Below are 57,671 nucleotides of genomic sequence, written 5' to 3' on the forward strand. Positions count from 1 at the left end.
CAGCACCTCCTTACTACTAGGTACCCACAGTATTCTCCACACTGCATATACTAGTATTGTTAACATTGCAACGAAGTAAAGCGCTACTAACACCACCTCCCATACGGGGGCAGGGTTAAATGTATGGGCTACATCAGGTGTCATAATACCATATATAGTCCATGGTTTTCTACCGATCTCTCTGACTGCCCAACCAAGATATGATACTAGTTGGACTACAATTATACCTACTAGTCCAAGCTTATATAACCACCTAGATGTCCTTGTCTCTTTATTTCTCCACGCATAATAAGCTATTCCGAGTCCATAGAATCCTAATAGTATTGCTAGAAATATCTTAGTATAATAGAGGTAGTGAACTAGTATAGGCGGTTTGCATGTATGGATTGCTGGATTCGTGGCTGCCTTGAATTGGCAATAATTGGGATCAATAGTATCATAGTTTGGCATGTGAGCATTCGTAGAACCGTAAGCTAGGAACTCCATGAACTTGTCCAGATGGAATGTACGGGTTATACTAAAGTGCTGAGTTGTCACTCCTTCTATAGCAGAGAGTTTCTCTGGATTGTAGTGTGCAATAACTGACCCCATTTCGTGGCCGAATACGAAGCCTTGGAGTGCTATGGCTATTACAGCAAAATATGCTGAATACTTCAGAAACTTCTTAGCATATTTCTTGTATTCCCCGTTTTCTATTTTGCCTGTAAGCCTGAACGCGTAGACTCCCATAACAGTGAAGCTAGACGTGGTTAACGCAGCTCCTATAGCATGCATAATGCTTGCTGCATACACTGGGGACTCGAACGTGACCTTATAGACTCCTTCACGGTCAATCGTGTTGGTGAGTATCTTATCTACTATTACCTTTACAGGAGTATTTAGCAAATTATTCAATTGATCCTGACTCATATGAGATACTGTTGTCTTGTTTACAACTATCATTAGGATACTATCCTTGACTCTCACACCATGCCAGGATTCCCACGCCAGTCTTTGAACTATTCTTACAGGCATTTGAACCACGATGCTGTCCTGCGTTGCTCCAGAAACGGTCATGCCTAATTTCATTAGTGTCGTTATATTCAATAATGGTACCATGTCGTCGGGGACGTAGAGGTCTAGCTTCGGGTATCCCTGTGAATATAACCATTGACCGGTAGCCGGGTCATATGCTGGGTGTATACCAGTTGGAGCCACCATATACGCATTAACACTCACTATCTGCGTCCCAGAGAACCATGCACCGCTGAATGCTAAGAGAGCTACTATAACTAGTGCCCATGGTTTAAACCTATTCCACCCGTAGTAGAGCATGTAAACGAATATTACTTCCATCATGAAGGCGAAGATTTCAACATATAAAGGGAAGTAGATATATCTTCCAGCAGCCTCTGTTAGGTTGGGCCATAATAGTAGTAACCCGAACTCTGCCCCTGTACCTGTAGCTGCTCCAACTGCAAATACTAGTATGAATCCTTTCGTTAGTGTTAGCGCTATCTTCTTCCATGTTTCATCTTTCTTTATCGCGTATATTACTAGTGATATGAATGCCATGAACGGTAGTCCGAGGACGTACTGGAGAATTGCCCAGTGGACTTCAATCCCTATCATTGATAAGACTCTATCGGAAGCTGCAGGATAGCTTAGCCATTGGCCTATAACCACGAGTTACACCTCTCCTTTATAACTCTTGGTATAGAAAGCTCTGTTTATAATATATGGCATGGCGGTTATATATAAAAATTGTTATATGGTAAAATTATTTTATTTTAATATAAACTCTGAAATAATGTTATTAGTTAATACAATATATAAAGTTAAAAATTCTTACAAACAACAGTAAAACCTCTAAGCAGCCAAGAATCATTCATGTACTTGCACTTGGAAAGCTCCTCAGCTTCTAACAATACATCTTCTCTTAAATCATACGTCATACCACAATAATTAAACACGGAATCAATCACGTCAAGTATCCTAATCCTAGGGTTAACCCAAGCTAAATTACCTGGGTTATACTTAACAGGATCAACTCGCCCTCCCTTACTAGGATCCCCTGGAAAAACTAGAACCTCTCTCATGAGATCTATGTCAGAGGATACAAGCATGGTCCCATGAAATAACCATCCAAGCCTATCAGAATATGAAGCTGCACCAGAGACCTTATACCTCTCCACAATAACATCATTACCGTTTCTGATACCAGCTGAAAAGCCGAGATCACTGAGAACGCTAGTTAGGAGTGATAGGCCCTCATTCATTATACTCGAAACACTAGTAAACCCCGATGCACTATGGTAAATAGAGAAGTTCATGTTGCCAAAATCATGGAAAACCGTTCCACCCCCCGAGATCCTCCTGGTAACAGGAATGCCATGTTCCTTAACTGCCTCCAGATTTACATCCTTCTCAATATTAGAGAATCTTCCTAGGACAATAACAGGAGGGTCAATCCATATTCTGAGCAAAGGTGAAGGCAGAATACCTTTCTTCACAGAATAAACTAATACCTCCTCTAATGCAATATTAGTTAAAGGACTCCTGCTGACGCTTTCCCTATCTACTATACATGAGTACAAGGTATTCTTTGTCATGGCCTGAAGAATCCTCTCTCAACTAGCAGCATAGCCTCTTCTATCTCAATGGGCTCATATGAAGCTGGCACAGCGGGTAGGCCCATTAGATTGGAGAACGATGTAATAATCGAGTTAATGAGATCTGGTATCCCAGCCCTGTATCCTAGGTCAAGTATACCTCCAACGAGACTGTTGACCTCCTCTAAAGATGACCCTGTCTTGATCAATTTAACCCAGTTAAGCGGGTTGAAATGGAGCATTATTGAGCCATGCTGTAGTAATCCATTCTTACTCCTATACTGAGCGCTTCCCGATATTTTCCTCCCATCTAAAACTATATCTGCAAACCCTTTCTTTAGAAGGCAGATATTCTCCTCCCTATTCATACCCAAGAAACCTTGCGGAGACGCTGGAATGCCTAGGGAGACCAGTGCTTCTATTAATGCTTCCGCTATCATGGACGATGACTCTTCCACGCTTGTCTGGTAGAGGTTTGACGATGGAGGTACTAAAAGGGAATACGTTATCTCCCCATATGTTTCGTGAATAAGAGCAGCCCCTCCTGTCGGGCGCTTAACTACTATATATCCTAGTTTATTCGCTTCACTTAAATCTACAACAGCATCTACTTCTTGCCTTCTGCCTATTGATATCCCGCTAGGGAGCCACTGATAGATCCTTAATACTGCTTCTCCCCTACGAGGCCTTGTCCTTAGGAGAGTGTAATCTAGAGCCATGTTCACTAAAGGATGCCTAGGCCCATCTATTATAATAGTCAAACTCTTCAACTAGGGTTCCTCGCCTTAAAATAGGCTTCTCTAGCTTTATACGATGTCCTTGCAAGCGGATGTGATAAAACATACTTGAACCCGAGCTTATAACCTAGCTTCTCTATTTCCTTGAACTCCTCCAGTTTATAGTACCTCCTAACTGGAACCTGTGCCTCACTAGGCCTCAAATACTGGGATACAACTAACACGTCAACACCGGCGTTCCTTAGATCCTTCATGGCTTCAACTATCTCACTCCACTCCTCTCCGAAGCCGAGGAGGAGGCTCGACTTTGTGACTAAATTCCTCCTATACCTTTTAGCGTACCTTAAAACCATAAGGCTCCTCTCATAGGAGGCCCTCGGGTCTCTTACAGTTCTACTAAGCCTTTTAACAGTCTCAATATTGTGAGCCAAAACATTAGGCTCTACATCCAATACTTTCTCCAGTAAACCCAGGTTCCCGCCAAAATCAGGTATCAAAACCTCTATTTTCGCTTCAGGAAGGAGTTTCCTAACCCACAAGATCGTATCCGCGTATTGGGACGCACCACCATCAGGCAGATCGTCTCTTGTAACACTAGTTACAACAATATAATCCAACCCCATCTCCTTCGCAGCTTCTGCAACCCTCCTAGGTTCAGCAGGATCCGGGGGCAATGGCTTACCTTTCCGTACATAGCAGAATCTGCAGGATCTAGTACATATATCACCAAGTATTAGAAATGTCGCTGTCCCTGATCCCCAGCATTGAGTGATATTGGGGCATAGGCTTTGCTCGCATACTGTTTGCACATCGTGTTTCTCCAGTATTCTAGCGACACGTATATACTCAGGTGTAATTGTCATGTGAACCCTGTATTTGCCAGGGTTATCTGCTTCTCCGACCAAGACTTCACTCCTCTCTAATGCTCATAAGGATGGTGTCAGGCCTGATTTTATCTCCCTTAGAAACATACACTTTATTTACAATTCCATTTATAGGAGAATCGATGGCTATTACAGCCTTCTCTATCTCTACATCTATAAGTGTGTCACCCTGCTCTACCCTGTCCCCCTCCTTCTTGTAGACCTCGACTACAATGCCAGTCCAGTCACTCCTCCTAGGCCATAGCTCTCTTGGAACAATAATGTTTGCAGCCATCCTTCTCCCTCCAGCATTAGACTTGTAGATGTGTATATGTTATTATAATATTCTCTCTAGATCCTCCTCCACGCTAGGAGGGCTAATACAAACCCTATGGCCGAGAAGTAGACTAGATAGTGTGGTGAGTAGTGAAGGATTACAAGTCCACCTGTGATATCCCCCGTTATAGCTCCGAGATTAACGGCTACAGGCTGGTAACGTATCTTATTTGGGTCACTCTTCATTGCAAGGGCTGCTGATTCGACATCGAACAATCCCATAAGCATATACACTGTAGTGTATATGGAGATGAATGCGAGGGGAGCATAGATACTCTTACCCAATAGCAACGCGATTGCTATACCAGCAAAAGATGCAAGCGTCATTACAGTTTTACCGTTTCCAGCTTTATCAGCTACATAAGCCATTATAGTATATCCAGCCAAACCTAGTGCTACTGCAGTGAAAACCGTTTGGGATCCAACTGTTCTAGCTGCTATCGGAGGTATCTGAACCATCATGCTGTCGAGACCCATTTTGAAAATGAGAGATGATATCAGAATACCTCCAAGGCTCACACCTCCATCTAGAGCGTAGCTTATAACTCTACCATAATGCATGGGAGAAGCTTTTATTGCTCCAGCAGCCATCGCAACACCATTAGCCATTCTGGTAAGCCTATCCATCATTACATCAAGCTGGAATAAGGTTCGTTGAGGGATTAGAGGGGCCCGGGGAATAACCAGCACTCCGATACCTCCAACGGTTAACAGGAGGTAGAAGAGCATCCTAGTAAATAGTGTTCCCTCACTGGCGAGCCGGGCACTTGCGATAACCATAATTACCATGACAAGCCCTGAAGTCGACCTGAATCTAGACAGACCGCTACTCCACTGATCGGGGGGTATAATATCTGAGACTAAATTATAAATTGAGACTAGGAAGATTGCTACATTAACATTGTACAAGACGTACATCGCCATAAGTAACGCTACACTATCTACGGCGAATAGGCCTTTAAGTATAAGGGCGCTGATAATAGGGGTCGCGATCAGCGCGGTTTTGAATAACTTAATAGACTCTACTTTCGGCATTATCAGTAGAAGGCCTAGGATGAAACCTACGCTTTGCATAGACCCCACTAACCCAATAACTATAGGGTTATATCCCATATGCTGTGATACATATACTAGTACGTATGTTATCATGAACTGCCATATAGCTAGGAATACCCCAGCAAGTAGACCTAAAGCTACTATCATTTCCTTAAACTCACCTTCCCCGGGTGTTACCAATAGGGGGTTTCACAGCAGACTTGCTTATAAGGGGGCCTACATGGTTTTACAAATAGATTATAAGATCTCTCTTCTACCATGTAGTATATAACTAGGTAAGGAATGGTGGAGGGATGAATAATGTTCTACGGATTATTCTGGTTCATATACGACCCAATAGGGTTTCTTGTAACAATTCTAGCATCCACGCTAGCCTACGGTGCCTTCATAACTCTAATAGGACCGCGAATGGTAGCTGGAAGACCTAGAAGTATGGCCCAATTATCGCTTCATATGACTATAACCGCACTCCTAGTCGTACTAGGAGGATTAAGCCTCATCTACTTGACTGTATATGCCTTAGAAGAATGGGGCGGGATAGCTTGGACCATGAGCCTTCAAGGGCTACTCATACTCTACTTCGGTGTGGTTGTATTCTTTGGGCTGATACAGTATGCGCTAAGCCCGGTCATTATAAGAATATATTATAAATTGAGAGAGCCGGCTACGTCAAAAGAACTTCGTGCAGCTAGAATAGTGGAGGATCTGTCTAGGAGGGCTGGTATAGACCCCCCTAAAGTATGGATAGCTGACGTTAACGTACCCAACGCATTTGCCTTCTCCTCGTTTACGTCTCGCAATGTAGCTGTCACTTCCCCACTCCTAGATCTCCTAAGCGGGGAGGAGCTCAGCGGGGTTCTGGGCCACGAACTTGGCCATCTAAAGCACAAGGATGTACAGGTAATACTAGTATTATCACTTATACCGGTAGCCCTATATTACCTTGGAAGAGGCTTAATGTTCATGAGAGCTGGTGACAGGGAGAATAGTGGCACAACACTTGCACTAGGAGCAGCGCTAGTAGCCTTCGGAGTAATCTTCAGCTTCATAGTAAGGCACTTTAATAGGCTAAGGGAATACTTCGCCGATGCCCACTCGGCAATGCTTCACGTCAGCCAGAAACCCTTGCAAAGAGCTCTGGCAAAGATACACGTCGCCTTTGAGAACATGAAAAGCGGCGTCGGAGCTGAGGCTGCCTACTCTGCCACTGAGACTCCTGCTAAAATGCTATTAATATACGCATTGGTGGATCCTTTCATAGACTGGTTCTACGAACCCTATCGCCCGAAGCAGGTAAGCATTGCTAATATCGACGATGTTGTCGAGGAGCTTAAGAACACTAAGGTCTCAGCTATGGAGGAGCTCTTAGCAACGCACCCGCCTATACCTAAAAGACTACAATTCCTCGATGACTTAGCTATGCGTCACTTCACCTAAAACGAGCTCCTCGATTATTTCCTTGAATCCTCCCCCACTAGGACTACTAGCCACGTAAGACGCGACAACCTTAGCCTCCTCATCCGCGTTAGAAGGCACAGCAGAACTCCCCGCTGCTACAAGCATCTCAATATCATTCTTAGAATCACCAACAGCAAGCACTTCACTCCTCCTCAACCCTAAAGTCTTAGCAAGCCCGACCAAAGCCTTACCCTTACCTCCTCCAGGCGGCTGTAGATGAATAGCGAATCCGCTGTAAAGTATCCTTCCATCCCAGCCAGAATCCTCCACGATCCTCCTAGCCATCTTATAATACTTCTCACCGGAACCATCAAGTGGAACCGGGAAAGCTATATCATGGTCTCTATACCTATTCTGCCAGCTACCCTCTAATCCCAGCTCCCTTATCTTCTCCAATATCCACTCTGGAGGCCTACCTTTGCAGAGCCTTGCAATATTCCCATTATAGTATATAATACAACCGTTCTCCGCTATTACTGGGCCCAGAGCCCCAGTGTACCTAGACAAACCCATTATAACTGGGAGACTATTCCCCGAGGAGAGGGCGATAATCACACCTCGCTCCCTGGCTTCCCTTATAGCTTCCAGAGCCCCGCAGTCCAAGGGGAACTCTGTTCTACCCACTGTTATCGTTCCATCCACATCCGAAACAACTAGCTTAATCATCCTAGCCTCCTCTCGTAAATAGTCTCATATATAGGCCCCTTCCTAGTCAAAATACTCTTCTTCAACCTCACAGAAGAGACCATCATCTCCCCGAACTCAGTATCCCTATAGGATATCATGACCTTAACGAGCTTCTCAAGGTTCCTGGTACCCTTCACTCTAGCAATAGTTACATGGGGATGGAACTGTGCTCTCTCAGGCTTGAAACCAGCCCTTCTAACCCCCCTTTCCACTATCCGGTTGATCCCGATAAGCTCATCCGAGCCTTCCGTGACACCGATCCATATAACTCTAGGCCTATAAGGATTAGGGAAGCCTCCCAAGCCGACGAGTTTAGTCTTAAACTCCCCTATATCAATAGGCTCTAAAGCCTCCCTAACTATATCATCAACTCTGGATTCAGGTACTTCACCGATAAACCTTATCGTTATATGCATGTTCTCCGTTTCAACAGGCTTCATAGGTACACCGGTACTTGATATGGAGTCACGGATTCTCTCAAGCCTCCCTAGGATAAGGGGGTCATCTATATCTACTGCAATGAATACCCTAACCATTTTAGACACCAAATCAACTCCATTTTAACCAGATAATGAGGGACTAAGGGATTTAAGTGTGAAACAATAATAGTAGTTGAAACTATATATCCCTCGGAACATTAAATCCATGGGATTCACGGGTGCCGGATATGGAGGCTATCGAAGAAAGGCGGTATAATGCTTTAATAGTGCTTACAGGACTGTTCATAGCCAGCCTTACAGCCTCGAATTTCCTTGCTTCAAAGATATTCGCAATAAATATACTAGGATTAACGGTAGCTGCTCCAGCAGCCGTCTTAGCATACGCGTTGACATTCACATTCACAGACATAATAAGTGAGATCCACGGTAGGAAAGCTGCAAACCTAGTTGTGAGAATAGGATTCGCCAGCCAGCTAATAGTACTAACATACATTTGGTTTGCACTGAAACTTCCCACCGCCCCATTCTCACCAGTAAACGAGGAATCCTATAGTAGCGTCATCTTCAGCGGGTACACTATTATAACAGCGAGCCTGACCGCCTACCTAGTAAGCCAGCACCATGACGTCTGGGCATTCCATATGTGGAGAATTAAGACTAAGGGAAGAATGCTATGGCTTAGGAACAACGCTTCAACACTCGTAAGCCAGCTACTTGACACGGTTATATTCATATCACTAGCCTTCAACGTCCTCCCTGCAGTAATTGGAGGCAACCCGTTGCCATGGGATGTGATCGGTACAATTATACTAGGCCAGTATATTGTGAAGCTGGTAATAGCACTCCTAGACACACCTATAGTATACCTGGGTGTAATGATGACTAGGAACTACATTAACATACCATCGGAATCTCTAACTCCTCAAACAGGAGGATTGTTAAAGGTGGAAGAATAACCATGATAGGAGTATTCAGGGAGAATGACAAGCTAGGTAAAAGACTTATCATAATCCTAAGAGGATTCCCCTGCTCCTACGGTAAATGTACCTTCTGCCCCTTCATAGTAGAGCAGTCTCTCAACACTAATAAAGTAGTATTCGAAAACAGGGAAATCATAAGCCAAGCACTTAAAGAGAAAGAAGAGTATAAACCTGAGAGAATAGCAGTATTCAACGGAGGAAGCTTCCACGAGCTACCATATGACACTATTGAAAAGCTGGCCCCCCTAGCCAAGGATATGGTCTTCGAAATCGAGGAGAGGAGCGAGTTCATCACACTTGAATCTGTAAAAGCTCTACTAGACTACTACCATCCAGACCTCCTAGTTATGAGAATAGGCTTCGAGACGTTCCTTGAAGATATACGTGAGGGAGTCCTAAATAAGGGAATGCCTGACAGCGAGTTAAAGCGAGTAGTTCAGGTGAGGATTGAGGCGCAAAACAAGGGATGGCCTATTGAGATATGGAGCTATCTCCTCTTCGGAATGAAGGGAATCCCAGAGGAGAGTGTAAGTGAGAGTCTAAGGGCTTTCAAGAAAATATTCGATGGCGTTATAGCCGTAAGGTACAGGAAATACCTTCCAAACCACCCTGAACCTACACCCATCTCGGATAAGCTCCGAGAACTATTAAACAAAGAAGCAGACCTCGTTGACTGGGGTGGAGAAGAGTGGATGATAGGGGAAAGGAAGGGATATGCCCCGGAGTAGTCTGGAGCGGCGGCGAATACGATTGGATACCGCCTAGAGGCGAAAGACTCTACCTTAGAGGTGTCGGATGGAAATTTCTAGCCGAATGGCCCTTCAATGAAGCCCACCGTAAATTACTCGTCAATTACAGGCCCTCAAGGAAATACCGGGCAGGCCTCTTTATACCATGCTCCTATGGAAAACCCTACAGCCAAAGCTACATTCACTACTTCATCAGGAAAACAATTGCCAACTACATTAGGAAAGGCATCCTACACGAAGTCATACTCACCAATGCGGGCGTGGTGCCCCGGGAACTAGACGAACACTGGCCATACACAGCATACGACTGGAATCCAACCAAGGAAACAACAGAGATAAAAAAGTGCTACAAAAACATACTTAAGCAAAGAATAAGGGATTACCTGGGGAAATTCGGGGAATACTATGAAAGCTACATTGCATATCTAAGATGGGATAGTGACAGTTGGATGGCTCTAAAAGAAGCGTCTAAGGAACTAGGCTATACCGTACCCAACCTCGCCGCCGAAAATGTTCCTCTAATAGAGTTAGATGAACTCGACCTAGGCTTGGGATACAAGTTGGACCCGGATCTAATACTAATTACACCCACAAGCCTCAAAAACCTCGTAAATGGGCTTGAATCGATTATAGGAGAGGTAGTAAAATGACTAGAATACTGGTACTAGTCACCGGACTACCAGGTAGTGGGAAAAGCATAGTTAGTGAAGTGGCACGCGAGAAAGGAATACCAACAGTAGTTATGGGCGATGTTGTCAGGGAAGAAGCAGTAAAAAGAGGAGTAAAACTCCTCCCGGAGAACCTATCTATAATAGCCAATGATTTAAGGGAAAAATATGGGAAAGCAGCAATTGCATTGTTTACAACGGATAAGATAAGGAGGAACCATGCATCCTCGGCAGTAGTAGTTGTAGACGGTGTAAGGAGCTTAGATGAAGTAGCTGTTTTCGAGGAACTAGGCAATGTATGCATTATAGCAGTACACGCCAGTCCCACCAGAAGATTTGAGAGAATAAGGCAGAGGGGTAGGCCTGGTGATCCTAACGACTGGGCCCAGTTCTTAGGCAGAGACCTGGTTGAACTGTCGTGGGGGATAGGAAACGTTATAGCCCTCGCTGACTACATCGTCGTAAACGAGTCATCAAAGGATGACACAAGGATGCAATCCGAGAGAGTGATAATGGAGGTACTGGATAATGGAGGTAGAGGTTGCAGCAGAGGCAGAGGTAAGGCCTACGGAAGACGCTGAGAGAGTCAGGGAAGCTCTCGACAATATTTTCGACGGTCAAGCGAGTATAGAGGGGGGCATGGTTAAACTAGCATGTAAAAGCCTTAGTTGCCTCTCAAAACTCCATTTGAAACTTAGGCAGCAGAGGATACTTGATACGGCACGAAGTGTGTTAAGGAAAAGCACTTATGGTGAGTACATAGAGTTTATGCTAAACAAACAGGCAGCCTATGCTGGTAAAGTTAGCTTTGTAACAGACCCTAATGAAAGTCCTATGGGTCCTATAAGGGTGCTCATAAAGCATCCAGATCCAGGGGAGGTAATAGACTGGCTGGCTCCTAGGACAAGCCATGGCAAGCCTTTATGGGAGAGGAAAATGCCCTCCTCCTAGCGGAATCCAGGTAATTTAAGCTTATTATTCTCCTATAGATATAATCATCACCCGACAATATATTCTATCGGAGGTAATAGAACATGGTTTCTCGTAAGAAAATTATCAGAGAAATTATAGGGAAATACAGAACAATCTGGTCCCTAGGAGTATCCGGGAGCCTCATGGGATGGGATCAGGAAACATATATGCCTCCAAGAGGAGTCAAGGAGCGAAGCATAGCAGGTAGCAACATTGCAGTCCTCAGACACCAGCTAATATTAAAGCCTGACTTCGTCGAACTAGTTGAAAAGGCTTCGAGGAAGCGAAATCTAAACGACGTCGAGAAAGGGATCGTGAGAGTTCTGAAGAGGGGCATAGACCAAGCTAGGAAGATCCCGCCGGAGCATATAGCCGAAGTCTCGAAAACTACTACATTAGCCCTAGAGTTCTGGAAGAAGGCAAAGGCGAATGGTGACTACGAGATATTCAAACCCTACCTGGCTAAGATAGTTGAGCTGACGAGGAAGACAGCAGACTACCTGGGATATGAGAAGCACCCATTAGACGCTCTCCTCGACCTCTACGAGGAAGGACTAACTACAAGTGATGTTGACTCTATGTTCAATAAGCTAGAGCCTGGTTTGAAAAAGGTCTATGATAAGATCATGGATGAGTACACTGTGCCTGATAAGCATCCTCTCGAGGAGGTTCGGTATAGAGCTGAATCAATGAAGAAGCTTAACAATAAAGCTTTAACCATCCTAGGATACCCTTGGGATAGAGCACGCCTAGATATTTCCGCGCATCCTTTTACGATAGGCATAGGAATAAACGACGTTAGAATAACAACGAGATATGAAGGATTAGACTTTAAGAGAAGCCTCCTTAGTACAATACACGAGTTCGGGCACGCCCTATACGAGCTGGGTGTAGACCAGAGATTCATTGCAACACCCGTTGCAGGAGGAGTTAGCCTAGGAGTACATGAGAGCCAGTCGAGATTCTGGGAGAACCAGATAGGCCGTAGTAAGGAGTTCGTCGAGTCTTTCTATCCCTATATGAAGAGGTACCTGGTATTCCTCAGAAACTATACTCCCGAAGACGTTTACCTGTACTTCAACACTGTAAGACCTAGCCTGATAAGAACAGAGGCCGACGAAGTGACCTATAATTTCCATATAATGCTAAGATATAGGCTCGAGAAGATGATGATAGAAGGATCTCTCGGTATTGAGGAACTCCCGCAGGTATGGAACGAGGAGATGGAGAGACTCCTGGGTGTAGAACCCAAGAGTCATAGTGAAGGGGTACTACAAGACATACACTGGAGCATGGGTAGCATTGGGTATTTCCCGACATACAGTATTGGAACACTATTATCAGCCCAGATCATGAGGAAGATAAGAGGGGAAATACCGGACGTCGATGAGGATGTCAGGAGGCTAAAGTTCGGGAGAATTAGGAGATGGCTCCGTGAGAACATACATAGACATGGAAGCGTCTATCCGCCAAAAGATCTTATTAGAAGAGCTCTTGGCATGGACTTGGAACCCGAGGTATACGTAGCATACCTTGAACAGAAGTACCTTAGGTAGACTAGGATAGGTTGGGGCAGGTTTTTTTGGCGAATCCCTCAGAAACCAGGCTAACCACTGTTTTTCTTACTCGGAAAATTCTTTGCGCCATACCATTCATTCTAATCTACATCTACTATGAGTACTCAAGAGCAGTGATAGTACACTTCGACAAAACAGTCACCTATAGATTCCTAATCTCCTTCGAGGAGAAACTATTCCATCAGCCGCTTACAATAATATTCCTCTCCCACCGAAATATAATAGCAGACTACACATCCATTGTAATATACGCCCTGCATCCCGTTTACCTAGTCCTATACGCTCTTGTTTTACTGTTTTTCCCGCGTGATAGTAGAGAATACACTAGGTTCACCCTAGAGTTCACACTCGCCAGCGCTATAGGGGTCACAGTATTCTACCTAGTTCCAGTTGCCCCGCCTTGGATAGCTATACCTGGAGTTACCCGACTCCCCAACCCGTTAGTAATGGCGGTATCAGCAATATTACACAGGCAATACTATGACCCCAATCCATACGCTGCCCTCCCAAGTCTACATGTCGGGCTAACAGTGATATTCGTTGCGAGCATATACAGGCTTACTAGGTCTAGGAAATCACTATATATAGGTGGAGTATTCTCCGGGCTAATGGCGTTCTCTGTACTTTATACTGGTAACCACTATCTCATCGATATCATAGCAGGCTACTTAGTAGGATTATTCACCGTCTGGGGTGTAGGGCAGATATACAGGAAGTATGGTGAATGGTTGAATAGAGTGTCAGAAAAGTGTGGCGGTAGTATTGGTAGAGTATCATTCAAGCTCTGGAAACCCAAATCGAATGTGACGACAGCGCTTTGAGTTCTATACACCTCAAATCTAACCGTGACGTTCACCTCATCGGTAGACTCGAATGATACGGTGACACGGCTGGGGTATCCTAGCAGGCTTGATTCACCTGCTGGATATAATGCCGTCTGGAAAGGTATGACGAAAAGCTCTTCCTCAACGTTAGTGACAACATCCTCCCATGCAAGCCTATCGTGAAGTATCATAAGCTTGACATCCACATACGATACATTAGAGCTACCCCGGAAGTAGATGACTCCGAAATAGCTTCCAGACTCGTTGGAGACGAACTGATAGTCATTGATCTCCACAGGTATAAGCCCGCTACTCCTATACGAGTGATGGGTCTCATTCAACACTAACTCGGGTTCCACGGAAATGGGAGGTAATGGCTGTATACTACCCTCCCAAACCATCCGGGAAACACCATCACTACCGTAAAGAGTATATCTACCAGTATCATCTAATATGAACTCGAAATTCACACTCGAGTACTCTTTGAGAATCAAGCTAGGGTAAAGAATCACTTTACCAGAGTACGACCCTATACTCAGAGTTATGTTGCTTATAGGTATTATAGATGCTCCCTGGTTAACCATATTTCCAGCACATATAATAGAGGAATCGTTCGTTGGAGAGCAGAAACCGTAAACCTCGAACACAGGATTCTCAGTACCGCTATTTCCTTCCCTGCCAGTAAAGTAAACAGCGGCAGCTACCGTTACAAGTGTAGTTAACAGTAAAGCGGTAATATAGAGTCTCCAACCCGTCGAACCCACCTTCCAAACTCACCCCAATATAGTGGGAGAAACGCTATCTCCACATACCATTATTCCAGGAGGGATGTTAAGATAGATAACCTTTATTATACCCTACTCTAGAGAACTGATCTACTCCCGGGTAAAACTGTGGGGGATCACAGAATCCGGGTAATTAACGAAGTTTATCCTAGCTATCTTTTATCAATCCTACGCGGTAAAAACACTCCATTAAACGTCTTCCGTGACACCATGAAGGAACTAGGGAGGGTCCTGGCCATTGAAATAATGAACAATAGTGAATATAGCATTGAGCAAGTAGAGACGCCATTAGGAGTGGCGGAATACAAAAACCCGAAGCACTATGAGGACATTGTATTAGTCGGCATCCTCAGGGCAGCACTACCTCTAGTGGAGGGCATGATAGATGTCTATAAGAAAGCCAGAGTAGGATTCATTGGGGCGAAACGAGTAGAAGATTCCAGCAGGGAGGGAAGGGAATTCGACGTGGTAATGAATTACTATAACATTCCACCTATAGATAAGGGATCACTAGTAATTATTGCGGACCCTATGCTAGCAACTGCTTCCACAATGATAAGAGTATTGAACCTCTTAAAACCTAAAATCAGTGAGGAGACCGAGGTTATTGTAGCTAGTGTGATAGCAGCGGAATACGGGTTAGAGAGGCTGATGACCAGGCATCCATACATAAAACTATACACTGTAGCCATAGACTCTATTTTAAATGATAAAGGATATATTGTGCCTGGCTTGGGAGACGCTGGCGACAGGAGTTTCGGGTAAACAGATAATTATCTATCTACATTATGAAAACTAGAAACCTAAAACCGTCACATCTGCTAGTAAGTTGAATAATACTATTCGTATACTAGTACCTGGCAATGCCTGCATGTACTCTCAAAGCCACAATAGTATTCGTACTAACAACACCTTCAAGGCTTCTAACGTGATCTATGATCTTGTTTATATCATCTATTGATGAAGCCTTAACTATGGCTAGTATATCATATTCTCCAGTAACCTCGTAAACCCTGTCTACCAAGTCTAAACCTAGAATCCTTTCTGCTATTACAGGAGTAGGCGTAGGGGGCGCAGTCTTCACGAAAACTATAGCTATACTTTCTCCGGGAACTTTGTAGTCTATAGTAAATCTTAGTATGATGCCTTTATCTAAAAGCCTCTTTATCCTTTTCCTTACAGCTGCCTCACTAATACCCAATTCTCCGGCTATCCTATTATAAGGGGCTCTCCCATCTTTTCTTAATATATCTATTAGCCTGTAATCCTTCCCGTCCATTCTAAATTCACGCAAGATTATTCTACCAGGTTGTTTCTCTACTAATCTACGATGTTATTTAACTAATAATATAGTGTATTCAGTATCACGGGAGTTCTATGTCTCTAAAACAGATTACCTGAGAAGCATAAGATGCGCGTTACAATAAATCCTTTTAATATACTCATTCAAAGTAAACAGTGATTTCTCGAAGACGGTGATAGCTGTGATTTTAAGCGATAAAACTATAAGAGAGCTAGTCTCCAGCAGCCGCCTAATAATAGACCCGGTCAGTAGTGATACTGTTAGGGAGAACGGTGTAGACCTAAGGCTGGGAGGTATGTTCTGCCGTATGAAACGGGTTTGGAAGGTATTAGACATTAGAGAGGGAGGACTCCCCGAAGACTACTATGAATGCGGGAAATATGATTCATTCATAGTGTATCCACATGAACATATACTCCTCCACACCAGGGAATACGTTGGTTTACCGAATGATGTGGCAGGACTAGTTAACCTCCGCTCAACATTCGCTAGGCTCGGATTGTTCATACCTGCCACCGTAGTTGACGCTGGGTTCCAAGGAGAACTGACAATCGAGGTGGTTGGAGGCGAGTATCCTGTGCGCTTGTACCCGGATGAGAGGTTCATCCATCTAGTTTTAGTCAAACTCGATAGGCCTGCGGAGAAACCGTATAAAGGCAGATACCAAGGTCAAAGGGGGGTACGGCTCCCTAAGGTCTTCGAAACTGGTACATGAAGTTACACTCTGTACTTTAACATTTTATTCCACGATTTAACAATTTATTCATAATCGGTGGTATACTATGATATTCACACGACCACCAATCCTTGAAGTAGTAAGAGAACTAGGAGAAACCGAAACTCTCGGCGTAATGATCTATAAAAAGGAAGGCAAGTTAACTGTTCCAGAGGAAGCAAGAGGATATCTAAGCTCTATACTTGGAGAAGACTACTTGAATATAATGGAGAGATCAAGCTATAAAGGAGAAACCGGTGAAACTTTCATTTTCCACCGGAGCGAGAAACCCTATAAAGTCATATTCACTAGCGTAGGCAGTGTTGAGAAGCAAGATAAACTGCTATCCATGTATGAATCGCTGAGATCTGCTATAGGGGCACTCATCTCCCAAGTAGTTGATAAAGACGAGGAGGTTCGCATAATTTACACGAACCCGTTCAACATAGATTACTGTACTGCATTGAGAGAAGCATTATTCGCAGCTGGCTCTGCATCCTATGTGCTCGAAGCCTTCAAGACAGAGCCCAAGAGAAAGCTTACATCAATCAAACTAGTATACATGAATGGGAAATGCGGCAATAAGGGAAGTATCTTGGAGGAGGCAAAGATCCTCGTCGAAGGGGTCTATCTGGCGAGGGACTTCGCGAGTGCGCCGAGTAACAAGATGACTCCCGAGCACGTAGGGAAGTATGCTAAGGAATTGGAAGGCATGCTTGAGAACGTTCATGTCAGGGTAATAGGCTTTGAGGAGGCTAAGAAACTAGGAATGGGAGGCCTTGTAAGTGTTGGAAAAGGAGCGGAAGTGAAGCCAAGGCTAGTTATACTTGAATACAAGGGAGGAGAGGAAGGCCCCTATGCGATAGTCGGCAAAACACTATGCTTTGATAGCGGTGGAATATGCATAAAACCTAGCCATGGAATGGAGACAATGAGGCATGATAAAGCGGGAGGAGCAGCAGCCCTAGGAGCATTCTATTCTGCAGCGAAAATGAAGCTTCCAGTACACCTATATGCACTGCTACCAGCAGCAATGAATATGCCTGACGGCGGGGCATACAACCCGGGAGACATCGTAGAAATGTATGATGGAACCAAGGTTGAGATAATAAACACAGATGCAGAGGGACGAATGGTATTAGCAGATGCCATAGCATACGCTAGAAAAGACCTCAAAGCCAAAGAGATATTAGAATACTCTACACTGACAGGGTCAATAGTAGTAGCATTAGCACACTTATACGCTGGACTGTTCAACTGGAACAAGAATGGAGAAGAACACCTCTATAAAGCAATGGATGTAACTGGAGAAAAAGTATGGAAGATGCCTACAGACGATATATACAAGAAAGCACTGAAAAGCGATTACGCAGACCTAAAACACGTAGGGGACAGGTGGGGAGGATCAATAACCGCAGCCGTATTCCTCCAGCACTTTGCGAAAGACACCCCCTACACACACATAGACATAGCAGGAACAGCAATACCCATGGGAGGAGGGGAGAAATACCTCCCACCATACATACCCAAAGCCATATCCCCCGGATACGGGGTAAGACTATACTACGAATACCTCAAGAACAGGATAAGCAGACAATAACGGTAGATAACTTTTTGACTCCGATTAAACACTTTTTCCTATCCGCAACACAAGCATTACTCCTACCGATCAAAGTCCTAACAAACCCATGGGAAGCATACGGTAAACTAAGATACACAGTGAAACAGGCGCCACCAGCAGCCACGGCTATAGCAAACATCTACGCATACAGAGGCTTCTCTATAATAAGTGCAATGCTCATACTAATGGCCGGATTCATCTACCCCATGTATAACATGGCCACACTACGAATAACCCAAGCATTCGGAGGTTTCATACACTCTATAATAGTAACATTCCTATACCCAATGCTAATAGCGATAGCGCTAGGACTCATAGATACGATCCTCATAATCATACCTGCAAAAAAATCCTCGATAAAAACATGCCAGACTACCTTGGCATACTCTTAATAAGAACAAGTAGCCTCATAGGATACGCTGTAAAGCCGGCAATAATAGCCCTCATATATGGGCCAACAGCAGTAACAATCATAGGAATATACGAGCTGAACTTAACAGGCCACATGGCCTGGATCTCAGTAACAGTAACGGCAATAACATATGTTCTAACAGTGATTGGATTAGTGAAAAGCGGTGGACTAGGGAAACCAACGGCACTGATCTCTGCGCGGGTGCCGATAATAGCTCATTTATTGGCTTGATACTATGTATTCGCTGGTTGGTAGGAAAATTATTTAGGTTCTGGGTGTGGATCATAGTTCTGGGTGTGAACTATTCTATTCGATCCTAGGCCGAAATGCGATAGGAGCGAACTATATGATAGAACATCAGAGCTAGAACAGCTCCATAACATCATTGATAACAATACACCATTAACCCTACTAACCGGTATACGGCGTATAGGTAAAACCAGTCTACTATGCGTCTTTATAAACGAAATCAGTATACCCTACCTCCTCATAGATGCCCGGAACCTCCCAGCCAACTATGGACTAAGGGATCTCTACGGCTTGATATCCGAATCCATGTCTAACAAAAAATTCCTAGACAAAATGAAAGATATCCTAGAAGTAGTTAGCGGAATTAAAGTAACAGGAATTGAAGTAGAATTATCATGGAGAGGCAGAGAATCAATATCGCTGGGAACCCTATTCGACTACATGAACAAGAGGAAAATACTGATAGCTATCGACGAGGCACAAGCTCTGAGAGGGCCTAGAGGGGAGCTCTTCCTAAAAGCACTCGCCCACGCATACGATTACGATAGGAACATAATGTTTATACTGGCAGGGTCCGAAGTAGGACTCCTCTACGACTACCTAGATATAGAGAACCCCGATTCGCCTCTATATGGAAGATACATAAACTCAATCACACTTGGAAGATTCACAGAAGAACAATCAATTGATTTCATGAGAAAAGGCTTAATGGAAGCAGGTATAACTCCAACCATTGAATACATTAAATCGATAGTAGAGGTTTTCGATGGTATTCCAGGATGGCTAACCATAGCAGGCAACTATATAGTAACCCAGAAGAAACTAGTAGATATAAGTCACATCGAGGAATACGCTATAAACATAGCTACACGGGAAATCATGAAACTAAGGAAAACCCACGGATCAAGGCTTATGAGAACACTCAAACTACTAGCACAAGGCCATAACACATGGACACATTTGAAAAAAGCATTGGAGGAGAATGAAGGAAAAACTATATCTAAAAGCAGTCTAAGCCGAATAATAAGGACACTAGAAAAACTAAGCATCATAGAAAACTATGAATTCCTAGACTCCATATACAAAAAAGCATCAGAGAGAATCACAGTCAAGAGCCATGGAGACTAGGAATCCTTCTTTTCCCTCAACTCCCTAATCTCTCTCCTAAGCCTATAGATCTCGTCCTCCAATCTATCATCAGATCTATGCATTCTCGATATCCTGTCAACTAGGTAGACAACTACGGCAACTACAACTATAATCGCAAGGAACCAGAATAGGACGCCAACTCCCATCCAGCCCCAGCCACCGCAGCAGCCACCCATCATGCCTTCATGATCGCCTGCTGCGCCGGCGTCAAACGACAAGGCGTTATGGAAAGTTCCTATAATTATTGATGCTGTATTCATTTTTATCACAATTTGAAGTGTAGGATTCAACTATTAATAAGTAGACGTATGTGTTTCTCAGGGGACTATCCTGGTTCCACTCCCGGCTAAAGCTGTTGTGATGGGATTTTCCACAGTACCATCCGCTATAATGGCTTCCCCAACTCCTTTACTAACGGCCTCAGCAGCCATTACCACTTTCCTATTCATACCGGGCCCTATCTTAATGTATAAATCTTCCACATCTCCTGTCCTTATAACACGTATGACTCCATCCTCTAATAGGACGCCTGGAACATCTGATAGAAAGATTAGTTTTTCAGCTTCAAGGGAGGTAGCTATTAAAGCCGAAGCTTGATCCCCGTTAACATTCAACAATTCACCCTCTAATCCTAGGGCAATCGGGCTTACTACCAGAACAGTGCTTATCCCAAGTAATGAACATAAAATACTGCACTGCACATTGCGAATTTTACCAGTATATCCACCAGGTATCACTTGCATTCTTCCCCTCTCATTCAGTATTATAATCCTCTTCTTCCTCTCGGCAGCGAGTAAGCCTAGATCAGCGCCAGAGACGCCTAGAGCTTTTATCCCACGATACTCTAGCCCCGAAACAATCCTCTTATTAAGAAGACCTGCCATAACCATGGTATAAATTTCGAGTTCCTCAAGGCTAGTGTACCGACTCTTCATGCCATTAGGATGAACTACTATTCTAGGTTCAACACCCATTTTCCTTGAATACTCTGTAACAATGTCTCCACCACCATGAACTAACACTATACCGCGTCTAACCGTAGAATTTGAAGCCAGATCATCTAAGAGGTTATTAAGATTTTAGAGTATAACTCTTCCACCAGCTTTAACAACAATAACCATATTCAACCACCATATCAAGGTCTCAACGGGGGAAGCCTTAACCCCTCGTCCTCAGGTAAGCCTAGCATTAAATTCATGTTCTGAACGGCCTGCCCTGCTGCCCCCTTTACCAAATTGTCTATAACGGCAAACCCCGTTACCCTCCCGGTTGATTCATCCACAGCATATCCTATATCAACGTAATTGCTACCTACAACGTTCTTCACATCCGGGTACTTTAAAGGGCTAAGATGAGATAATCTGATAAACCCTTCGCCTAGATAAAATTTGGTATAAGCCTCTGAAACTCTATGAGAATCAATCTCGTCTACAAATGTATGAACGGATGCAAGGGTGCCTCTAACAGCTGGAACAGCGTGAGGGATCAGTGATACTCTTATATTTTTGCTGCCAGATAATCTTGAAAGTTCCTGGGACACCTCTGCCTGGTGTCTATGGCCAGATGGACTATACGGCCTGATACTACCTGACCTCTCAGGATGATGCCTTCCCCTTGAAGGTTTAGAGCCGCCCTCACTGCTTCCTACCTTAATATCTGCTAACAGGAAATCGTTTACTATATTATACTTTACAAGCGGGGTGGCTGCAAGTATAGCAGCTGTAGCATTACATCCTGGCGAGGCAATAAACTGTGACCCCACGATTTCTTCCCTATTAATTTCCGGGAGGCCGTATGCCGCCTTACCTATTAGATCAGGCCTTGGATGGGGGCCATACCATCTTTCATATAACTCTATGTCTCTAAGCCTGTAGTCTGCGCTTAAATCAATAACTCGGATGCCGGAATCATAGGCTTCTCCTATTATCCCAGCCCCTATACCATGCGGGAGTGCATTGAATATAACATCCATGCCAAATAACCTGTCCGGGTTTATCTCAGAATACTTCAACCCCTTATAGAAACCTTGTAGTGCAGGATGGGCGTAATGTACCGGCTTCCTTTTATATTCTCTGCTAGTAACTAGTACTACCTCAACCTCATTGTGGAGGAGGAGAAGCCTTAGGAGTTCTCCTCCAGCATATCCTGACCCCCCCCAAGTATTCCTATTTTAATCAAGCTAACAACCCTAGGGTAGGAGGGTTAGTTTATCAGGGTTTAAATCACTTGAAAACGATATTATTCGTTTTTCAAACCCTCTCTACTAACGGTAGTACTGTTTCAGTCTCCCACTATTGGAACACTTTATAATCCTCGAACCCTTGTAACACTCTCCCGATTAAAGCATCCAAGGTGGTATGTATGGTGAAGGTTAAATGTCCTGTTTGCGGTGAGATGGTTGACGTCCCGGACGATGCTCTTCCAGGAGAATTGATAGAGCATGAATGCGGTGCCCTTCTAGAGGTTGTCGTGGAGAATGGTGAGATAAAACTGAAGATAGCTGAAGACGTGGGGGAGGATTGGGGAGAATAAGGTTGCCTATAACCATAGCCTACGATATACTGAGATGGGAGGAGAAGGCGCTTATCGGAAAAGCCGATTATCTAGGCATAGGGCTCAAATTAATTCACCTGAATAATACAACGCTAGAGCTGGGCATGAAAGGTGAAATAGATGTAGCTCTCATCAGGGCTACATCACAGTATAAGGCCTTAGCATCATCATCAGCTCTAGAGAGTAGCGGTGTGAGAACAGTTAATACTGTAGAGTCCCTATATGCCACATTCGACAAGCTTAGAACTCATAGTCTGCTAGAGAAGGCCGGGATACCGGCACCTAGGACTATCATAGCCTTCTCACAGGAATCAGCTCTCTCCGCAGCGGAAGAACTCGGTTATCCGGTGGTGGTTAAACCGCTTCATGGAAGCTGGGGAAGACTAATAGCGTTAGCTAACGATAAAGAGGCATTGAGGAGTATAGTCGAGTACAGCCAGTACATAGGTCCTCATGGGAGAGTACATTATATACAGGAGTATATTGACAAACCAGGTAGAGATATTCGTACCTTCTGCATAGGAAGTAGCGTACCAGCAGGAATATATAGAGTCAGTAGAGAATGGATAACTAATACCGCCAGAGGCGCACAATCTTTCCCTGCCAAGATAACAGGTGAACTAGAGGATCTAACGTTGAGGGCTTGTAGGGCTGTAGGAGCAGAGTTTGCCGGGGTGGATATTGTAGAAGATAAAGATCGAGGGTTCCTCGTCCTAGAGGTCAACGGTGTACCTGAATTCAAGAATACTGTAAGAGTTACAGGTGTAGACCTCCCAGGTCACCTAATGACCTACTTATTGGAGCTCGCTCAAGATTATACTAGATCCCCCGGTATCCAGAGAGCAGAGCTCGATTATACTCCGCTTATAAACCTCAGCCGCTAAACTAAGCTCTTCCTCGCTTATAACCTCCATTGTACTATGAGCCATAATGGGATCACCAGGCCCGTATGCTGATATACTAAGGGCATAGTGTCCAAGTATATTCCTATCACTAGTCCCTCTCTTAACAACAGGTCTAGGCTTGACGTTCATTCTGAGAAGACTCCTGGATATGCTTCTAGGAACAGGGGTATTCAAGCTAACCCTAATAGATTCTACACCGCCTGAAAAGGCAGTCACACAATCATAGCTCTTGGCTAAGTTATCAATATTCTGTGCTACACTCTTATTCGTCCAGCCCGGTGGAACGCGAACATCAAGCCTTACTATAGCTTTCCTAGGTAAAACATTCCAAGCATCCCGCGCCTCTAGTCCTGTAACAGCTATACTGGGCTCATCCAGGCTTATACTAGGATACGATTTTTTGATGTTATCTATTAAAATAATGGCTTTGTCTAAAGCAGAATCTCCCAAGTGAGGCGTAGAAGAATGGCCTCCCCTACCCATACAGACTACTTCAACGTGGAATCCTCCTCTATAGCCAACAACTACTCTATTCCCACCGCTTGGTTCACCAATAATAACAAACGGTGGAACCAGTCTTTCACGAACAAGCCTCCGCGCTCCACGACTATCTCCCTCCTCGCCGGCTAAACCAGCAAGAGCAACAGGACATGAAGGATTATTCATGGCTACTAGAAGGAGACCTACACTCATACTAGCTAAGGGTCCCTTTGCATCTACAGCTCCTCTACCCCAGACCTTCCCCTCCTGCCAGCCTGGATCTATCCAGCCTTCCACCGCATCTATATGGCCAGCGAGTAATATACGGACTTCCCTAGTATCCGGCGGTGCTAGGAACCCGCTTCCAGCACTTTCAACCCATGCCTTAAGACCATTCTCTTCACCCCACTCTACTAGTTTCTTAACAGCCCTCTCTTCCATGCCAGTAGGGCTGTACTCTTTTAAGAGATTGTAAAGCAGGTTAGCTGCCATACGTCTTGGTGACGCATTCCCTGAATGACTTAGTGACCCATTCAATATCATCACCTGATATCATGTAGGGAGGTAGAAACCTAACTACGGTAGCACCGGCTTTCAAGGCCAGTACTCCGTGGTCTTGAAGGCATTTTAGAATAGGGGTGGGATTATACTTCAATTCCACCCCCAACATGAGGCCTTCGCCTCTAATGTCCCTCACGGAATTCAACTCCAATGCTTCTCTCAGAGAACTCGAGAGCAATCGACCTGACCTTTCAGCTCTCTTCGGCACACCATCGTGGAAAAGAACATCAACAGCTGCTCTTACAGCAGCCATAGCGGCTAGGTTACCTGCAAACGTAGATCCATGCCGACCCCCCGTCAACGATTCAGCTATTTCCTTCACAGTAAAGAGAAGGCTTACAGGATAACCTCCTCCAACCGCTTTCCCGGCAACAAAGATGTCAGGTGATATTCTTGCTTTAGTGTAACTCCATATTCTACCCGTTCTACCGAAACCTGATTGTATTTCATCCACTATAAGCAATGAATCATTTTCCCTCGCCAGCTTTCCAACTAATTCTAGGAAACTGGTTGTGCCGGGTATAATTCCCCCCTCACCCTGAACCGGTTCAACTATAATGGCAGCAGTACTAGTATCAATAACTCAGTATAACTCCTCGCAATCAGAGTTATATTGGGCAAATACAACGTTGTTCAAAACCGGGAAGCCTTTCCTATACCTAGGATTCCACGTAACACTCAATGCTCCCAGCGTCCGACCATGGAAACTATTCTTGAAAGCTATGATTTTCCTTTTACCAGTATAAGCCCATGCTATTTTTAACGCTACCTTAACTGCTTCACCGCCAGTATTCAGGAAAAATACAGTATCATGAGATTCTGGGGCGATCCTAGACAACGATTCTGCGGTCTTGTCTTCTAAATTATTGTAAAATGACAATCCAGGTGAAACGAGTGTAGATAACTGACTCGAAACAGCTTCCACTATAAAAGGGTTAGAATGGCCTAGGAAAGCAACACCATGCCCGTTATTAGCGTCGAGATACTTCCTTCCACCATCATCCCATACATACTGCATATAACCCTTGGTCAACCTAAGGTTTCTAGCGCCATAAAACCTGAATACGCTTAACAAGATATATCATCCTTTACACCCGGGGGGCGTGGTACACCCCTAATAAAACTATTTCCTTCAGATGGTTTGGAAACCGTAAGAAATAGTGCTGAAAAACATAATTTATGCACCCTAAGGGCTAAAACGGCTTCTATAAAACGAAACAGTATCCCGGAGGCCATCCAGCAGGCCAGTCTCCGGCTTCCAATGAATAGATTTCCAAGCCAACTCTATATCTGCTCTACTCCTCTGCACATCACCAGGCCTAGGAGGCTTAAACTCAGGTTCAAGGCAACTTCCAATTACACCGCATATCATATAATACAAATCCTTTATACTAGTCTCAACGCCAGACCCTATCTCCAACACACCAGTATAACAAGTTTTCAACGCTAATAGATTCGCCTCAGCTACATCCTTTACATAAACGAAATCCCTAGTCTGAAAACCTGATCCATAAATAATGGGTCTCCTATCTTTGAGAAGGGCTTCAATAAATGCTAATACCACACCAGCATAAGGGCCGGGTCTCATCCTAGGGCCGTAAACGTTGAAGTATCTTAACGCAATAGTCTTCAACCCATAGTCATCACGGTACCTGTCAAGGAGTCTCTCGCTGAAAACCTTGGTTTCACCGTAAAGGTTAGCCGGGTTCAAAGGATGATCCTCATCCACCGGGAGATATAAGGGTTCACCGTGAACAGCAGTACTGGAAGCAAACACAACCCTATCCGCATCAAGCAACCTAGCCAACTCCAACACATTAACAGTACCCTTCACATTCACGTCCAAAGCACGTTGCGGGTTACTCATCACCTCAACAATATTAATCAATGCAGCAAGATGAACAATCCCAACAACACCGCCGCTAGAAACTGCCCTCGAAATCTCCCCTCTCAAAACACTCCAATCACTCACATCAACCCTTAACACACGCAGCCTCCCATCACTCCTAGGCAGATTATCGAGGCTACCGGAGTAGAAGTCATCTACAACAATAACATCATACCCCTCCGATAATAACAGATCAACGGTATGACTGCCGATAAATCCAGCTCCACCAGTAACTATTACATCCAAGCCAGCAATCCTCCAAACCAAACAGATTGTATAGCAGAAAAATAAAGAATTCATCTCCCAAAAAAGAACATACTAATAAAACATACCCTAGCTTCTGGAGACAAGATTATATGATATACAATGACAAAAAAAGAACAACCCTGAAAACAAGCGGGGATCAAATATAGGATCTCAACCTCGTGTTGAGGGATAAAAATGGAAACCCCGATCGTCATAGATGTCATAAACGAACTCATCCTCCGGAGAAAGAAGAAGATACGAAGACAAATAGCCTAAGAACCTGCAACCAAGGACCTGTTGCCCTAGGAGAAGAACAGGCTCCTCGCTGAAAGGCTCCTCGGGAAGATGTACAACGACCTCTACGCCAAGGGAGAACTCGCCTACAAGGAACTCAAAGAAAAGGAAGACTAGCTGGATCCAGCCATAAGGGCAATGTTGGAAAAATACAGGAAAATTGATGTTATTGCTTCGCTATACGAGGATTTTGGCCGTGTTCCTTGGTTAGAAGTTGTATAGTAATTTCTTGTTATTGTGTTATTAGTGTGTAGAGTATTATTGCTGCTGTTACGAGTGCTAACGTTATCGTATAGGTGTTTATGTAGGGGGTTCGTCTTGGTTTTATGTTGAGGGTTATTATCGCTATTAGGGAGCCTGCTGTTATCCCGGTTATGTTTTGTATGGTTATGTTTAGTGCGTTCATGCTTCCATGGATGTTTACTGGTAGGAGTAGTGCTGATACCGTTAGGGGTGGTAGGAGCGCTGCTGCTATGGCTATTCCCGCTATTGCCTCTGTTACTTCCTTCCTTGTAGATAGTATGGCTGCGTAGCCTAGGAGTATTGAGAGTACAGCGTATAGTGGAGTTAGAATGGTGCGCGAGATTATCTCATTGCTTGCCGGGATAGTTATTCCCTGCTGTTTTATTGCTAGGGATATTGCTAGGATTGTAAGGTAGGCTGCTCCTGTTAGAATAATTATGTTCAATAGGCTTTTCCATGTATCCCTAGGCTTTCCGAAGGCTAGGTTTAGTGAGAGAGAGTATAGCGGGCCGAGGAGAGGGCTTAGGAGCATTGCCCCTATTACTATGGCTGGACTGTCTAGCCATAATCCTATTAGCGTTATCATTGAGGCGAGTGCGGCGAGTAGTGTTTTCCCGGGGTCTATTCTGCTTAGTTGCCTTGCTTTCATTATCAGCTCGTCCACAGGGGTTTCCATGGTTGATGGTTTCATATTCATTGTTCTCTTTACAGGTCCTCCTAGGATTATTTTCGGTTTGTCCGCCGTGACTATGTTTTCCTTGTACCTCATGTCGAGCGTGTTCTCTACTTGGGTTAGAAAGTCTTCTACCTCTCCTTCCGGTACATACGCTATTACTGTTCCATCTCCATAGGTTATGTTATATTGCTTCTCTTTGAGGAGCCTCTTGATCTTATCCTCTTCTTCTCTCCGATAGTGTATTGTTACTCTCCACAAATGAATAGCCCCATTAATCGTTTGGTTAGGAGGGTTGTTTATTTAACTGTCTATTCACTGAATTTAATCATAGTTAACATGTATGGTGGTTGATATGGTAGAGATTCTCGAGCAGACTGTGCTTACACCCGATATGGATCAGGAGAAATTCATATCATCTATGGACCCCGTTAGTGCAGCAGCTCTCCTCCCCGGGTTAGAGGAAGTTGAGCGTATGGATAACATTGTAATTGTAAAGCTACGCCATCGCATCGGGCCTATGGGGGTATCTGATGAGGGTGTTATACAGATTAAACCATGGGTTGACAGGGCTCTATTCAAAGTTGACACTGATCATATAAGGTATAGGGTTGAGTTTGTCGTCGACGGTGTTGGGCCGAGGACTAACGTCAAAATCATCGTCCGAACTATAGCTAAGAAGGACTTGGTAAGCCAGCTGATCCCTGTTAAGGAGAAGATCCTTATGAGTAGGTCTATTGGATTGGTAGCCGGTTTAGCCCGTCAGGCTGGGGCGTCCATGGTTCTTCCTCTGTGGAGGAAGGAGCTAGAGTATTGAGTTAAGCGTTTTAGCCTCCAATTCCCCCTAAAACATTTCGGTGCAGTAAATAGTGCATAGAATCATTTCCAGGGGATATATCAGGGATCCTATTCATGGTTACATACTTTTCGATAAGAAACTGGAGAAACCGCTTATAGATCACGAGTTAGTCCAGAGGCTCCGCCATATAAGACAGCTACAGCTGACATACCTAGTATACCCTGGGGCAACACACTCCAGGTTCAGCCACAGCATCGGTGTTATGCATCTCGCATGCAGGTTTGTTGATACACTCCTATCCAGACTGGATGACGACGATATGGACGGGTTCAGCAGGGATTCCCTAATAGAGTCAGCTAGGATCCTAGGATTAGTCCATGACATAGGCCACGGCCCCTTCAGCCATGCTTTCGACGAGTCAGTATTGACTAAGCATTACAGGAATAAGAAGGACGCCTTGAACCACGAGGCATTAGGTAGAGTAATATATGACTGGTTCATCAAGGATGAGCTGCGTAAACAGTTCTATGGTACATCCCTAGAAGGTTCCGAGGAGATAGTTTCATCCGTATTAAACGATAGGGAAGGAAACAATATTCTAAAGCTCATACGGTATGCTGTCAAAGACTTCTACTACCCGTCTGATCTACTTGATTTCCTAGTAAGAGACTCGTATTATACGGGCACAGTAGAGTATGGGTTTATAGACGCCTCAAGGCTGATGGAGTCAAGCAACCCAGTTAAACTTGACAATGGCTCATATAGAATAGCGCTCGACAGGAAGGCGGATGGAGCCCTACGAGGTCTTTTGCAGGCCAAGGTCTCTATGTTCGAATATGTCTACCTCCACCACTCGAACAGGGCTTATGACAGGCTTCTCAAGAAGGTTCTCGGGAAATACGCGTTGGATCTAGGATTAGTAGAGGCTGTTGAGAGGCTTTTGAATAAGGATCCGTCAATGTATTCAAGGCTATGGGACGATGTTGTCTACTATAAGATAATTCACCTTGATGAAGCCTTGTGCCCTAGTGCTGGATACTTGAAGAGGAGGTATAGTCCTTGGAAGCTTGAATATACCCCTCTCCGCATACCGTTGATCAAAGCAGTACCACAGCATATACTAGATAATATAGTAAGCCATGTATCAGACATTATTGCCGATAAGATAAAGTCGAGTTCAGATAGGATAGAGGAGTTCTGGGTTGAAGCAGCTGAAATAAGGCCGATACCCTCCACGGTAGAGGAGCCAAACGGCCATGGAGACTTCCTCTTCGCATACAAGCGGGATACCGGTATCAGCGTCGAGAAGATAAGCCCTGAGAGATTGACAGGTATACTGGGAGTGATCCCCACACTCCACATCAGAGTATATGTAAGAAGAGACGTTTATGCTACACTAGGCAAGGATAGGGTTAGAGAGATTATCTACACCGCCTCTGAGGATGTGATGAGAGAGTTGGATGAGGCGTATAAGATTAGTGACCTGATGGCTTTATCAATGAAAGAAGGATTAGAAGGGCATGAAAGGGTGACAATGTAAGCTTTGACAATAAAGTACATGGTAACAGGCATTGGAGCCAGGGAGATAGAGAAGGGCTCTACTGTAGTCTATGAGAAGTGGATAAAGCGGAAGGAAAACATCCGGTCAGGCTCACTAGTCGAGCTAGAGACAAGTAATGGTGTAAAAGCATGTGGTTTATGGGATGGAGCAGGCCATGTAGGAGCTAGAATACTATATTATGGTTCATGCAGTTCAAATGATCCCATCGAAGCCATAGAATCAAATTTGGAGACAGCTTTCAGGTTGAGAAATAAGGTAGGACTAGGCGATCCTAGAACAGGTTTCAGGTTGATTAATAGTGATGGAGACCTGATGTCAGGGCTGATAATAGATGTGTATAATGATGTAGCTGTTATCCAGTCTAGTAGCTTAGGGTTTGACCGGTACCTGCGGATGATAGCTGCATGGCTTACGCGTGAAGTAGGCGTCAACAGCGTATTCGAGAAAAGTGTGCAGAGGAGCAGGCGTGACATAGGGTTAAAACCTAGGAGAAGATGGCTGCTTGGAGGTAAGAGAGAGACGGTCATAGAAGAGTACGGTGTACGCTTCATAGTTGACGTAGAAGAGGGGCAGAAGACCGGGTTCTTCCTAGACCAGAGGGCTAACAGGAGGGAATTCGGATCTTACGCTGGTAAGGAAGACAGTGTACTAGACGTTTTCGCCTACACAGGAGGCTTCGGGTTACATGCAGCTCTTAATGGAGCCTCCAAGCTTGTATTTATCGAGGAAGACCCTAGTGCTGTAAAGATTCTTAAGAGGAACCTTGAGTTAAACGGTTTCTCGAAGTACGAGATCATCGAGTCATCTGTATGGCACGTAATAAACAAGGTAAAAGGCGGTTATGACCTAGTGTCAATAGATCCGCCAGCATTCATACAGGAGAATAGTAAAACTTCTATAGAGAAAGGAGTGAAGGCGTACAGAGAAATCTATAAGTATGGTCTAGAGCGTACTGGTAAGGATGGAATAATATTTCTCTCAAGCTGTAGTTACTTCCTCACACAGGAAATGTTCGTCCAGCTAATAATGAAACTAGCATCAAAACTGAATGCGAGGATGATAGGATCCGTTAGAAAGGCAGATAGGGATCACATGGTGAATACTGCCAGCTATCTAGAATACCTCAAAGGCGCATTTATCCACCTATCATAAACCCTCATGCCTTACCTTAAGATTATAGACCCTATCCAAGACCCATATTACATCTAGGCCGCTAGTCTCGACAAGGTCCGGTGGTACAGGTTTGACGTAGAAACGGAAGCCCCCTGATTCTAGAGCGGAGTCCACCCAGAGTGCTATGTCATGGAAGGACTTATTCAAACCTGTCTTCAATATCAAACGGATTGAACGGGCGATGAACTTTACCTGCCCGTCTTCCACTATTCTAGGATTCTTATCGACGGGGAACTCTAGTAGACCGGTTCTCTCATAGTCTATGAGGATCTTCTTTTTCATGCTCTTAATCTTCCTTACACTCTTAACTCCTAGGAAAACCCTTGTCTTAGGCAGGCCTATATGATCACACGAGGAATCCTCTTCTCGCCCTATATGTTCGGGAGTAATGGGCTTGGTTATTACCTGGGGATCGTATTTGACCATTTTTATTAAGTGTGTGGCTTGTGGTAGGAAGGAACTAGAGGCTGTTGTTATAGCTGTAAATGAGACGTTATGATGCTCATATAACTTTCTCACCGTCAGGTTCAGCGGTTTTATGGGATCCTCCGGCATAAGCTTCATCATTATATTATCCTTATATAATAGGTTGGTCGCACTGGTATCCTCGTCAAACAATATGTGCCTCACACCTAATTCCAAGCTCTCACTAATAGCTGCAGCCATACTCGTTGACCCACTGGCGTCTATCGTATTGAAGCATACAGTGTCCCTGCCGTCGGGTAGGGTGTTGAAGAATAGGCTTATGTCTGTGCAGGTGATTATGCGGCCGTCCTCTGATTGGACAAGGAAGGTATCAGGCCTCGATATAACATGCTCTCTTCCATCGCCAGGTATATGATTGTAGATTCCTTCAAGGATGGCTTGTAGTAGAGTTGTTTTCCCATGGTAAGCCCCTCCAGTCAAAAGGGTTACTCCATCCTCAACCAACATGCCTCGGATACAGCCATGCTCAACGCAGATTTCCCTTTCAAGCTCGGGAGGTGACTGAAATGGAATAGCATCCTCTAGTGGTTTCTGGCTGAAGCCGGCTTCCCGTGGGAGAATAGATCCATTACCTATTATGAACGAATAGCCGTTCTCTACTAGCCACCTCCTCACTTCCGTTTGGAGGATATAATAGTGTATGTGATTCTTCAAAGGATCCCGTTGCCCGAGCATTTCAACTAAACCCCTAATTACTCTCGGGACCCTCTCTAAAAGTACCCGCCTAGCCATTCTACCGTTAACTCTCCTACCTATAGACGGTAAACCTACCCATAGTCTAAGAACCATATTAGCCTTATCGAAGACTACAGTACTCCTGTACAACATTCTAGGCGAAGGCTTAGGCACGCTTATCAGGCAACTGTTCCCATTACCGCATCGCTCCGAGTATTTCCCCGTAATCCTATGTAGGAGTCTGCTGGCATAATCAGATAATGGCTTATATACTAAGGTGCTCTCTATATCTAGGTCCTCCAGTTTATGTGTTTCTATTGGTAGCTTAGCTTCGAGGATAGACGGCGGGGCGTGCGTGTCTCCTTGTATAGATGTTAGTTTAAGCGTGTATTCCTTTGATGAAACGGTTACATCGTATAGATCTTTATAGGACCCATAGCCTCTACCATCAAGTTTTCTGAGTACTCTATCCAATTCGGTGGGGGATATTGTTCTAGGCAAAAACTATACCTCATTGAAGGGGGTTACTCCCCCTTTTCTCAGGCTCCCCCGGTTCCTCCTTGGACTCTCCTTCTTTCCCCTCTTCCTTCATTTCACCTTCAAGTTTCTTAAGCTCTTCCTCAAGCTCCTGCTCGATCTCCTCTATAGGCTTGGGCGGCGGGGTTGTGGCTAACGTATAGCCTATCCATGCTAGGATACCGAAGACTGCTGCCACCGCTACGAAGCCTGTGAGTTTAAGTAGTATGATACCATATGTCGTGGCGAATACTCCGTAAGTGTATAGAATAATGACTATAATGGAGACAACGGCTATGCTCCAACCAATTCCTTGATCCTTATTCAACGTGTAAAACCTCCGAATTAACGTTTTATTCCTTAGTTTAAGTCTATTTTCTAGTTTGGTAGTATAAAGATTAATTAAAAACGTTATGTTGCTTTGAAATAACCTCTTATATCAATGCAAACCCCCTAATGAGAGCTAGTAATACGATGAAGAGTATGCCGACGAACACCAGTATGACCAGGAGAGGGATTATAAATAGGAGCAGTGGCAGGATGATTGCTAATATGAAACCGTAGATAACTCCTTCAACGATACTATCCTTCCTAAACATGCCGTAAAGCAATCCTAGGATAAAGCCCAGTAAAGCAATCGTTGTAAGCGTGAACACTACATCATCCCTCTTGGATATAGTTTAGCCTGTTTCAATAAATTTTTCTCCGACATAATTAACCATTAATTGGGGTACGGGAATTGTCATTCTACAAGCTTAACGAGCATATGACTTTGATACTAAGGAAAATACTCAACTCCGGGTTAGCAGCGGCGGATCCTAGGGAAAGAGTAATGGAAACACTGTCTGTTGAGGGGAATTGCATAAAAGTGAAAGGGAAAAAGTACTGTGGATATAGGGAGATTTACGTTGCAGGATTTGGTAAGGCATCTAGAAGGATGGCTGAAGGAGTATACAGTGCAATAGGCGGCTTAATAGAGGATGGCTTAATAATAGTTCCAAAGGGATCGCCGGCAAATCCTATAGGCTGTATAAAAATATTGGAGGGAGAGCACCCTCTCCCCAACGGCTTAACACTATCATCGAGCCTTAGACTACTAGACTATCTAACCAGCCTCCCAGAGGATTCCCTGCTAATCCTCCTCATATCCGGTGGGGGCTCTGCATTATTTGAGGTTCCCGCAGGCAATGTCTCCTTAAAGGATATCTCACAGACTGCTGGGATGCTGATGAAGAGCGGAGCAGATATAGTGGAGCTAAATGCTGTGAGAAAACACTTATCCAAAGTAAAGGGAGGCCAGCTCCTCAGATACATAAACCCGTCGAAAATAATATCACTAATAATAAGCGACGTAGTAGGAGATAGGCTAGACTCTATAGCGTCTGGTCCAACTGCACCTGACAAAACAACATTTCAGAATGCGTTTAATGTCCTAGTGAAGTACGGTTTATGGGAAAAGGTACCTGAAGGAGTCAGATCACATATAGAGAATGGAGTCAAGGGCCTGGTTCAAGAGACGGTGAAGAAAGGGGATCCTCTACTCTCTAAGGTTAAGAATGTTATCATAGCTAGCAACAGCATTTCACTCAAAGCAATGGGTGAAACCGCTAAGGTGGAGGGATGGAAGACTATTGTTCTCACCTCTAGAATGAGAGGCGAGGCTAGGGAAGTAGGTAAACTCATAGCCGGCATAATCGAGAGTATTTCCTATGAGAATATGCCTGCAAAGCCTCCAGTTGTGCTTTTGGCGGGTGGAGAGACCACAGTCACCGTCAGAGGAAGAGGAGTAGGTGGCAGGAACCAGGAGCTATGTCTTTCAATACTGTTGGAACTCAGCCAACAGGATATAGGTTTTACAATAGCCTGTATGGGGAGTGATGGAATAGACGGTACTAGCCCGGCGGGAGGAGCATACATAGATTCTGCACTCTATAGGGAAGCATTATCAAGGAACCTTGATCCAAAAAGTTATCTATTAGAGAATGATAGCTACACTTTCTTCAAACGATTAAATAGGACAATAGAGACAGGCTATACAGGCACAAATGTTAATGATTTCCTTGTAGCGATAATACGCTGATTACTAGAGTAAATGGGTAATTGATAAGAACTACTCTGCCTAATCTGATTCATGTAGGGAAGTGACCTGGTCTTGAATAGGGACAAACTAGCCAAAGGACTCATTGGTGCAATAGGGAAAGAGAAGGTTATAGTTGACCCTTCAATAATTAAACTATACTCAAGGGAGCCGAGCGGCTACACTGCGAGGGAACTACCTCTAGCTGTAGTATTCCCTGAGACGGTTGACGACACCTCAAGGCTGGTCTCTTACGCTTATAAGCATAACTTGAAGATCTACCCGCAAGGCTCAACGACAAGCCTAGCAGGATCCGCTGTCCCTCTTAACGGCGGCATAGTCCTCAGCTTGGAGAGGATGAAAGGTATCGTCGAGACCAGCATAGAGGACAGCTATACTATAACAGAGCCGGGCGTGAAGATAGACGAGCTAAACGACCACCTGGCAGGATATGGTTACATGTTCCCAGTCGACCCCGCGAGCTCTTCTGTAGCTACAGTTGGAGGAGCAGTCAATAGTGGAGCGGGAGGCATGAGGGGAGCCAAGTATGGGACGATGAAAGACTGGGTTCTGGGGCTTCAAATAGTTGTACCAGACGAAAAGGGCTCTAATATGTGGATCGGGTGTCGGACACTAAAGTGTAGGCAAGGATACGATATAACAAGGCTTATAATAGGCAGCGAGGGGACCCTCGCGATAGTCACGAAGGCGGTACTGAAAATAACACCTCTCCCCGAGAATGTTGTAACCGCGCTGGCTTTCTTCCCAAACCTTGAACAATTATCTCAGACCGCTGTAGACTTGAAGAGCAGCGGGGTTCAACCGTATATCATGGAGTTCCTAGATGAAAGGACTACACAAGCAGCTATAGAGCTAGCGGAGACCAATGTAAAGGGAAACGGGGCAATGCTTCTGGTAAGCATAGATGTAAATAAGGAAGCCATTGATAGGTTCCTCAAGTGGCTGGTGAATCTCCTTAGAAGCAATGGTGCAACAGAAATCTACACAGCTAAGACTATGGAGGAAGCCGAGGGGAATGGCCTCTTCGATCTGCGACGTTCACTATTCCCTGCCCAAAACTATCTATCAAGGAAGATGCTTGGAATAGAGAATCCTATGATTTATATTGAAGACATAGCAGTGCCGCCCTCCAAGCTAGTGGAGGCTGTCGGGGAGATAGCTAGGTTGGAAGAGAAATACGGGCTCCCTACATTCATGGGAGGACATATAAGTGACGGTAACCTCCATCCCGCTGTGGGGTTCAACCCTGGAAACCCTGATATGGCTAGTAAGGTTGAGGAATGGTTTTATGGTCTAATGAGAATAGCGATAAGCTTAGGAGGAACTGTTAGCTCCGAGCATGGTATTGGATTGATGAAGAAGAAAGGATTAGAGATGGAGTTAGAGGCTCACGGAGCAGCTATGATGATCGGTGTTATGAAGAAGATAAAACAGGCGTTTGACCCTAAAAACATTCTCAACCCTGGGAAAGTTATCTGAATATGGAGAGGGAAAACGGTTTGACTGAAGAATTGAATAATATCCTAGAAGAGACGGGGAAATGCCTATACTGCGGCTTCTGCGAGGCGGTATGTCCAACACTCCCCTTCGGCCCACACAGGGGATACGGTCCCCGTGGAAGAGTCTACCTCGCTAGGGAGATAGCCTCCACGGGGAAAGCTAGTGGAGAAGCTCTCTCCAGTATATTCTCCTGCCTAACATGCGGGGCCTGCACAATAAAATGCCCCACCCGGATAAGCGTGGCAGGTCTCGTTAAGAAAATGAGGAGCCTCGTACTATCCGGTAGAATAGAATCGGATCTAGGTATGATAGTTATAAAGTCAAGGTAGGTGTATAAGGTTTGTCCTCTACAAAGGAGATAATCTCATTCATATCAGAGAACACGCGTAGAACGAATCTACCCCTCCCAGCCCCGAGAGACGCTCTCTACAGATGGGCACTAGACGTTAAGCCTCCTAGAAAAGGCGAGTATATACTCTACACTGGAGGACTCTACCAACTTATCCCTCAAATAAATAGCCTAGTGAACCAGCTAGAAAGCCTGACCGAGAGGAAAACAGGGGCACTAGCACTTAGGTTCGCGAAAGCATTCTCAAAACTAATAGATCTATCCAAAATAGCAAAACCCCGGAAAAAAGACGTGGAGTACAGCAACTCCATACTAAGAGGAATAGCTGCTCTACTAGACTCTGCTGGAGTAAACTATGGATACCTCTACGAGGACGATATGTACAGTGGGATACTCCTACACGACATGGGGCTAGAACAAGACTTCGCTATACACGCGGGTAAAGTCTACAGCAAACTAAAAGAACATAATGCTTCTAAAGTAATTACAGTAGACCCTCACACTACATACGCCCTAACAAAACTGTACCCAGAATACATAGACAACTACAACCTCGAGGTAGTGAACTACCTTCAACTACTCCACGATAAAACCTTGGAAGGAGAACTAACATTCAAACAGGGCGAGAAGGGAGAAGTAGTCATACACGACCCATGTTACTATGCAAGATTCCTGGAAATACTGGATCCTCCACGGGCACTCTTGGAAGCAGCAGGCTATAAGGTATTGGAACCGAGGAGAACACGTAAAATGACCTACTGTTGCGGGGGACCGATAGAATCCCTAAGCCCAAGGCTAGCATTGAAAATAAGTGAAACCAGGGTAAAAGAACTACTAGAGAAATCTCCTAGAATAGTTACGCTGTGCCCTATATGCTATGCAAACCTATCCAGATCCACCCCTAATGACTCGACTATTAAGGACATAGCCATCTACCTAAGCGGTGCACTCCCCGGTGAACGGGAGAGGTGACCAGGTATAACAAACGCAGACAAAGTGCTTGAGAAAGTGATGGAAGACATAAGGAAGGCACTGGATAACCGTTCCTTCCAAGAAGGGGTAAGCAGAGCGGCACATAGTGCAGAAGTGAATGTCCCAAAAATACTCTCATCCAACCCCCACATAGTAGAGATGGCTAAGGAGGTAAAGAAGGCCAAAGAAAGAGTAATTGCAAACCTGGATTACTACATAGAACAAGCAGTTGAAAGCCTAAAAGCAGTACAGGCAAAACCATACTTAGCAAAGACACCGGAAGAGGCCAAGGAATACATACTAGGCATGGTCGGTTCAAGTAAAACAATAGTCCTCTCAAAAAGCATGGTAGCTGAGGAAATAGGGTTGCGAGGGTATTTAGAGGAGAACGGGAACGAGGTATGGGAGACTGATCTAGGCCAACTACTAGTCCAATTGGAGCATGGGAAACCCATGCATACCACAGCACCCGCAATACATTTGACAAGGGAACGGGTAGCAATACTACTCAGAGAAAAACTAGGAGCAGAGCTCTCTGAAAGCGATCCCCCTGAGAAAATGGTTCGATTCGTCCGAAGATTCCTCAGGGAAAAATTTACTAAAGCAAATGTAGGAATAAGTGGAGCCAATGCAATAGCAGCTGATACTGGAGCAATATTCCTAGTAGAAAATGAGGGAAACATAAAGCTAGTAACAGGGCTGCCTGAGAAGCATATTGTGGTAGCTGGAATAGAGAAAATTCTCCCAACAGCACTAGACGCGTTCAAAACAGTTCTCGTACAAGCAGCCTATGCGGGCCTATACCCTCCTACATATCTCAACATAATAGCAGGCCCAAGCAGCACGGCGGACATAGAACACACAAGGGTATACGGAGCTCACGGCCCACTGGAACTCCACGTAGTACTCATAGATAATGGAAGGAAGAAAGCTGCAGAACACCCGTTCCTAAAAGAACAACTCAGATGTATCAGATGCGGAAGATGCCAATACGAATGCCCGGTATGGAGGCATACTGCAAACTTATGGGGAGGGCCAGCATACGGTGGACCCATGGGAATAAACTGGACAGCAATAACTCTGAGTGAGGAGGTGGCTTCTGGTTTGGCGGTGTTATGCTTAAACTGTAGGAGGTGTAATGAGGTGTGTCCTGTTGAAATACCATTGTCTGATATAATTAGTAAGCTCAAAGTCGATTATTCTAAAAGGATAAAGTAAGCTTAGTATTGCTAGTAGTAGCAATGTTAACTCTGGATCCCAGGGTTAAAGTGTATTATTTGAAGGTTGGGTCAGACCTCTGGGCTCAGTCATCTGTAAATCAGAGCTTTTAACCCCAATCATCCCCGTTTGTAACGATTGTTAGAGTTTATAGAAGATAAATTGCACCTATTGCTACTACCTATGCACTATATCCCTACTGGAATCCAGGTGCCTCTCCACCTGTAGGAAATCACTAATATCATTGTGGTTTAGCTTTACGAACCTTTCCAAACTACCGACATCATACCATGACCCCGAGTAAATATAGCCCTTGACTTTCCTCGCATTACTTATAGACCAGGGGACAAGGTCCCCCATGATATCGAAGTTTGTTCCAAGCCCATCACTATAGGCTTCTACCACGAGGTTTCTTTCAATTACAACTATTCCAATAGTCACCTTCAAGGAAAGCCATGGTTTCTCAGTTAAACTAATGATGTTACCGTCTTCATCTGTTTCAGCTACACCTACAGGAACATTACCTGCCAGCTAAGACTACTGTCATATCAGCATTCTTCTCTCTATGATATCTTAATAGATCCGTCACGTTCACAGTGGCTAGTATATCACCATACCAGACAACAATAGTTGGGTCTGTTATTACACCAGTCAATACAGCTTTAGCAAGAGATCCTCCAGTATTCCTGTACTCGTCACTATCTACACTGTATTTAACATTCATTCCCAGCCATTTTCCATCTCTGAAATAGTTGTATATTTGCCTCCACTTGTATCCTACGAGGAGTACAGCCTTCCTTATATTATGCCTCCTCAGCCAGCTTAAAATATACTCTACAATAGGCTTCTCCTCGCCACCAACAGGTATCATAGGTTTTGAAACTATATCGGTAAAAGGCTTGAACCGCTTCCTCTCTCCACATGCTAGGATTGCTGCTGTAACATTATCCAATAATCATCGTCTAAGTAAAACATCTTTTAATTGTATTCATATTTATTGTATGATCAACAAATATATACGTTTTGTTATTTTAAACAGAAGATATAGATTTACCTATGAATAAGTTAACATTGCGATTGCTACTGGTTCCTGAAATAAAAGCAATTGGTTCCCATCGCCTCTTTATGTAGGCTAATCTGTAGCTGATAGAAAAGGTGTTCTAGTAGGTATTACTTCAGTATTACCGGTTAACGGCAATAACTCTGAGTGAGGAGGTGGCTTCTGGTTTGGCGGTGTTATGCTTAAACTGTAGGAGGTGTAATGAGGTGTGTCCTGTTGAAATACCATTGTCTGATATAATTACTTGAAGCAGTGCATATGCAACGGGGCGCGTGTTCCTGTTTTTCTTTTCTTAATGCATGGGGCTTAGTTCATCTGTTCCTGTGAACTTCGGTGTGATAGGGTTTTTATATGCCTCTAATACTATTAAACCTGAATATATGGTACAATTAAAAGAGGTAATTACCTCTAAAGGTGGTATAAATGAATCGTGGGATAGTTATCCTAGTCATAATACTAGTTGTATTGCTGGGAGGAATTGCATACACCTCTCTAGGAGGGGTAAATAAGCAAAACCCTACTGTTACAGTAGCTACAATACAATTCGGAATATCCACACTAGACCTCATTCAGTCAGGCACCGTTAAGCCAAGTGGAATAAATGTAAAGGTAATGCGTATACAGCTAGCTCCCGACGTTGCAACAGCCTTGCTTAAAGGTGATGCTCAAGTAGCTATTCTACCAGTGGATGTGGCAGCGAAATTATTCGAGACGGGGAAGAATATAACTGTTATTGCAGTTGACATGTACCAGAACCAAGCAATCCTAGTACCGGTGAATTCTACGTTTAAGGATCCAACAAACCTCAAAGGCAGAACGATTGCCTCTCCCATCGCTAGTGGAACATTTGCTATGTTCAAATCATATATGAAAGCAATATACAACATTACAGTCCTGAATCCGGGTCAAACAGGTGGTGGAATAAATGTTGTCAACACACCACCCGCCCAAACACTCGATGCAGTAATGAAAGGTGATGCTGACGCTGCTGTTGTATGGGAGCCTATAGTTTCTCAAGCACTAGCGACTGGTAAATTCAGGGTTCTAGCGTCATATATGGATCTATGGAGCAAACTAGGCTATAATGATAAGCCTGTTATGGTTGTGTGGGTCGCTAGAGGAGACTGGGTTAAGAATCACCCTGACCAGGTGGAGGAGCTTCTAGAGGCTAGGGAGGCGGCTGCATTATTATGGGTCAATAATAGGAATGCCACCATTTCCAGTTTAGAGAGAATCTATGGGTTAGATAGCAGGGTTCTAAACATCCTTTATAATAGAACGCAAATATGCACTGAAGAAAGGGTTACAACTCCATTACTGGATAGCATTAAGCAAGTGTTAAACCTAGCTGTTAACGGTGGTTACATTGAAACATCTGACATAGACTATGGGAGATTCGTATACATGCAAGGCTGGAAGTGAACTGGTGCGAGAATTGAATAGTAACATGAGAACCCTTTCCTCATACATCACTAATCTAATTTTAATCATTCTGGCTTGGAAATTACTTAGTTTAGCAACAGGAGATCTCCTCCCAAGCCCTGTAGAAACTATTACATGGATGTATAATAGTGAGACCTTAGCCAGCATAATCTACAATACTTTAATCACACTACGAAACTCTCTCGCAGGATTCTCAATAGCCTTATTCCTGGCTGTAATAACTGTTCTAGCCTCTAAAATACATGGTATATTAGAAGGCCTAGTCGAATCTCTCAACGTATATGTTCAAAGCATAAGTGCCCTGATATGGATACTGGTATTCCTAGTATTATTCGGTTTCAAAAGCCCGCTCCCTCCCATGCTAGTCACTACGGGAGTAGCCTACCCAATACTTCTCTCAAACCTAATCAGTGGGATAAAGACTGTTGATAGTAAAATAATAGACCTCTCAGAACTTCTAGGAGCATCCAAGATCCAGTTGTTCAAACACGTCTACATACCTGCGAGCGTTCCCTATACTATAGCAGGTAGTAGAGCAGCACTAGGGGCCTCACTTAGGATAAGCGTGGTAGCAGAAGCATTCGGGTCGAGTGGCGGAATAGGCTATAAGCTAACCTACTACTTCGATTTATACAACTACAAGGGAATGATGGCTTGGGCTCTATTCCTAGTAGTCCTGATGATCCTGTTAGATAAACTAGTCTTAGAGCCATTAGAGGACTGGAGTAAGAGGTGGCTACCATGACTAGGGTCATAGTCAATCAGTTATACAAGAATGTCAATGGCAAACGCATCCTCGAAGATATAAGCCTTACAGCCGTTAAAGGAGAAATCCTAGGCATAGTAGGGCCTAATGGTATTGGGAAAACAACTCTTCTTCGAGTCCTAGCAGGTATAGAGAAACCTACACGCGGGGCAGTGGTGATTGAAGGGAAAGTAGGACTTGTACCTCAGGATGACTTGCTTCTACCATGGAAAACACTCTACGATAACATAGCTATAGGCCTGCAATTCAAACATATACCTGGAGACGTGATAAGGAAGAAAATAAGAAATGTAGCAGATCTCCTCGATCTATACGACCACCTAAACAAATACCCAAAAGAGGCCAGCGGGGGGACAAGGAGGAAGACAGCTATAGCCCGTGCCCTGGTATTAGACTCTGATATCCTACTTCTAGACGAGCCCTATGCTGGATTAGATGTTTCAACAGTGCAGAATCTAGGTGATGTGCTGGTCGAATTGAAAGGTAAGGGTAAGACCCTCATTATAGTATCACACCAGTTATGGGAGCTAGCTACAATAGCCGATAGAGTGTTAATGATGAATGGTCCTCCTGGAAGAATTGTCAGCGAAGTAAGAATAAGTGGTCTCGATAGAGGGGAAAGAATATCACTACTAGTAAATGAGACCCAAATCTATAGCAAGCGGATATAGGGGCTCAGTTCGCTCGTGCATCACCACCAATCAGTGTCCGGGGTGCATCATAGCCCTAATCTATAACGTATACCCAGCAAGAGAATTAATATGATTTTTAGACAATGAGATCAATACATTCGTGCTCAACTAATCCTCCGAACATACTATGAAACAGATTAATTAGAACAAAAAATGTACCAAGAAAATCACAGATACCCTACATCCCTCAAAGGATTCGGTATTACCCATATCTCTCATAGAATTATGTAACAGCCACCTGAAGAATATGCTTGTCAGCTTAAACTATAGTTTCACCTGCATTAGATGTTCCAGTAGGTATTACTTTGGTATTACCGGGGTATAAGGGATTTCATTAATCCGGTATAAAGGTTGTTGTTGAGAGGTGGTTACTGTGAGTCTTATGACACTACAAGCCGCGGTTCAAACTCTAGGTGGAATAGGGTTTAACACACACGGCGTTGGGTACTATATGGTTCTAACAGGATTTGGTATACTTGCGGCAATCCTAGTGGGGGCGCTAGCAATAGGCCTTGTGAGGTTCGTTAAGAGAGTAGGGGACATGAGCCCTGGTCAGTTCATAATATTCATGGCAACAATAGCACTGGGATTGATAATCGTAGGTACACTTCTTCCAGCATAGCATTATTTACAGCGAACAATACCCCGCAAAACAGGAAAAGAATAATTTCTTCCTCGCCTCAAAGTACTCTACTGCATTTTTGAGATACATATGACTTCACGCTTCCATCCCTTATGAGGAAATGTTATACGGGTTACATGTAGATAGCAGATACCTAGCCATTATACCATAATCAACAGCCAGATGCTATCACAGATTCGATTATCTTTAAGGGGGATCTCTCGCTTAACCCTCCACCTCGCAGATGCCGATACCTATCAGTAACGAGGCAATAACAAGAACCAGCAGAGTCGACCTCGACTTGTATATACATTATAATAAAACGTCTAATATTACTGCAATAGTCAATATTAACCCAAGCAATAAATTCAGATTGAAAGCAACAGGAGTCATTTCCCCGTTATGCCTATATATAATATAGTGTTGAGAATAGATTATTACCGCAGATGCGATCGTGCCTATTATACCTATAATCCCCAAATGGTACTCTGGAATCGCGATCAAAAACAGTATCGTTGCAGATAAATGTGTTAAACGGCTAATCCATAGAGACATATTTTTACCCAGCCAAGCCGGGATACTGTGAAGTCCATGGCTCCTATCGAAACCTGCATCCTGAATACTGTATGGTATATCGAATCCAGCCACCCACAATGTAACTGCTATTAAATACGTCCAAGGCACACGTTGTAGTGTCCATATCAGAGGCGGATTAGACTCTGGGCATACTGCTACTGCTCCTCCGAATACAACAAACCCTAGGACCAAGCCCAGATGATAGTGAGCAAGCGGGCTATACCGTTTATGATGGGGGTAAGTTACGGCTAGTATCCAAAGTATAGGGCTCAGCATAAACGCGGTCTCATTCAACAGTATTGCAGAGGCGAAGTAAACTATGGATCCTAGGACAACCAAGAACCATGCATCTCCTAGCTTCATTATGCCTGATACTAGAGGCCTACTACTAGTTCTAGGATTCTCCTTATCAATATCCAAGTCTGCGATATTGTTATATGCCATTGAGGCTGTCCTAAGCCCTAGGACAGCTAGCCCTATCAATAGAGTATTCCATATGTCTAGCTTACTAGGACATGATAAAACCGCGCCAAGATAAGCGAAAGGAAGGCTGAACAAGGTATGCTCTATTCTGATCAACCGCATCATTAAATGTAGCCGGGAAGGTTGCTTAACTCTCCCAGGATCCCAGCCGTTCAAAGATGAGCCCTCACCCCCCTAGTAACTTGTCAGCCAACTGCCTCATAGCTGCCTCCACACTAGGATCCTGCCTTACCTCTAGAGGCCACTCTGTCCCATCATTCTCCTCTGGCATCTTCCTGGTAGCATCTATCCCCAGCTTACTACCATATCCAGGTGTGGGCGTCGATGGATCCAGCTGATCCGTATGAGTATAGGGTTGTATAATTACATCCCTCTGAGGATTAACGTTGCTTGAGATAGCCCAGATAACCTGGTTAATATCATGCGGGTCAACGTCATGGTCCACTATAACTATTATCTTCGTTAGACTCGTCTGACCTAACCCCCAGAACGCGTTCATAACCTTCTTAGCGTGACCTGGATATCTCTTCCTTATAGAAACGATCACTAGTCCCTGGAAAACCCCGTGGAGTGGGAAGTTCACCTCGACTATCTCAGGTAGAAGAGTCTTCAATATAGGGAGGAACACTCTTTCTACACCCTTACCGATCCAAGCATCCTCCAACAGTGGCCTGCCAACTATAGTCCCAACAAAAACCGGGTTATTTCTAAACCATATCCTTTCAACAAGCATAACTGGGAACTTGCGAATAGGCTTATCATAGTACCCCCAGTGATCCCCAAACGGCCCCTCACAACTCTCTTTACCCTGCTCTATATAACCCTCTAAAACAACCTCGCTCCCGGAGGGAACAGGTATTCCACTAGGAAGATCATATAATGATATACCCTTACCAGCCATTAATCCCGCGAACAAGTATTTGTCAATAGGGTAGGGAACAGGCGCCACTCCGGTGAGCATAAAAGCCGGAGTCGATCCTATAACAACTGCTACAGGCATATCATTTTTAGTTTCAAGATAGTTCATCCTCCCCCTTTTATGAAGTTGCCAGTGCATGATGACCTCGTTCTGAGACTTAACCATAAGCCTGTAAACACCTATACCAGTACTACCAGTATTAGGGTCAACGGTAACGGTCTGTGCAAACGTGAGGTATCTCCCCCCATCTAAAGGCCAAGTCTTAAATGCTGGTAATTTATATAGATCTACCTTTTCTCCCTCAACAACGTTCTCATCAAACCTAGCATGACTGGTTTTCTTAGGTAAAAACTTGGAAGCATCAAACACACCTTTCAATACCCCTAATCTCTCGCCCAGAGAATAAGGCACTCGTCTCCAAGCATCGCCCACTAGTCTCCACCCAATATCCTCTAATCTATCTGTTTGAAGTGCCATTTTCACTCTATCCAGAGACCCGAAAAGGTTTCCTGCAACCCTCCAACCAGGATGCCCTTTAACCTCCTCGAAAAGTAGAGCTGGCCCATTCCTGAGCATAATCTGCCTCAACAACTCGGGTATCTCTAGAACAGGGCTTAGCTCGTTCTTAACTCTCAATAACCGGCCTTTCTCCTCGAGGTATTCAAGATACTCCCGTAGATCGTTGAACGCCAATACTCTACCACCAATCCAAGTGGCTAACAGTATCTGTAAGCCGGATTATTATCATTTGTTTATATCTATAATACTAATAAACCAATACTGGCTTTCAATTATACCCTGGTGGGATGAACGAGTAGTGGACCAGGAGAGAGCCAGCAACCTAGAGAAACAACGCAGGGAAATACTGGAATCCCCACAGCTTGGACGCCTCATCATAGCCCTGAGCATACCACTCTTCGTTTCAGGAAGCCTCCAAAGCCTCTACAGCATAATAGACACATTCTGGCTCTCCAGGCTAGGAAGCGCAGCCCTAGGCACACCCACAGCATCCTGGCCCTACCGTGGAATACTCATGAGCATAGGATTCGGCCTCGCAAGCAGCATCTCAGCCCTAACCGGCCAATACATAGGTGCAGGAGACTACCGTAAAGCCTCGAAAGTAGTAGGCTACGTCCTAGGCCTACTCATGCTAATAGGGATACCGGGCACAGTAATATTCTACCTGCTAAGAGGATACTATCTTGACCTCGCCCACATACCTTCAGACGTAAGCAAGCTAGCAAATATGTACATAGCGGTAACACTAGTCGGTGTAGTCTTCAACTACCTCTTCCTAACATTCAACTTCGCCCTTGGAGCAGCTGGAGACACTAAAACCCCGATGAAGATAAGTGTAGTATCAACCCTCCTAAACTTCGTCCTGGACCCAATAATGATCTTCACACTCAGGATGGGAGTGTTTGGAGCAGCACTCGCCACAGTGTTATCAGCAATGCTATCAGGCATCTACTCTATATATAGCCTAGCGACAGGCCGACATGGCTACAAAATAACTCCCCGGGATCTAGTAGCCGATAAGTACCACCTAAACCTCATAATGAAAGTATCACTACCCCCCACAGCACAACGACTACTAACAACACTAGGATTCCTAGTAATGATGGGAATAGTAGGAGGACTAGGAACCCCCATCCTAGCCGCGTACAGTATAGGCCAGGTAGTACTAAGCCTAGACCACGTAATAGTATTCCCACTAATACGGAGCACAAGCATAGTAATAGCCCAAACACTAGGAGCAAACCTCCTCGAAAGAGCCCGTCGGGCAGCCCTAACCGGCCTAGGAATAATGACACTACTAGTCTCAATCTACATAGGGGCACTCCTAATAGGAAAAGACTTATTCATAGAAGTATTCACAAGCGACCCGCAAGTAGCAAGAGCAAGCCACAACATGCTCCTAATATTCGGGCCAAGCGTACTAGGATTCGACATACTAATGATAGCAGGAGGAATAGCCCGCGCATCAGGACACACACTAGGAATAAGCATACTCGGCACAATAAGGCTATGGCTGATAAGAGTACCAGCATCATACCTTCTAGCATACCCTCTAGGAATGAAAGACATAGGACTATGGACAGGAATGTCAGCCTCAAACGCGATAACAGGGATCATAGCACTAGCATGGATACTCAGTAGAAGATGGCTCAAACCAATAATAAAAACACCACAAGACAAAACAAGTAAAATGGGCCCGTAGCCTAGCCAGGATAGGGCACCGGCCTTCGGAGCCGGGGGTCCCGGGTTCAAATCCCGGCGGGCCCGCCACTTAAGTATCCCATATATAAACTTTTCCCTCTTTCAGGATAAAGCTCTGGCTTCCAGGTCAGAACAATAACTAAGTTCGTCTTTATTTAATGCTTGATAACCCCGGCTGATTGTCTTGGAGGCTTAAGAGACTACCTTTAGCCAAGGAACTCTCTTAAAATCTTCATCGAAGGTTATGATAGTGTCTATATTATTGTACTTACATGTTAAGGCTATGATTGTGTCGCTTGGCAGAAGTTTTAGTTGGCTGGCGGCTTCTATCATGCCTTGGTATTCTACGTCCTCTACTAGTACTTTGACTTCAAGGTCTTCCAGCAATTCCCTTATACCATTGACTATGAGCTTGGGATATCCTTTGGTTGTTATTAGTTTCCTTAGGCTGTATGGCCCCCTTAGTTCTCTAAGGGTTTGATAGTACTTTCTTGCAGATATATAGAGTAGTTCGTTCACTACGGTTAGACTTGTATGGAATTTGTTCTCTTCATATTCTTCTAACAGCTTCCGGGCTTTGCTGGTAAGGCTTGTCTCGAACAGTATGTTGTAGAATATATTGGTGTCGATAAAGACTTGGTTCACTGTGCTTGGGCCTCCTCCTCATACTTCTTAAGCTCCTCTACAGCGGCTTTGCCAAATAATCCAACATATTTGTCGAGTATTTCACTAACTCTGTGCTTGCGTATGAAGACTACTAGCTCCTCTCCCTCCTGGAGCTCAACCGGCTCCAAAGGTTTCAACACGCCTTTTTCATATCTAACTCGTATAATGTTGGACACTTCCTAGCCCCAAGTATATGTTTTGGGCGTCGAGGCAATTAGCCTTTCCTGTGAGGCTGGATGTTTCCATATTATCAGCAATGATATTCCTAAGGGGATAACCGTTTGCGAAGAGTGTTTCCATTCTTGGGTTACTTCTGGAAACGTTTTTGATAAGTCTTGGGCCTTTGGAGCTGGGGGTCCCGGGTTAGAATCCCGGCGGGCCCGCTACAAACTTCCTAAAACGTTGGCGCTGTAATGATTGAGATGATTATTTTATTTTATAACGAATATTGATTATGATATTAATTCGTTCATGAAGGTCTTATAATCTTCATCGTTTAATAAGTAGTAGGCCTCAACATCAGATTTTAAGGCGTTTTCTTTCATGGTTCTATCGCTAGTGACGAGGGCGGCGTCTACATGCTTGGTTGCCGCTATGTAGTATGCGTCAACTGCTCTACAACCGGTAAGCAGGGCTATTTCTGATGCCTTGTCATGAATGAGTTCTTCATCCATTACATTGACGTGTCCGAGCACTATGTCTAATATCTCTAGAACTTCCTTAGGATTAATCCTTCTCACAAGTACAGCTCGAAGTTCTACTTCAAACAAGAAAGGTTCATGAACCGGTAAGCCTAGGTTGGACAGTTTGTCGAGAACAGCCCTTGCTCTTTCATGTCTCCCTGGATTCTCCGGGTAGAGGAAGTAATAGTCAGCAAAGACACTAGTATCCACCACGACAGCGTGGATGGATTTCAATCCAATAACTACCTCCTTTCCATCACAAACTCTTTAACCACGTCACGGTCAACCTTGAACAGATATCTACCACTTTCCTTCTGGAACCCTCTAAAACTCCTTCGAATAATCATTACCTCTAACTCCTCCCCCTCCCTAAACTCGACATAATCAATAGGCCTAAACACTCCCTTCTCGTATCTAACCCTGATTACCTTGGACAATTCCCTAGACACCCAAGATTATTATAACACTTCAATCCAATATACCTTTACTAATCTAAGTGTTTCCAGACTATCAAAATAGATATCCTTAGCAGATAATCATCTTTGCACTATGCTTCCAGTTAATGGTTTCTGCTGGAAACATTCTTTATATGTCCTCGGCCTTTGGAGCTGGGGGTCCCGGGTTAGAATCCCGGCGGGCCTACCACCTAACCGGTTTTAATATGTTATGTATGGTTCCTTGTTTAGTTTGGAATAGCCTACCCGAGTCTTTAGAGGGGTTTTCTAGGGTTATGCTGCGTAGAAGGATTACGTTAATTCCTAGTGTTTCTGCATGCTTGGTCATTGGCCCATCGTCTGTTATGAGGAGTGTTTTTTCTGTCTTGGGCTAGGGCTATTATGTATGCGTCGAATCCTGAGCAGCCTGTTTCTAGTGCTACTTGTAGTGCAGTGTCTCGGTATTCCTCTTCTCCGACGATAGTGTAATTCTCAGTAGTTCTAAGTGATTCTACCACCTTTTCTGCTAGTTCCCAGTTTGCAAGCCTTGAAATTACTGCCACAACCTTCACTAGTACTGGGAACGGTATTAGCACAATAGTTTGGTGAGATTCTAGCGTTTTTATCAAGACCTTAGCTTTCCGGTGTGTTTCCAATTCCCTCTTATAAACTTCACCAGGTAGCCAATGGACCGGTCTTATGACAGATTTAACGATAACGCTAGAATCTAATACCACCTCTTCTAACGCTCACGGGCCTCCCTCAACGCCTTATCCGCATCATCATTGGCTTCCACACTTACCTTTTCCACCAGCTCTGGGAACTTTTCTGGAAGTAACAGGATTCTGATTTCCTCTCCTTCCTTCAGTTCAAGCGGTTCTAGCGGCTTTAATGAACCATTCTCATACTTAACTCTTATGACTTTAGACAAACCCAAACACCACTCAAGAATACTATAGTCTCCAAGAGCAACTAGCCTTTTCTTTATTATGTTTCCAGGCTATCATTACGGATTTCCATGGCTGATAATCACAGCAGATAATAGTAGCGCTTAAGGGATTACCTCTAGCCAGGGCACTCGCTTGAAGTCCTGGTCAAAGGTTAGAATTGTGTCAATGTCGTATAGCCTGGCGGTTATTGCTATCAAAGCGTCTCCGGGGAGAAGGTTGTAGTTTTTCATGGTTTCCAGGAGTTCTTTAAGATTTCCCTTATCCTCTAGGACAAGTATTCCCAGTCCTTCTATTAGTTCTTCGACATCATTTATAGCGTCAGCGAATCTTTCAATGCCATGTTTTCTTATATAGTCCCGCAACTGATCTAGCCTCTTAATTTCTAGCTTTCTCAGTGCATCTAGCCTTATGAAGGTGAAGATAGCCTCGTCAACTATTCTGAGGGTTATTGCTAGGTCCTCCTTCTCTACTAATATCTTTTTTGTCTTAGAGGCATAAGGCTCGACCCGGTGAAGATAGTATACGAGGGCATTCGTGTCCACAAGTATCACTGAGCCTCGGCCTCCAGCATAAACTCATCAAGAAGCTTCTTCGGTGCCGAACCCCGTTTTCCATAGAACTTTTCAACGATTCTCTTCCTATCTTCAAGTCTTTCTATCTTAACTAGAACCTCTTCACCCTCCCTAAGTTGAACAGGTTCTAAGAGCCTTAGTATCCCTTTCTCATATTTCGCCTTAATCATTCTAGACAACCTAAGCACCTCACCTTGTTTTATATATACTCAATCCAATATGCTTTTACTGGTCTAGGTGTTCCCAGATTATCTGTGCTGATATTCTTGGCGATATTCATCGTTGAAGAGTGTTTCCAATTAATGGTTTCGCTGGAAATATTGTTTATAAGCCTCAGCCATTCGGAGCCTAGTGTCCCGGGGCTCTCTGATCCCTGCGGGACCGCCACCCAAACATACCTCATGGGACGTCTTCTAGTCTAGACTGATAGTATTGTCTGATAATCCCGTGTAATTATGGGATTACCTCTAGCCATGGCACCCGCTTAAAGTCTTCATCGAATGATGCTAGTGTTTTTACATTGTTATGTTTGCAGGTTATCGTTATTTGTGCGTCGTTTGGTGCTAACTTGTAATGCTTGATTGCCTCTACCAGTTCAGATGAGTTCTGGTAGTCTAATATTATTGTTACTCTGAAATCTTTGATGAAATTATTAACCGTATTTATGGCCTCTTCGGGGAATCCATATTTTGCTATGTATCTCTTAAAAGAGTATTTCCCTTTAACGCCATATTTAATCTTGGCGGCTTTGGAGCCTACGGTATATAGTAACTCGTTATACACTATCATAGGAATGGCAATGCCCTTGATTACACTTTCACGTATAACACTCTCCGCCAACCCAGTCAGCTCGGTTTCATAAAGAAAGTTGTAGATAATATTGGTGTCAAGGCATATCACTGGGTTTGAGCCTCCTCCTCAAGCTCCCTGAACTCCTCTATGGATGACTTTCCGAGGACCCCCCTATACTTCCTGATTAATCCGTCAATATCCTCCTCCACAACAACCCTATACTCCTTGCCCTCCTCAAGATCGACGCGACCTAACGGTTTCAGCACCCCCTTCTCATATACAACCTTGATAACTCTAGACATCTTCTCCTCCCATTAATCTAATATTGTTATTGAAGCAATTAGCCTTTCCCTAACCGATTGTTTCCAGGTTATCATATGTTGATAATCATCTTTGCATATTCTTTCCAATTATTCGTTTGTTTTGGAAGTGTGATTTATAAGTCTCAGGTCTTTAGAGCCGGGGGGGTTCCGGGTTCAAACCCGCAGTGGGCCTGCTACACTTAGAATTGTATTTAGAGCAAGAAATAACGGTTATTGTAATTAGCTTAAAATGTCTTAAAGGTTAGAGTGTAAATGGGGAACTATGTTGCCTGTTGAGTTTTCAATTAAATACGATCGGTTGAGTGATATTTTGTATATTAAGCTCAGAGATGATAAGGTCGTTGACTCTGACGAGGTAGAGCCAGGTGTTATAGTGGATTATAATGAGAAGGGAGAGATCATTGGTATAGAGGTTCTATGGTTCTCCCGGAGGAAGCTGGACCTTTCAAAGCTAATCCTGAGTGGGCCGGAAGCCTTGGTGGCTGAAGTGTGATAATACACTATACCCCATATGTCTTGGAGCTGATGAAGTAATGCGGTGTTGAGAGGGAGCTCATCTATTAATGCTTCCATTAAGGCATCATTGTATTCTAGGTTCAGCAATTATGGAGCAAATGGTCATTATTGGCTTCAAGAATCTATGTAGAGAATAAATATTCTACTAAGCATGGTAAGCTCGAATACTTGGTAAGTATCAGAGAAAGAAAAATTAGTCGTTTTTCTTGGTAAAGTAGTTACTGTATTTGACTCTTATCATTTTCTTATTGAACTTCCCTGTGCTTGTCTTAGGTATTTCATTTGCAACGAATATTCTGTCTGGTATTTGCCATTTCGCGAATCTCTTTGAGAGGTGTTCCTTTAGCTCTTTTTCTATTTCATCAACGTTCACGTTTCTGTATTCCTCTCTAAGGACGACAAGAGCTATCGGTCTCTCCTCCCATCTCGGATGGGGTACTCCTACTACGGACGCCTCTAATACAGCGGGATGCGCCATCAAATGGTTTTCTAGGTCAATGCTTGATATCCATTCTCCTCCACTTTTTATAAGGTCTTTTAGTCTATCTACTATTTTCACGTAACCGTTCTCATCTATTACTCCGGCATCCCCGGACTTCCACCAGGAGTCAATGAATGATTTCTGGGTTCTCTCGTCATTATAGTATTGGGTTGCCACCCATGGCCCCTTCATCCATAATTCTCCAATGCTCTTCCCATCCCATGGGAGGCCTCTTCCTGTAGGATCTACGATTCTTACTTCTACGCCGAACACGGGTAAACCTTGCTTCCTCGCGTTTTCTATCTGGTCTTCCTCGCTGAGTTGTAGGATCTTTTTCTTGGGCAGATTAGCTGTTACCAACGGGCCTGTCTCCGTTGCTCCATACGCGTGGATTATGTTTATTCCAAACTCCTTTAGTTGCATCATTAGAGCTAATGGCGGCTCGGATGCTCCTGACACGAATCTTAGGTTTTTCAGCTTGGGTTTCGTTTTCATTTTCCTGAAAACCTCTAACATAGGAATTAGTATTGCTGGTGCCCCGGCTGCAGCTGTAACACCCTCGTTTATTAGGATATTAGCCAAGCTTTCTGGAGAGTATCTTCCCGGTAAAACGATTTTCGAACCCATCATAGTTGCAGCTATATGGACGCCCCATCCATTAGCGTGGAATAATGGAACTATTGCGGCGAAAGCATCATCTGGTTTAAAATTCAATACGCCGTTGATAGCCCATGCATGCAGTATTAGACTCCTATGGGAGTAGTATACTCCCTTGGGTTTACCTGTAGTTCCAGAGGTGTAGCAAGCTGTTGCCGATGATTTCTCATCGATCTCCTCGTAATCTATTTTGGGAGAGCTGTTCTTTACCAGGTCTTCGTAGTTGTATATGTTGTTATTAATGTCGATATTTAGCTTAGAGGGATCATCGCTCATAATTACCGTGAAATCCAGGTCATTGTTCTCTATTAGAGCATTACCTAGTTCGACAAGGCTTTCATCGACAAATATTCCTTTCGCTTTCGAGTGCTTAACTATATAGTCCAGGTCACTTATGTGGAGCCTTTGGTTTAGTTGAAGCAACACTGCGCCCAAACTTGTTATTGAGAAATAGGATTCATAGTACCTATGGTCATTCCACCCTAAAACAGCTACTCTATCCCCCGGCTTTACTCCCAAGTCCCTTAATGCATTTGACATCCGCTTAATTCTCTCATACACCTCTCTATAATTCATTCTGTGTACCTTTCCGCCTTGCAAGTTTCTATATGAGACAACCTCTGTATCATAGTGGATTTTAGCAGCGTAATCTATGGCTTTCCATAGATTCAGCTGATATGAATCGTTCATAGTGGAAGGAAAACCTTTAATCATAGGAGTTACCCCAGTTTACCTATATGTTTATAGTTTCTATCTAATCGATTATATAAACACTTATATTCAAACATGTTATATTTACGATAATACAATCATTACTATGCATTTATTGTTAATAAAAATGTCTTCAATTGTGAACGTTGCCCCTTTACGCTGGAAAGCCCTAAAAAATTCTATGGTTTCATTCTCAAACGTATATTTGTTAGCTCTGTACGTCTTTTACTTATTTCTTTATGGATGAAATTCTCCCAGCCAGTGCTTTTGCTATAACAAGCTTTTGTATTTCATTGGTTCCATCGCCTATTTCTACGCCTTTTATGTCTCTATAGTATCTTTCAATGTTGCTCTCTTTGCTGTAGCCGAATGCTCCTTGAACCTGCATTGCTAGCCTGACTAGATCAACACCCCACATGGCTGTTGAGTACTTGGCTATCGACGACCACATAGGGTAGTCCGTTTCATCGTTATCTATTTTCTGTGCAGCATTGTAAATCAACAATCGGGAGGCCTCTAATTTGACTTTCATATCTGCAATCATGCTCTGCACCATTTCGTGTTCTATTATTGGTTTACCCATACTCTCTCTCATCTTTGCGTAGCTCAGGGATTCATCGAATGCAGCTTGCATTATACCCAGACCTATGGCGGCAGTTACAACTCTACCTTCATTGATTCCATCTATCACTATTTTAAAACCATTATTCAATCTACCTACCAAGTTCTCCCTAGGCACTCTACACTCATTGAAAAGGAGCTCGCTACTCCCGCTTCCACGGATCCCCATCAACTCTATCTTGCTCATCTCAATACAATCATCTTTGTCAACAACAAATATCGATATACCTTTATGCCTATCCTCTTGTCTACCTGTCCTCGCGGCAACCAAGAAGAAATCCGCATACACTGAATTCGTAACCCATGTCTTCCTACCATTTATAATATAATCCCCACCATCCTCCTCCGCTCTTGTTATTATACTCGCAGCATCCGACCCGCAGCAGGGTTCGCTAAGTGCAAACGCCCCTATTTTACCCTTAGAAAGCCTGGTCAAGTACTCCTCCCTGAGATCATCACTTGAATAATGGACTAATGAGTATGGAACCATAGTACCGGAAATAGCTGAAATAGCTGCAATAGCCCCCGACGCCCGGGCAAGCTCTTCAACCACTACAACAGACTCTAGAGTCGACAGGCCAGGCCCACCATACTCCTCAGGCACTCTTAAAGCGAAATACCCCATATCAGCAACCTGACTCAAAATATCCTCGCTGATATAGTTCGCAGCATCAATTTTCCTAGCAACCGGTAACAATACCTCCTCAGAGAATTTCCTAACAGAACGCCTTAACAATTCGATATCCAGCTTTCCGCTCAAGATAATGCACCGACTACAAGTTGGAATAGGGTACTAGAATTTATATAGTTAACCAAAATATACAACAATAAATAAACATTCCTATCAATTAACAGTAATATAAACAATGAACTCCTTATAAGTAAGACGTATTCATAAATTAAACTCTTATACTTTAGATGACTCTCAGCCCAATCGTGAAGAATTACACGGATATTTACTTGATTATTCCAAAGTTTCTCTGTGCATCAGTTATGCTCCATATCTCTATGAGATAGCTGTTCTTTTTGTGATCAGTGTTGCTTTCCCTTTAAGACATGTTGCTACGTGATATGTATCAGCATATTCTGTCTCTGGCATGTAAGGTTTTACTACCTCTAGATCCCCTTTTCCAGGGTTGATTATTGTTACTTTCCCTCTTATTAGGTGGTACAGGATTTCCGCTTGCTCTTTCACAGAAGGTACCGCTGAGGCGAGCCTTTCAAACTATTTTCTGTACTCATACAGGGGTATATCATCGGCGATAAGCTCTACTTCTGGGTCTAATAGCAGTTTCTGGAGGAGTCTCGTGGTACCAGTATAGCCGGACTTGAAGGTAGCTATGAACACGTTAGTGTCAATCATGAATCTTCTCCTTTCCAAGCTTGTTGGCCTCTTCCTCCACCTCTTGACCTAGTTTATCCAAGTCTATTCCATGCTTTGCCACTTCCTCGGCAATCTCGCGGGCAAGTTTCTCCACATCAATTCTCTTCAAGACCAGAATGTTGTCCCGAAGCTCTAGAATAATGAACGTATCCCCTTTCTTTAGCTGGAGCTTATTCCTAAGCCTACTAGGGATAATTATTCTCCCTCTATCATCAACAACTACAACACTCAACCCATATTACCTATATCACCCATTTATCCCACAACCTAATAAATACTCGCATACCATAAGTCTTGAAACACATGTTTCAAGACTATCGAAATAGATTTCATAGCTCATAATTATATTCACAAAAAACCATTCCCCTGTAGAACCTAATCTCCACGTCTTTAGATTTTCAGAGTAATAGGTTCCCGGGTTCAAATCCACGGTATGTCCACGGTATTCATGGAGACTACTTATATGCTATTCATTGGGATATTCTGTTTTATCGCAGTAACGGCTAATTAGCCTGTGTACGAGACTCTCTAGATTGGAGGGTAATTTAGGATAGATTAGGTAGCTTGCTAGATCTTTGCAACGCCTGTTTATCCACTCGTATTTGCCTCTGTTCTCGGCTTCAGATAGTTCTATGTTTAGAGCCTCTAAGTGAGCTTGATAAGTGTAAGGGTATGCTCGCATTAGGACATTTTGTGGTATTTTATAATCCATCTTTTTCAAGAAGCATATCTCCGCTA

The 57,671-nt window shown here is 43.9% G+C and carries 66 protein-coding genes, 1 tRNA gene and 3 pseudogenes (2 of these 70 cut by a window edge); 31 read left to right on the forward strand and 39 right to left on the reverse strand.

Going from position 1 to position 57,671, the window contains the following annotated elements:
- The 6 genes from F7B60_02325 to F7B60_02350 form a co-directional block, all read right to left on the reverse strand.
- Window positions 1-1,665: the 5' portion of a cytochrome ubiquinol oxidase subunit I gene (locus F7B60_02325; GenBank protein MCE4614355.1), read on the reverse strand. Its footprint begins 9 nt before the window's first position; only the first 1,665 of its 1,674 coding nucleotides appear in the window; it begins with the start codon at window positions 1,663-1,665; its stop codon lies beyond the left edge, outside the window.
- A 152-nt stretch (window positions 1,666-1,817) separates the two neighbouring features.
- Window positions 1,818-2,591, reverse strand: coding sequence for a lipoate--protein ligase family protein (locus F7B60_02330; protein MCE4614356.1), 774 nt, complete (start codon window positions 2,589-2,591; stop codon window positions 1,818-1,820).
- Window positions 2,588-3,361 carry a lipoate--protein ligase family protein gene (locus F7B60_02335; protein ID MCE4614357.1) on the reverse strand — a complete coding sequence of 258 codons (774 nt, stop codon included), beginning with the start codon at window positions 3,359-3,361 and terminating at the stop codon, window positions 2,588-2,590. The genes F7B60_02330 and F7B60_02335 overlap by 4 nt, the downstream gene beginning before the upstream one ends.
- Complete coding sequence (gene lipA, locus F7B60_02340; GenBank protein ID MCE4614358.1) at window positions 3,358-4,233, reverse strand: lipoyl synthase; 876 nt, start codon at window positions 4,231-4,233, stop codon at window positions 3,358-3,360. The genes F7B60_02335 and lipA overlap by 4 nt, the downstream gene beginning before the upstream one ends.
- 4 nt (window positions 4,234-4,237) lie before the next feature.
- Window positions 4,238-4,486, reverse strand: coding sequence for a lipoyl domain-containing protein (locus F7B60_02345; protein MCE4614359.1), 249 nt, complete (start codon window positions 4,484-4,486; stop codon window positions 4,238-4,240).
- Window positions 4,487-4,542: 56 nt separating this feature from the next.
- Complete coding sequence (locus F7B60_02350) at window positions 4,543-5,730, reverse strand: MFS transporter (protein MCE4614360.1); 1,188 nt, start codon at window positions 5,728-5,730, stop codon at window positions 4,543-4,545.
- A 153-nt stretch (window positions 5,731-5,883) separates the two neighbouring features.
- On the opposite strand from F7B60_02350, the gene F7B60_02355 reads away from it, so the two are divergent.
- Entirely contained in the window at window positions 5,884-7,020 is a 1,137-nt protein-coding gene (locus tag F7B60_02355) for a zinc metalloprotease HtpX (GenBank protein MCE4614361.1), read from the forward strand.
- Here F7B60_02355 and F7B60_02360 read toward each other — a convergent pair.
- Both F7B60_02360 and thpR read right to left on the reverse strand, forming a co-directional pair.
- Window positions 6,997-7,707, reverse strand: a complete 711-nt coding sequence (locus F7B60_02360; GenBank protein MCE4614362.1) for a phosphoglycolate phosphatase — start codon at window positions 7,705-7,707, stop codon at window positions 6,997-6,999. The genes F7B60_02355 and F7B60_02360 overlap by 24 nt on opposite strands.
- Window positions 7,704-8,264: an RNA 2',3'-cyclic phosphodiesterase gene (gene thpR / locus F7B60_02365; protein ID MCE4614363.1), complete on the reverse strand. Its 561-nt coding sequence runs from the start codon at window positions 8,262-8,264 to the stop codon at window positions 7,704-7,706. Before thpR ends, F7B60_02360 begins: the two co-directional genes overlap by 4 nt.
- 131 nt (window positions 8,265-8,395) lie before the next feature.
- Between thpR and F7B60_02370 the strand changes: the two genes are divergently transcribed.
- From F7B60_02370 to upp, 8 genes are all read left to right on the forward strand, one after another.
- The gene (locus F7B60_02370; GenBank protein MCE4614364.1) at window positions 8,396-9,124 is read left to right on the forward strand and encodes a queuosine precursor transporter; all 729 of its coding nucleotides are present in this window, start codon (window positions 8,396-8,398) and stop codon (window positions 9,122-9,124) included.
- 2 nt (window positions 9,125-9,126) lie between these two features.
- Window positions 9,127-9,876, forward strand: coding sequence for a hypothetical protein (locus F7B60_02375; GenBank protein MCE4614365.1), 750 nt, complete (start codon window positions 9,127-9,129; stop codon window positions 9,874-9,876).
- A complete protein-coding gene (locus tag F7B60_02380) occupies window positions 9,837-10,547 on the forward strand; it encodes a DUF5591 domain-containing protein (protein MCE4614366.1) in 711 nt (236 codons plus the stop codon). Before F7B60_02375 ends, F7B60_02380 begins: the two co-directional genes overlap by 40 nt.
- A complete protein-coding gene (gene fliE, locus F7B60_02385; GenBank protein ID MCE4614367.1) occupies window positions 10,544-11,146 on the forward strand; it encodes a flagellar hook-basal body complex protein FliE in 603 nt (200 codons plus the stop codon). Before F7B60_02380 ends, fliE begins: the two co-directional genes overlap by 4 nt.
- Window positions 11,094-11,516, forward strand: coding sequence for a hypothetical protein (locus F7B60_02390; protein ID MCE4614368.1), 423 nt, complete (start codon window positions 11,094-11,096; stop codon window positions 11,514-11,516). Before fliE ends, F7B60_02390 begins: the two co-directional genes overlap by 53 nt.
- 83 nt (window positions 11,517-11,599) lie before the next feature.
- On the forward strand, window positions 11,600-13,093 hold the full coding sequence (locus tag F7B60_02395) for a carboxypeptidase M32 (protein ID MCE4614369.1): 1,494 nt from the start codon (window positions 11,600-11,602) through the stop codon (window positions 13,091-13,093).
- Between the two features lie 26 nt (window positions 13,094-13,119).
- Window positions 13,120-13,935 (forward strand): phosphatase PAP2 family protein, encoded by an 816-nt coding sequence (locus F7B60_02400; GenBank protein ID MCE4614370.1) that lies wholly within the window; start codon window positions 13,120-13,122, stop codon window positions 13,933-13,935.
- An 896-nt stretch (window positions 13,936-14,831) separates the two neighbouring features.
- Window positions 14,832-15,488 carry a uracil phosphoribosyltransferase gene (upp, locus tag F7B60_02405; GenBank protein MCE4614371.1) on the forward strand — a complete coding sequence of 219 codons (657 nt, stop codon included), beginning with the start codon at window positions 14,832-14,834 and terminating at the stop codon, window positions 15,486-15,488.
- Between the two features lie 85 nt (window positions 15,489-15,573).
- On the opposite strand, the gene F7B60_02410 is transcribed toward upp, so the two are convergent.
- Window positions 15,574-16,017: an Lrp/AsnC family transcriptional regulator gene (locus F7B60_02410; protein ID MCE4614372.1), complete on the reverse strand. Its 444-nt coding sequence runs from the start codon at window positions 16,015-16,017 to the stop codon at window positions 15,574-15,576.
- A 190-nt stretch (window positions 16,018-16,207) separates the two neighbouring features.
- On the opposite strand from F7B60_02410, the gene dcd reads away from it, so the two are divergent.
- The 5 genes from dcd to F7B60_02435 all read left to right on the forward strand — a co-directional run bounded on the left by dcd (window position 16,208) and on the right by F7B60_02435 (window position 20,151).
- Entirely contained in the window at window positions 16,208-16,741 is a 534-nt protein-coding gene (dcd, locus tag F7B60_02415) for a dCTP deaminase (GenBank protein ID MCE4614373.1), read from the forward strand.
- 67 nt (window positions 16,742-16,808) lie between these two features.
- Window positions 16,809-18,341 carry a leucyl aminopeptidase family protein gene (locus F7B60_02420; protein ID MCE4614374.1) on the forward strand — a complete coding sequence of 511 codons (1,533 nt, stop codon included), beginning with the start codon at window positions 16,809-16,811 and terminating at the stop codon, window positions 18,339-18,341.
- 14 nt (window positions 18,342-18,355) lie between these two features.
- A complete protein-coding gene (locus tag F7B60_02425) occupies window positions 18,356-18,754 on the forward strand; it encodes a hypothetical protein (GenBank protein MCE4614375.1) in 399 nt (132 codons plus the stop codon).
- On the forward strand, window positions 18,727-19,005 hold the full coding sequence (locus F7B60_02430; GenBank protein MCE4614376.1) for a hypothetical protein: 279 nt from the start codon (window positions 18,727-18,729) through the stop codon (window positions 19,003-19,005). Before F7B60_02425 ends, F7B60_02430 begins: the two co-directional genes overlap by 28 nt.
- Window positions 19,006-19,158: 153 nt before the next feature.
- A complete protein-coding gene (locus F7B60_02435) occupies window positions 19,159-20,151 on the forward strand; it encodes an ATP-binding protein (GenBank protein MCE4614377.1) in 993 nt (330 codons plus the stop codon).
- On the opposite strand, the gene F7B60_02440 is transcribed toward F7B60_02435, so the two are convergent.
- The 3 genes and pseudogenes from F7B60_02440 to argC form a co-directional block, all read right to left on the reverse strand.
- The gene (locus tag F7B60_02440; protein ID MCE4614378.1) at window positions 20,148-20,432 is read right to left on the reverse strand and encodes a hypothetical protein; all 285 of its coding nucleotides are present in this window, start codon (window positions 20,430-20,432) and stop codon (window positions 20,148-20,150) included. The two genes, F7B60_02435 and F7B60_02440, sit on opposite strands and share 4 nt — an antisense overlap.
- Window positions 20,433-20,489: 57 nt before the next feature.
- Window positions 20,490-21,194, reverse strand: a complete 705-nt coding sequence (locus F7B60_02445) for a [LysW]-aminoadipate/[LysW]-glutamate kinase (GenBank protein MCE4614379.1) — start codon at window positions 21,192-21,194, stop codon at window positions 20,490-20,492.
- 113 nt (window positions 21,195-21,307) lie between these two features.
- Window positions 21,308-22,267 (reverse strand): annotated as a pseudogene (gene argC / locus F7B60_02450) (N-acetyl-gamma-glutamyl-phosphate reductase).
- Window positions 22,268-22,533: 266 nt separating this feature from the next.
- Between argC and F7B60_02455 the strand changes: the two are divergent.
- Together F7B60_02455 and lysX are read left to right on the forward strand one after the other, a co-directional pair.
- Window positions 22,534-22,704, forward strand: coding sequence for a sulfonate ABC transporter (locus F7B60_02455; GenBank protein MCE4614380.1), 171 nt, complete (start codon window positions 22,534-22,536; stop codon window positions 22,702-22,704).
- Window positions 22,705-22,706: 2 nt separating this feature from the next.
- Window positions 22,707-23,609, forward strand: a complete 903-nt coding sequence (gene lysX / locus F7B60_02460) for a lysine biosynthesis protein LysX (protein ID MCE4614381.1) — start codon at window positions 22,707-22,709, stop codon at window positions 23,607-23,609.
- Here the strand turns inward: lysX and F7B60_02465 are convergent.
- From F7B60_02465 to F7B60_02480, 4 genes and pseudogenes are all read right to left on the reverse strand, one after another.
- The gene (locus F7B60_02465; GenBank protein ID MCE4614382.1) at window positions 23,520-24,647 is read right to left on the reverse strand and encodes a M20/M25/M40 family metallo-hydrolase; all 1,128 of its coding nucleotides are present in this window, start codon (window positions 24,645-24,647) and stop codon (window positions 23,520-23,522) included. The two genes, lysX and F7B60_02465, sit on opposite strands and share 90 nt — an antisense overlap.
- A pseudogene (locus F7B60_02470) lies at window positions 24,592-25,689 on the reverse strand (aspartate aminotransferase family protein). The gene F7B60_02465 and the pseudogene F7B60_02470 overlap by 56 nt, the downstream one beginning before the upstream one ends.
- 168 nt (window positions 25,690-25,857) lie before the next feature.
- The gene (locus F7B60_02475) at window positions 25,858-26,805 is read right to left on the reverse strand and encodes an SDR family NAD(P)-dependent oxidoreductase (protein MCE4614383.1); all 948 of its coding nucleotides are present in this window, start codon (window positions 26,803-26,805) and stop codon (window positions 25,858-25,860) included.
- Window positions 26,806-27,331: 526 nt separating this feature from the next.
- Window positions 27,332-28,276, reverse strand: a complete 945-nt coding sequence (locus F7B60_02480; protein ID MCE4614384.1) for a TIGR00341 family protein — start codon at window positions 28,274-28,276, stop codon at window positions 27,332-27,334.
- Window positions 28,277-28,370: 94 nt separating this feature from the next.
- Here F7B60_02480 and F7B60_02485 point away from each other — a divergent pair, with 94 nt between their 5' ends.
- The 3 genes from F7B60_02485 to F7B60_02495 are packed head-to-tail and all read left to right on the forward strand — an operon-like array spanning window position 28,371 to window position 31,527.
- Complete coding sequence (locus tag F7B60_02485) at window positions 28,371-28,832, forward strand: hypothetical protein (GenBank protein ID MCE4614385.1); 462 nt, start codon at window positions 28,371-28,373, stop codon at window positions 28,830-28,832.
- A 52-nt stretch (window positions 28,833-28,884) separates the two neighbouring features.
- Window positions 28,885-30,354 carry an HD domain-containing protein gene (locus F7B60_02490; GenBank protein ID MCE4614386.1) on the forward strand — a complete coding sequence of 490 codons (1,470 nt, stop codon included), beginning with the start codon at window positions 28,885-28,887 and terminating at the stop codon, window positions 30,352-30,354.
- Window positions 30,355-30,357: 3 nt separating this feature from the next.
- Entirely contained in the window at window positions 30,358-31,527 is a 1,170-nt protein-coding gene (locus tag F7B60_02495; protein ID MCE4614387.1) for a class I SAM-dependent rRNA methyltransferase, read from the forward strand.
- Here the strand turns inward: F7B60_02495 and F7B60_02500 are convergent.
- The 3 genes from F7B60_02500 to F7B60_02510 form a co-directional block, all read right to left on the reverse strand.
- Window positions 31,522-33,210: an ABC-ATPase domain-containing protein gene (locus F7B60_02500; GenBank protein ID MCE4614388.1), complete on the reverse strand. Its 1,689-nt coding sequence runs from the start codon at window positions 33,208-33,210 to the stop codon at window positions 31,522-31,524. The genes F7B60_02495 and F7B60_02500 overlap by 6 nt on opposite strands.
- A gap of 10 nt (window positions 33,211-33,220) precedes the next feature.
- The gene (locus F7B60_02505) at window positions 33,221-33,553 is read right to left on the reverse strand and encodes a transcriptional regulator (protein ID MCE4614389.1); all 333 of its coding nucleotides are present in this window, start codon (window positions 33,551-33,553) and stop codon (window positions 33,221-33,223) included.
- Between the two features lie 106 nt (window positions 33,554-33,659).
- Window positions 33,660-33,881 carry a hypothetical protein gene (locus F7B60_02510; protein MCE4614390.1) on the reverse strand — a complete coding sequence of 74 codons (222 nt, stop codon included), beginning with the start codon at window positions 33,879-33,881 and terminating at the stop codon, window positions 33,660-33,662.
- Window positions 33,882-33,964: 83 nt separating this feature from the next.
- Here F7B60_02510 and F7B60_02515 point away from each other — a divergent pair, with 83 nt between their 5' ends.
- From F7B60_02515 to F7B60_02535, 5 genes are all read left to right on the forward strand, one after another.
- Window positions 33,965-35,305 carry a glycerate kinase gene (locus F7B60_02515; GenBank protein MCE4614391.1) on the forward strand — a complete coding sequence of 447 codons (1,341 nt, stop codon included), beginning with the start codon at window positions 33,965-33,967 and terminating at the stop codon, window positions 35,303-35,305.
- A gap of 72 nt (window positions 35,306-35,377) precedes the next feature.
- Complete coding sequence (locus tag F7B60_02520) at window positions 35,378-36,802, forward strand: FAD-binding protein (GenBank protein ID MCE4614392.1); 1,425 nt, start codon at window positions 35,378-35,380, stop codon at window positions 36,800-36,802.
- Window positions 36,803-36,822: 20 nt separating this feature from the next.
- Window positions 36,823-37,152, forward strand: a complete 330-nt coding sequence (locus tag F7B60_02525) for a (Fe-S)-binding protein (GenBank protein ID MCE4614393.1) — start codon at window positions 36,823-36,825, stop codon at window positions 37,150-37,152.
- A gap of 11 nt (window positions 37,153-37,163) precedes the next feature.
- Window positions 37,164-38,144: a (Fe-S)-binding protein gene (locus tag F7B60_02530; GenBank protein ID MCE4614394.1), complete on the forward strand. Its 981-nt coding sequence runs from the start codon at window positions 37,164-37,166 to the stop codon at window positions 38,142-38,144.
- A 39-nt stretch (window positions 38,145-38,183) separates the two neighbouring features.
- A complete protein-coding gene (locus tag F7B60_02535; GenBank protein MCE4614395.1) occupies window positions 38,184-39,362 on the forward strand; it encodes a lactate utilization protein in 1,179 nt (392 codons plus the stop codon).
- Between the two features lie 177 nt (window positions 39,363-39,539).
- Here the strand turns inward: F7B60_02535 and F7B60_02540 are convergent.
- Window positions 39,540-40,314, reverse strand: a pseudogene (locus F7B60_02540) (nucleotidyltransferase family protein).
- 531 nt (window positions 40,315-40,845) lie between these two features.
- On the opposite strand from F7B60_02540, the gene F7B60_02545 reads away from it, so the two are divergent.
- The 4 genes from F7B60_02545 (at window position 40,846) to F7B60_02560 (ending at window position 43,945) form a co-directional block, all read left to right on the forward strand.
- The gene (locus tag F7B60_02545; protein MCE4614396.1) at window positions 40,846-41,844 is read left to right on the forward strand and encodes an ABC transporter substrate-binding protein; all 999 of its coding nucleotides are present in this window, start codon (window positions 40,846-40,848) and stop codon (window positions 41,842-41,844) included.
- Between the two features lie 13 nt (window positions 41,845-41,857).
- Window positions 41,858-42,610, forward strand: coding sequence for an ABC transporter permease subunit (locus F7B60_02550; protein MCE4614397.1), 753 nt, complete (start codon window positions 41,858-41,860; stop codon window positions 42,608-42,610).
- Entirely contained in the window at window positions 42,607-43,302 is a 696-nt protein-coding gene (locus tag F7B60_02555) for an ATP-binding cassette domain-containing protein (GenBank protein ID MCE4614398.1), read from the forward strand. Before F7B60_02550 ends, F7B60_02555 begins: the two co-directional genes overlap by 4 nt.
- A gap of 394 nt (window positions 43,303-43,696) precedes the next feature.
- The gene (locus tag F7B60_02560) at window positions 43,697-43,945 is read left to right on the forward strand and encodes a hypothetical protein (GenBank protein ID MCE4614399.1); all 249 of its coding nucleotides are present in this window, start codon (window positions 43,697-43,699) and stop codon (window positions 43,943-43,945) included.
- A gap of 312 nt (window positions 43,946-44,257) precedes the next feature.
- On the opposite strand, the gene ubiA is transcribed toward F7B60_02560, so the two are convergent.
- Together ubiA and F7B60_02570 are read right to left on the reverse strand one after the other, a co-directional pair.
- Window positions 44,258-45,160, reverse strand: a complete 903-nt coding sequence (gene ubiA, locus F7B60_02565; protein MCE4614400.1) for a putative 4-hydroxybenzoate polyprenyltransferase — start codon at window positions 45,158-45,160, stop codon at window positions 44,258-44,260.
- Window positions 45,161-45,170: 10 nt separating this feature from the next.
- Window positions 45,171-46,616, reverse strand: coding sequence for a UbiD family decarboxylase (locus F7B60_02570; GenBank protein MCE4614401.1), 1,446 nt, complete (start codon window positions 46,614-46,616; stop codon window positions 45,171-45,173).
- Window positions 46,617-46,740: 124 nt separating this feature from the next.
- Here F7B60_02570 and F7B60_02575 point away from each other — a divergent pair, with 124 nt between their 5' ends.
- Entirely contained in the window at window positions 46,741-48,144 is a 1,404-nt protein-coding gene (locus F7B60_02575) for an MATE family efflux transporter (GenBank protein ID MCE4614402.1), read from the forward strand.
- Window positions 48,135-48,212, forward strand: a tRNA-Arg gene (locus F7B60_02580). The genes F7B60_02575 and F7B60_02580 overlap by 10 nt, the downstream gene beginning before the upstream one ends.
- Window positions 48,213-48,335: 123 nt before the next feature.
- Here the strand turns inward: F7B60_02580 and F7B60_02585 are convergent.
- The 11 genes from F7B60_02585 to F7B60_02635 form a co-directional block, all read right to left on the reverse strand.
- Window positions 48,336-48,788, reverse strand: coding sequence for a PIN domain-containing protein (locus F7B60_02585; protein ID MCE4614403.1), 453 nt, complete (start codon window positions 48,786-48,788; stop codon window positions 48,336-48,338).
- Complete coding sequence (locus tag F7B60_02590; GenBank protein ID MCE4614404.1) at window positions 48,785-48,985, reverse strand: antitoxin family protein; 201 nt, start codon at window positions 48,983-48,985, stop codon at window positions 48,785-48,787. The genes F7B60_02585 and F7B60_02590 overlap by 4 nt, the downstream gene beginning before the upstream one ends.
- A 276-nt stretch (window positions 48,986-49,261) precedes the next feature.
- Window positions 49,262-49,726, reverse strand: coding sequence for a type II toxin-antitoxin system VapC family toxin (locus F7B60_02595; protein MCE4614405.1), 465 nt, complete (start codon window positions 49,724-49,726; stop codon window positions 49,262-49,264).
- Window positions 49,727-49,734: 8 nt separating this feature from the next.
- Complete coding sequence (locus F7B60_02600) at window positions 49,735-49,929, reverse strand: antitoxin family protein (protein MCE4614406.1); 195 nt, start codon at window positions 49,927-49,929, stop codon at window positions 49,735-49,737.
- Window positions 49,930-50,243: 314 nt separating this feature from the next.
- The gene (locus F7B60_02605) at window positions 50,244-50,663 is read right to left on the reverse strand and encodes a PIN domain-containing protein (protein MCE4614407.1); all 420 of its coding nucleotides are present in this window, start codon (window positions 50,661-50,663) and stop codon (window positions 50,244-50,246) included.
- A gap of 5 nt (window positions 50,664-50,668) precedes the next feature.
- Complete coding sequence (locus F7B60_02610) at window positions 50,669-50,857, reverse strand: antitoxin family protein (GenBank protein MCE4614408.1); 189 nt, start codon at window positions 50,855-50,857, stop codon at window positions 50,669-50,671.
- Window positions 50,858-50,977: 120 nt separating this feature from the next.
- Entirely contained in the window at window positions 50,978-51,418 is a 441-nt protein-coding gene (locus F7B60_02615; protein ID MCE4614409.1) for a PIN domain-containing protein, read from the reverse strand.
- A 5-nt stretch (window positions 51,419-51,423) separates the two neighbouring features.
- Window positions 51,424-51,618: an antitoxin family protein gene (locus tag F7B60_02620; GenBank protein MCE4614410.1), complete on the reverse strand. Its 195-nt coding sequence runs from the start codon at window positions 51,616-51,618 to the stop codon at window positions 51,424-51,426.
- 29 nt (window positions 51,619-51,647) lie between these two features.
- Complete coding sequence (locus F7B60_02625) at window positions 51,648-51,836, reverse strand: hypothetical protein (protein ID MCE4614411.1); 189 nt, start codon at window positions 51,834-51,836, stop codon at window positions 51,648-51,650.
- Between the two features lie 65 nt (window positions 51,837-51,901).
- The gene (locus F7B60_02630; GenBank protein MCE4614412.1) at window positions 51,902-52,288 is read right to left on the reverse strand and encodes a PIN domain-containing protein; all 387 of its coding nucleotides are present in this window, start codon (window positions 52,286-52,288) and stop codon (window positions 51,902-51,904) included.
- A gap of 56 nt (window positions 52,289-52,344) precedes the next feature.
- Window positions 52,345-52,542 carry an antitoxin family protein gene (locus F7B60_02635; protein MCE4614413.1) on the reverse strand — a complete coding sequence of 66 codons (198 nt, stop codon included), beginning with the start codon at window positions 52,540-52,542 and terminating at the stop codon, window positions 52,345-52,347.
- 286 nt (window positions 52,543-52,828) lie between these two features.
- On the opposite strand from F7B60_02635, the gene F7B60_02640 reads away from it, so the two are divergent.
- Window positions 52,829-53,056 (forward strand): DUF2283 domain-containing protein, encoded by a 228-nt coding sequence (locus tag F7B60_02640; GenBank protein ID MCE4614414.1) that lies wholly within the window; start codon window positions 52,829-52,831, stop codon window positions 53,054-53,056.
- Between the two features lie 216 nt (window positions 53,057-53,272).
- Here the strand turns inward: F7B60_02640 and F7B60_02645 are convergent, their stop codons facing one another.
- The 6 genes from F7B60_02645 to F7B60_02670 form a co-directional block, all read right to left on the reverse strand.
- Window positions 53,273-54,931 (reverse strand): long-chain-fatty-acid--CoA ligase, encoded by a 1,659-nt coding sequence (locus tag F7B60_02645; protein MCE4614415.1) that lies wholly within the window; start codon window positions 54,929-54,931, stop codon window positions 53,273-53,275.
- A gap of 226 nt (window positions 54,932-55,157) precedes the next feature.
- Window positions 55,158-56,309, reverse strand: coding sequence for an acyl-CoA dehydrogenase family protein (locus F7B60_02650; GenBank protein MCE4614416.1), 1,152 nt, complete (start codon window positions 56,307-56,309; stop codon window positions 55,158-55,160).
- 246 nt (window positions 56,310-56,555) lie between these two features.
- Window positions 56,556-56,744, reverse strand: coding sequence for a hypothetical protein (locus F7B60_02655; GenBank protein ID MCE4614417.1), 189 nt, complete (start codon window positions 56,742-56,744; stop codon window positions 56,556-56,558).
- A gap of 30 nt (window positions 56,745-56,774) precedes the next feature.
- Window positions 56,775-56,912: a hypothetical protein gene (locus tag F7B60_02660; protein ID MCE4614418.1), complete on the reverse strand. Its 138-nt coding sequence runs from the start codon at window positions 56,910-56,912 to the stop codon at window positions 56,775-56,777.
- Entirely contained in the window at window positions 56,905-57,165 is a 261-nt protein-coding gene (locus F7B60_02665) for an AbrB/MazE/SpoVT family DNA-binding domain-containing protein (GenBank protein MCE4614419.1), read from the reverse strand. Before F7B60_02665 ends, F7B60_02660 begins: the two co-directional genes overlap by 8 nt.
- Window positions 57,166-57,399: 234 nt before the next feature.
- Window positions 57,400-57,671, reverse strand: the 3' portion of a protein-coding gene (locus tag F7B60_02670) for a hypothetical protein (GenBank protein MCE4614420.1). 163 nt of this gene lie beyond the right edge of the window; only the last 272 of its 435 coding nucleotides appear in the window; the start codon falls outside the window, past its right edge; it ends in the stop codon at window positions 57,400-57,402.

Source organism: Candidatus Tiamatella incendiivivens (assembly GCA_015522635.1).
GTDB classification, from domain to species: Archaea; Thermoproteota; Thermoprotei_A; order Sulfolobales; family Acidilobaceae; genus Tiamatella; species Tiamatella incendiivivens.

Bases quoted from the DNA above. Each gene is read 5' to 3' on its own strand.
- F7B60_02330 (MCE4614356.1), bottom strand. From the start codon at position 2,591: ATGACAAAGAATACCTTGTACTCATGTATAGTAGATAGGGAAAGCGTC.
- F7B60_02345 (MCE4614359.1), bottom strand. From the start codon at position 4,486: ATGGCTGCAAACATTATTGTTCCAAGAGAGCTATGGCCTAGGAGGAGT.
- F7B60_02350 (MCE4614360.1), bottom strand. From the start codon at position 5,730: ATGATAGTAGCTTTAGGTCTACTTGCTGGGGTATTCCTAGCTATATGG.
- F7B60_02355 (MCE4614361.1), top strand. From the start codon at position 5,884: ATGTTCTACGGATTATTCTGGTTCATATACGACCCAATAGGGTTTCTT.
- F7B60_02360 (MCE4614362.1), bottom strand. From the start codon at position 7,707: ATGATTAAGCTAGTTGTTTCGGATGTGGATGGAACGATAACAGTGGGT.
- thpR (MCE4614363.1), bottom strand. From the start codon at position 8,264: ATGGTTAGGGTATTCATTGCAGTAGATATAGATGACCCCCTTATCCTA.
- F7B60_02370 (MCE4614364.1), top strand. From the start codon at position 8,396: ATGGAGGCTATCGAAGAAAGGCGGTATAATGCTTTAATAGTGCTTACA.
- F7B60_02375 (MCE4614365.1), top strand. From the start codon at position 9,127: ATGATAGGAGTATTCAGGGAGAATGACAAGCTAGGTAAAAGACTTATC.
- fliE (MCE4614367.1), top strand. From the start codon at position 10,544: ATGACTAGAATACTGGTACTAGTCACCGGACTACCAGGTAGTGGGAAA.
- F7B60_02390 (MCE4614368.1), top strand. From the start codon at position 11,094: ATGGAGGTAGAGGTTGCAGCAGAGGCAGAGGTAAGGCCTACGGAAGAC.
- F7B60_02395 (MCE4614369.1), top strand. From the start codon at position 11,600: ATGGTTTCTCGTAAGAAAATTATCAGAGAAATTATAGGGAAATACAGA.
- F7B60_02420 (MCE4614374.1), top strand. From the start codon at position 16,809: ATGATATTCACACGACCACCAATCCTTGAAGTAGTAAGAGAACTAGGA.
- F7B60_02430 (MCE4614376.1), top strand. From the start codon at position 18,727: ATGCCAGACTACCTTGGCATACTCTTAATAAGAACAAGTAGCCTCATA.
- F7B60_02440 (MCE4614378.1), bottom strand. From the start codon at position 20,432: ATGAATACAGCATCAATAATTATAGGAACTTTCCATAACGCCTTGTCG.
- F7B60_02455 (MCE4614380.1), top strand. From the start codon at position 22,534: ATGGTGAAGGTTAAATGTCCTGTTTGCGGTGAGATGGTTGACGTCCCG.
- F7B60_02485 (MCE4614385.1), top strand. From the start codon at position 28,371: ATGGTAGAGATTCTCGAGCAGACTGTGCTTACACCCGATATGGATCAG.
- F7B60_02535 (MCE4614395.1), top strand. From the start codon at position 38,184: ATGGAAGACATAAGGAAGGCACTGGATAACCGTTCCTTCCAAGAAGGG.
- F7B60_02545 (MCE4614396.1), top strand. From the start codon at position 40,846: ATGAATCGTGGGATAGTTATCCTAGTCATAATACTAGTTGTATTGCTG.
- F7B60_02555 (MCE4614398.1), top strand. From the start codon at position 42,607: ATGACTAGGGTCATAGTCAATCAGTTATACAAGAATGTCAATGGCAAA.
- F7B60_02620 (MCE4614410.1), bottom strand. From the start codon at position 51,618: ATGATTAAGGCGAAATATGAGAAAGGGATACTAAGGCTCTTAGAACCT.
- F7B60_02635 (MCE4614413.1), bottom strand. From the start codon at position 52,542: ATGTCTAGAGTTATCAAGGTTGTATATGAGAAGGGGGTGCTGAAACCG.
- F7B60_02645 (MCE4614415.1), bottom strand. From the start codon at position 54,931: ATGATTAAAGGTTTTCCTTCCACTATGAACGATTCATATCAGCTGAAT.
- F7B60_02660 (MCE4614418.1), bottom strand. From the start codon at position 56,912: ATGATTGACACTAACGTGTTCATAGCTACCTTCAAGTCCGGCTATACT.